Raw genomic sequence first — 56,404 nt, forward strand, 5'->3', positions numbered from 1 at the left:
CCGGTTGGAATCAATTTGTGAAATCGCTTCTGCAAGAAGCTCGGGCGTCCATGGGCCTGCAGGAAATCCATCTTTGCCCAATGGCCGACCCGCACCCGCAGCGGCCAATCGCTTGAATAATTCCTTGAAATCACTCCCGTCTCTCGGCGGCGGGAGAAATAACTTTCCATTCTTAAACAACTACTTGCAGGCTCTGGTTTCGCTTCGTTTCGCTAGTCTTCGTATCCTATCGTGCCTTCGTCCCTGATCAACGTATTTCTCAACTCGATGCAACGGGCGAGGGGCGGGCCGCAAATCACTCAGAGCAGGACAATGGCTGTTGAACTGGCGTGCAGCAACGAAGAAGCGCAGGAGACGGACGCAGTCGTGGATCTGATCGCGGCGCACCGCCGCGCCATTTCAGAGCTGGAGTGCCTCGGGAAACGTTTGATGCACGCCGAAGAGGCCGAGGCGGCACTGATCGGTCCGCGGCTTGACGCAGCGATGAAAAGCGAGACGGTTATTCGACGGCAGGCAGCGATGGCGCCGGTCGCCAATATTTGCGAGCTGAAAATCAAAGCCGCATATTTTAAGCGGCTCATGAACAACGGTTGGTGCGACGTTGATGCGGGCGACCTGCATGAGCTGCTGCGATCTTTCCTCGACTTGCCGGTCTAAGAAAGGAGGGCGGAAATCCAAGACACGAGCGCGTGCCATGCGGCATAGGCCAGCGCCGGCGCCGCAATGATGGCAATGAATACGACCGCCCCGGCTATGGCACCGTCTGTGCGACCCTCGACAGGGTAGTGGTAGCGGTTCGATTGATCCTCGTGGTTCATTGATTGCGCTCCCCTGCCCCCTTCAGCAGAAGTTCGATGGGATGTTGAAACTTTATCGCCCAAAGACCATCAGCTTTCATCTTCGCGTTGAGCTCAGCCACCAGATAATTGGCGCTGACGGCGTTGCCCTTCTGGTCGGTGGCGGCAAACGCGTAACCGGTCGCAATGAGGGCGGTCCCAAGGTCGATCGTATTGCCGCCGAGTTTCGCCCCGCACACGACAAAAGTCGCATTGTCCAGGGCCAAGGCGATAGGCTGACAAGTTACGGCCGCCGTCGAAAAAAGCGCGGCCAGGTGGGCGAGCGAGACGTCGCCGCAATCGAGCTCCTTGCCATTGGCATCCAGGGCGATCGTGCCGCGCAAGCATGATTGCACGCCATAAAGCCGGTAGAGCTTGCCGCGGTCGCGCCACGTATCTCCCGTCAGCAGTTCGACGCTTTTCGACACGAGGAAGGGCGCGGCTGTCGCGTTTGCTGGCGCGGCGCCTGCGGCGCTTACGGCGTGAGCGCACGTGAGTGCGAAGAACGCTGCGAGGCTAGTTCGCTTCATCGGTCTGGAACTGCTTGCCGAGATCGGAGGCATGTTCGAGATCGGGCCGCAGGGACTTGCCGTCCTTGTTGCGGCCGATCGCGGCCATGTCGAAGAAGACCATGGAATCGTCGTCATAAGCGACCGAATAAGGGTCGTTGGCATTGCCAGCCCCGACGAGCGCAAAGCATGAAACCGCGTCCGGAACGCCGGGCTGGCTTTTGAGGACCAGCGTCTTGCACAACACGACGGATGCGCGGGTGTTATAGACAGCGTCGTCGTAGTCCCGCACGGCCTTCGTGCAATCCCACTCCTCAGCCTTGTAGGTGATCTTGGGCTTCGGACAGGCCGCGAGGCCCCGCAGCCTATAGGTGACGCCGTTGATGACGCGTTCGGTCGCGGACTTGATCTCCACCGGCCTGGTTAGCGCTGTTACGTCGCGCTGAAAAAGGCCTCCGCGTGCATCGTAGCGCTCGTAGACGAAGGTCTTTTCGCCAGGTTTGGCGAACTTCTGCAGATACGCGGTCGACGGCTGCTCGAACGGATGCGGCTCGTTCGTGCCCAGATCGGCGGCGCTTAGGATGGTGCCGTGGAGCAACAATGCCGCGAGGAAGAAAAACTGCTTCATCGGAAAAATGGCCTCGATTCTGCTTCTCGTATTGACACTTTACTTTGGCTCCATGTACCCATAGTAAAATGTCAAAATCGGTAGCGCAATGAAAAACCGGATCGCGCTTGCGGTTTCTCTCTCCGCCGTCATGGCGTCATTCGTCGCACATGCGGATAACACGACCTCGACGCGCATCGCGGCGGCGTTTGCTCTGCCGGCCTACCCGGCCGTTTCGACCTTTTCCGATGCTGATCACGGATCGACGATTGGCGGCGGGTGTGCGCCGACGGATCGCAGGCGGGCCGCGGCCTTGGTGCGCCAGGTCGCCGAAGAAGAGGGCTTCGATCCCGATCTGAGCGAGGCGGTTGCCTGGGCAGAAAGCGACATGGGCGGCAAGCAAGGTCCCTCTCGCGCGGGCGCTCTCGGCATCATGCAGCTCATGCCGGCGACAGCGTCGCGTCTTGGTGTGGCCGACAGATGTGACGCCAAAGCCAATATCCGTGCGGGCGTCCGCTATCTGAAAGCGCTTTATAAGGAGTTCCATGATCCGCTGTTGATGTTGGCGGCCTACAATGCAGGCGAGCAGAATGTTTACAAAGCCAACGGCATCCCCGTGAACGACGAGACCACGAAATACGTGGTCAAGGTGCTCAATCGCTGGAAGCTCGGCAAGCTGATCAAGGCTCCCATTCCCAACCCTGTTGACGATTATCACACAGCCGCGACCGGCGGGGGCGATGGCGTCGCCTGGCAAGATGGTCACGTCATGGATTTTGGCAACTGAAAAAGGAGTGAGACGAGGATGGATTACAAAAAGGCGGGCAGGTTCGCCCTGCAGTTTACGGCCGCCGCGGCGATCGGAACGGCGTTGGCGCCGGCGAGCGCATACGCGCAGTCGGCTGCCCCGGTCGAGGGGGTGCTTGAATGGTTTGTCGGTGTCCTGCAAGGCAGCATTGCCCGATCTTTCGGGATCATAGCGGTTTGCTTTCTCGGCTTCCTCGCCATGACCGGCAGACTGGTGTGGATGATGGCGCTTTCGATCATCATCGGTATCGCTCTGGTGTTTGGCGCCGCAGCTCTGGTCGATTCCATCCGGTCCACCGCTGGAGGCGCGTGACCGATGGAGGACGAAGAGGTCTATGTCGAGCCGGTCAGCCTGCCTCTAACGCGCCCGCCGATGAAATGGGGTGTGCGCTACGAGGTGTTCGCGCTCAACGGCATGGCTGCCGTCATCGGATTCATCGCGACCAGCAGCTTCACGCTCGGCCTCGGCCTATTCAGCGCGACCCATCTGATCAGCGCCTATCTGTGCCAGCGCGACCCATACATCTTCCACATAGTCGAACGACGACTGTCGAAACGGGACGCGGTCGCGAACTCGGGCTTTTGGGGCGCGAGGAGCTATTCGCCGTGAGCGTGAACGCCGACCTGAAATTCGCGAAAGCGCGCAAACGGGAAAAGCCTGTCGAGGCGCATGTCCCCTATTTACGCCATGTCGACGACAACCTGGTCGTCACCAAAAGCGGCTTTCTGCTCGGCGTCATTCAGCTCAGCGGCCTGCCCTTCCAGACAATGGATCAGGCAGAGCTCAACAACCGCATGTTCAATCGCAACACGACATTCCGCAACCTCTCCACGTCCCGCTTTGCCGCTTATGCGACCATCATTCGCCGTCATGTGACGCCAGAGATCGAAGGAGATTTCGAAAACCCTTTCGTGGCGGAGCTCGATGCCCGCTACATGGACGAGTTGGGCTCGAAGAACCTGTTCGTCAACGAGGCTTTCCTGACGCTCATCCGCCGCCCGATGGTCGGGCGCGTCGGCTGGGTCGACAAGGCGCTCAACGCGTTCCGCATCAGCACGGCCGGCGAAGAGACTCGTGAAGAGGCCATGGCCGAATTGCACGATGTCCTCAATGGCGTCACCAAGGACTTTTCCGCATATGGCGCGCGGCTCCTGGGCGTTGTGACGCGACGCGACAGCGTGTTCTCCGAACCTGCCGAGTTCATCGCCAAGATCCTTGCCGGCGGCGCGGATGTGGAAATGCCGCTGCCGCGCATGAGCTTGGCGAGCGCCTGTGCGACCCGGCAAATCTTCTTCGGCAAATCCGCTCTGGAGATCAGGGGAGCGCAGACCAGCAAGATTGGCGCCATGGTGTCCATCAAGGAATACCCGCCCTTCACGGCACCCGGGTCGCTTGATGGGCTGTTGCGGCTGCCGCATGAATTCATCCTCACGCAGTCGTTCGCGATTGAGGATCGCGTGACGGCCATGCGCCGCATCAACACCATCTCGAACCAGGTCAGCGGTTCGGATGAGGCCGGAACCACGGTCGAGGATTCAGTGCACGCCGGCGCCGACAAGCTTGCCGGTGGCGAGGTCGTTTTCGGACAACACCACATGACGGTAATGGCGCTCGCGGCCGACGTGCCAAGGCTGAACCGCTCCTTGTCCGACATCACCGCCGAACTGTCGCGCATGTCGGTCGTTCCGGTGCGGGAAACGCTCAACACCGAACTTGCGTTTTGGGCACAGCTGCCCGGCAATTTCAGCTACATTGCGCGCCGCGCCCTGATCTCGTCGCTGAACTTTGCCGGGCTGTTCTCCGGCCACAATTTTCCCTCAGGCCAGCGTGAGGGACTGCACTGGAAGCGGCCGATCGCGCTCCTCGAGACGACCAGCCAGACAGCCTATTATTTCAACTTTCACGTTCACGACGTGGGTCACTTCACCGTTTTCGGACCGACGGGTTCGGGCAAGACGGTCGTGCTGTCATTCCTGATGGCGCAGGCGATGCGGATTTCGCCGCGGCCGCGATGCGTCTACTTCGACTATATGCGCGGCGCCGAGCTTTTCATCCGCGCGCTCGGCGGCCGCTACGAAGTCATGGAGCCGATGCAGGCCACCGGCTTCGCGCCGCTCCAGCTCGAAGACACGGCAGAAAACCGCACGTTTCTCGAGGGGCTGCTGCGCTACATCCTGACCCCAGACGACGGTTCGCTCGACGTGGCCGAAATGCGCGTGATCAACACGGCCGTCGACAAGGTCTACAAGATCCCGCGCCAGCAGCGCACGTTCGAGTTGCTGCCGGAAGTGCTGCGCGGCTCGCTGGCGCCGGGGATGAACGATCTCGCAGCGCGCATTGAACCGTGGCTCGATCCTGGCGACAAGGGCTGGCTTTTCAACAACCCCGTCGATCTCGTCGATTTCTCGAAGCCGGTGGTCGGGTTCGACATGACAAAAATCCTGGCCGACAAAAAATTCCGCTCGGCGGCCCTGCTTTACATCTTCCATCGGCTCGAAGAGATCATCGACGGCACGCCGCTTCTGATGTTCCTCGATGAAGGCTGGAAGCTGCTCGATGACGAGGTGTTTGCCGCCTTCATCAACGAGACGCTCAAAACAATCCGCCGGCGCAATGGTGTCGTCGGCTTTGGCACCCAGACCGCCGAGGATGTGGTGAACTCGTCGATCTCGTCCTCGCTGATCGAGCAGACGAAAACCAACATCTTTTTCCCCAATCCGAAGGCGAGCAAGGATTCCTACATGGCGCGTTTCTCGCTGACGGCGAAGGAGTTCGAGTTCGTGCGCCGTACGCCCAAGGAAACGCGCACGTTCCTGGTCAAGCACGACAGCGATTCCATAGTGGCCAAGCTCGACCTGTCGGCCATGCCCGATCTCATCAAGGTGCTGTCGACCAACGAAGCCAGCATCAAGGAATGCGAACGGCTGCGCGAGATTTACGGACAAGAGCCGGAAGCGTGGCTGCCTTACCTTTGCGGATGGGAGAGCGAGCATGAAGAAGCGGCTTAGCAGCGTGATCGCCGCGGCCGCGATCATGCCTGGGCAGATCACAGCTCTCCCGGCGGTGGCCCAGGTCGCCGTCATCGACGGTTCCAATCTGGATCAGCGCGCGCAGGACGAAGAGCACAGCGAAAAATCGAACGAAACAAAATCCGACGAGAAGGAGAAGAAAAAGAGCCTCGTCTGCACCTATACGAACAAGTACAGGTCGCAAATGTTCAGCCGCTCCCCTGGCGAGGCGCTGAGCCGCGACGCCGAAAACGCAAAGCTCATCCGTTACTATGCGCAAAAATATGGCGTTCCGGAGGGCCTGGCGTTGTCGGTCGCCTACCAGGAATCCCGCTTGGACAGCTGTGCCGGCTCGCACACCGGCGTCAAGGGCGTGATGCAACTGACAAAGGGAACGGGCAGGCAACTCGGCTTCGATCGCGACATCAACGAGCAAAACATCGAGGGTGGCGTCAAATATCTCGGCAAAGGCGTCGCACAATGCGGCGCCAGCAATTACAGCTGCCTGGCGAGCTTCTATAACGGCTCGAATGCCGCCGAACAGGCTGAGTGGGCTTCGGGCGTCGGCCGATGGCACGGCACCTTCGACAATTACGTCTCCAGCGGACAGGCGCCGGCGGCGTCCCCGCCGGCGATCAGCATCGTGACCTCGAGCGGACCGGGCGGCACTGCCCAAAGCGGCGCTCTCGATTCCGTCTCCAAGGCCGCGGCCGGCCTCGACACCAGCTCCGCCCAGGTGACGGCCAATTCCTCGCGGATCGACGCGCTTGCCGGCGGCGTCGGACAGGTGGGCGAATATAAGGACGCCTGGGAACTCAACTCGTCCGCCCGAAGTCTCAATGCCGGTGTGACCGGCCAATATATAAATCAGGCCTCGGACTTCACGGCCCTGCTCGCTCAGTTCCTGTCGTTGAAAAACGTCGGAGCCTCGCAGACCGCGCGGGCCATTGCTGGGACGCCGGATGGCGGGCCAAATCCCTTTTCATGCGACCCGGCCGAGCTGCAACGGCTGCGGCTCGATCGCAGCCAATGGCTGCCTTGTGCCAGCCGGACCCCTGGGAGCGTTTCTCAGGACGCGCAGCCCGTGCAAATCAACGCCGATCCGACCGGCGCGGCGCGTGTGATCGAAGCAATCCAGGAATAGGAGGCTTATGTGAGAAAAATCGCTTTCGCGGCATGTGTAACACTTCTGTCCAGCGCCGCTCATGCGCAGATCGCCGTCATCGACAACGCGAATTTGGACATTGCCCGCCAGAACGCGGACAACACCAATTCGATCATGGGCTCCAACAAGGACATCCTCGAGAAGAGCGATCAGATCCTGCAAGCCCTGACCGGCAGCCGCAACGGCTCTCTCGGCATCGGCCAAATGGGCCTGGGCGGCAACATGTCGATTGCGCGAGCGCCGAGCTTCGGATCGATCCTGAATGGAGGCGCGCTGTCTTTCGGTGGGCTGTCGCCGGAAATCCAGAAGATCGCCGGAGCGGTGATCAACGGCCTGCAGCTGGTCAAACAGCTCCAGCAAATCACCGGCAATGGCAGCAGTGCCGTCAATGCAGCCTATGGCGGCAGCGTCAACGTCGCGTCGCTGTTGAGCGCCCTCACCTCTCAGGCCTCGCAAGGGGTCGCGCAACGCGAACAGTCGTTGCAGTCGGCCAGCGGCCAGATCGGACAGTCCGAGGATGTCAAAGGCTCGGTCGATCAGAACACGCGCATGCAGCTCGAGAACGCGCGAGCGGTCAATGAACTCATCGGCGTCCAGAATGGCGCCGTCGCCGCGCTCAACGAGGAAATGAAGACGCGGCTTTTGCGGCAAAGCCAGGTGCAAAAGCTGATGACGCCGGCGCAAGTCAATCCGTTCGAAAATTTTGGCAAAAGCGGAACTGATCGTTGAGGGCGCGAGCGAAACGCATGCCAGCTTGGTGGCGGCGGGTCGGCGTGGTCGCCGTCGCGCTGGTGAGCTCCATGGTAGGCGGCTGCGCCGGGCCAGGTCGCGAGCTCAAGGCGCCGTGCGCGCCGCTGGCCTATGCCGGCGACGCTAGCTGCGGACCCTTGAAGCCGGTCAACGCGCCGCCCTTCGATCGTGTTGTCGAGGATGGATGAACGGCCTGGCGACAAGCATTCTGGGAGGCATCGACGACGTCGGAAAGGGCTTTGTTTCCAGCGTCTACATGCAGCTCGGCTATGCACTGGGCAATGTCTACGCGCTCATGCTCACCGTTTACATAATTTGGTGGGGTTACTCGATCCTCAGCGGCCGCGAGACGATCTCCCCGATCGAGTCGGCATATCGCCTCGGACGCGCGGTGGTCATTTATCTGCTGCTGAATGGGTGGGGCACGTTCTCCGAGACGATCTACAAGCTGGTGCAGGCCGTGCCGAGCGAGATCGGCAAAATCATCGTCGGGGCCGTCTCGCGCGCCACCGGCAACCAGCTCTCGGATCAAGATGCGATCCCGGCCCTGATCGACAATCTCTACCGCGGTGCCCAGGACGTTGCCAATCAGGTCTACAGCGGCACATTTTACGACATATTCGGCGCGCTGCTTTCCACCATCGTGCTTCTGGCCGCCATCATCTTTTCGGCGCTTGCGATCGCCGCAATCATCGCGGCCAAGATCATGCTGTTCATCACTTTGGCGCTCGCGCCGGTCTGGATTGTGCTTTGGCTCTACCGGTGGTCAACCCGGATGAGCGAAGGCTTCATCTCGCTCACCACCTATCTGATCATCCAGCAAATCCTCATCTACGGCTTCCTGGGCTTTTATTTTTCGCTGGTCAATCTTGCCTTGAACACTGCCACGTCGGGAGGCGCCAGCGTCGACAACAAAATGTCGATGGTCCTGCCGCTCGTCCTGGTCACGATCATCGGCATCTATGTGCTCATGCAAATCCCGGCGATCGCCTCGATCCTGAACGGCGGCGGCTATCTGAGCACAGTCGGCGCATACCGCTCCTATGGGAATGTGCCGGGCAATGTTGCCCGCTATTCCGGCGCGCGGTTTGTCGCAAATCGTTGGCAGCGGCTGAGATCATCCCGCAGCAGCGAGGCCGCTCGATCATCCATTCAGCAGGCGGCGCGCGATAACGCGAGACCCCTGGCATAGACCGCGAGCATCCGCCCTGAGAAGCGCGGCTAATGGCTGGTTTGGGAGCTTTGACAATGAGGCTAAAGTAAAGTGGCAAAAATGCAGGCAAGCATCCCCGCCGAGCCCGGCAGACTCGTTGACGAGCGCTACTATCAGGCCGGCGCGACATGGGAGGACGACACGCACAGGTCTCTGAGACGTTCGCGCACGCTGGCCTGGCTTGTCAGTGGCGTCGCGAGTGTCGTTGCGGGCCTGTCGTTGCTGACGCTCGTGCTCATCCTTCCGCTCAAGCGATTCGAGCCCTATGTGATCGAGGTCGACAAGACGACCGGATATCTCGAAGTTGCGCGCGCGCTGAAACCCGGCGATCTGTCGCAGAACGAAGCGGTCACGGCCGCCAATCTCGTCCGCTATATCCGCGCCCGTGAAACCTATGACGCGCGCGAGATCAAGCAGAACTACGATCTGGCGCAGCTTTATTCGACGGGAACGGCGTCCAGGGATTTGACCTGGCTTTACACGCCGTCCAACGCGCAATCCCTCGACAAGGTCTACGGGCGCAACGTCACCATTTCCGTCGACGTCAAGTCGGTTTCACTGCTCAACAGCACGACGGCGTCGGTGCGGTTTTCGACCACGACGCGTCGCGAGAATTCTTCCACGACCGACAATTGGGTGGCCGTGGTCAAGTTCCGTTACACGACGACGCCGATCAAGAACGAATGGCGCTTCGACAATCCGCTTGGCTTCCAGGTGATCGAATACCGTCGCGATCAGGAGTCGGCGCCAACGGCCGGGAGCGCGCAATGAAGACCCACATTGGCGCCGCTCTCTCCCTGCTGATTTTGCTCGGCTCGACCAGCTACGCTGCCGCGCGCGACAATCGTATCCGCTACGTGCCTTTCGACAACGACAATGTGACGACGGTCAATGCGGCGCTCGGCGTCTCCACCATGATCGAGCTCAGCCCGTCCGAGGTGATCGAAACGGTTTCAGCTGGCGACACGAAGGGCTGGTCGATTGTGCCCAAACGCGGCTCGCGCTTTCTGTTCATCAAGCCGCTCGAACAGGATGCCTGGACGAACGTCAACGTCGTTACCGACCGGCGCGTCTATTCGCTGTTGCTCAAAGCCACCGACAGCGATCGCGACCGTGCGTCGTTCCAGGTCCGATTCAGATACGCGGATGAGGATCAAGATGCGCGCTTGCTTGCCCAGGCCCAGCAAAGCGCTGCCGATCCCGACCTCAAGAACCTCAACTATGCCGATCTCAACTACCATTACGTCTATGTCGGCGATGACAGCCTGAAGCCGCGCGTCGCTTTCGACGACGGCACCAAGATGTTCCTGGAGTTCACCGGCGACATCCCGGCCATCTTCGTCGTCGATGAAAAAGGTCAGGAATCGCTGGTCAATCAGAGGACCCAGGGAAAATACACGATCGTCGACAAGATCGGCCGGCAATTCACGCTGAGGGCCGACGGCAAAACGCTCTGCCTCTACAATCGAGCGCGGCCGTCCAAGTCGGACCCTGTCTCCGACGTCTACGGGCCGAGGAAGCTGGTGCGCGGGGCCGGCCCCTTCTCTTCCCCGACCGCAAGGGGACGATAGATGAGCAACATCGACTATAACGAGCTTGATGGCGGTCCGACCGTCGCTCGACGCTATGCCGGGGTGGGCGCAAAAGTCGCCATGGTCGCCGCGGGGCTGATTGTGGCGATCGCGCTGATCTGGATCAATTGGCCCCGCGAGCCGCGCTCTCGTGATGCGGCCTCGGACGCAAGCGACAATTTCAACCCGCCTGAATTTCGCCCGCCGGCGCTGGCCGAGACGCCTCAAGCGGCCGACAAGACTATCGACCAGATCGTTGTGCCACCGCCCGCGGAAGGGGAAGCAAGCAAGCAACAGGCCGACAATGTCGATCAGACGGTCGACCAGGGCGCCGATCTCGATGCGCAGCGGCGCGCGATCGAAGCCCAACTGGCGGCCGAGCAGGCGCGCCGCAAAGCCGAAGAGGAAGAGGCACGCCGCAAGCAAGCGGCCGACGAGGAGGCCCGCCGGAAGGCTGAGGAGGCTGAGCGGCAAAAGGCAATGTGGGAGCGCCTGCGGTCGAACCAGATGATTACGAGTGAGCAACCAAACTCGGCCGCCGGTCACGATCAGCCGGCCCAGGCGCAGATCGCCGCCGACGGTCAGCTTGTTCCGGTGCCTGGCGCCGACAACGATCCGAACAAGGCTTTCCTCGCGCAATCGGAAACCCATTCGAACGCGATGGCGAAGGCGCGGGTTTTCCGGCGCACCGATGCTTTGATCCCTGAAGGCACGATGATCCGCGGATTTCTGGAGACCGCCATCAACACCGATCTGCCCAGCATGGTTCGCGCGGTGGCGCGCGAAGACGTCTATTCGCTCGACGGCCGTCGCATTCTGATCCCGAAAGGCTCTCGGCTCACCGGCGAATATCGTTCGGGGATCGCGCGCGGGCAAAAGCGTGTGTTCATCGTCTGGAACCGCGTCATCCGTTCCGACGGCGTGTCGGTCGACATCGCCTCGCCTGGCGCCGACCGTCTCGGACGGGGCGGTCTCGGCGGCCGCGTCGATACGCATTGGCTCGAACGCTACGGCAATGCGATCATGCTTTCGGTCGTTGGCGGCGTTTCGGAGTACCTGTCCTCCCTAGCCGACAATGGCAGCGACAGCCAGCAACGGCAGGTGACGACCGTTGACCCGGTGACAGGGCAGACCGTCACGACCACCTATGGCGGCTCCGGTTCGCAACCCGACGCCCGCGGCATCGCCTTCGACAAATCCTCGACGGCGCTGCAGCAGCTGGCACAAGAAGCGTTCCGCGACACACAAAACATCCCGCCGACGATCTACGTCGACCAGGGCACGCCGATCGTCGTCTTCGTGCGCCGGGATCTCGATTTTTCCGAGCTCTATGCCGATCCGGTGGAAGAGGAGCTGGCTCGACTGAAGCGCGGCGGCAAGCCGGCAAGTGCGCTCGATCCGACGCCGCTCTTCATGACGCCGAAGGCTGAGGCTGGTCCCTATGACTCAGGCTACGGGACTCCGGTCAGATGAACGTTGTGCAGCCTGTGCCGAACCCCTGGGCGCGCGCACCGGTGCTGCGCGCCGAACTGGAACCGATCTGGCCCTACATGGAGGAACAATCGGTTTCCGAAATCGCCGTCAACCGACCCGGCGAAGTTTTCATCGAGCGGCTGGGTACAAAGGAGATGGAGCACGTCGTCAAACGCGAGCTCACCAGAAACTGGATCCGCTCGGTCTCGGTTGGCGTCGCTTCGGTCACCAGCCAGGTCGTCAACGAGGTCACGCCGGTCTTGTCGGCAGCTCTCCCCTCGGGCGAGCGTTTTCAATGCGTGCTGCCGCCGGCGGCACCGGATGGCGGCGCGATCTCCATCCGCAAGCAGGTCATCATGGACATGACCCTTGGCGACTACGCCAAGATGGGCGCCTTCGAACAGACCGAGATGGGCAGTGGCCTGGCGCTCTCGGCCGAAGAAAAGCAGCTCGCCGAAATGCTGGATGACACCTCGCCGTTGGAATTTCTGCAATACGCGGTTCGCAATCGCATTTCCCTCATTGTCTCCGGCGGCACGTCGACCGGCAAGACAACCTTCCTCAATGCGTTGTTGAAGATCATCCCCTCTCATGAGCGTATCATAACCATCGAGGATACGCGCGAGCTCAAGCCGGCGACTGGCAACACCGTGACGCTGCTTGCCTCGAAAGGCGACCAGGGGCTTGCCAGGGTTACGCCGCAACAGCTACTCGAGGCGTCATTGCGCATGCGCCCCGACCGGCTGCTGCTCGGCGAGCTGCGCGGTGCCGAGACATTTTCCTTCCTGCAAGCCATCAACACCGGCCATCCTGGTTCGTTGACAACCGTTCACGCCAATTCGGCCCGCTCGGCCTATGAGCGCCTGGCCCTCATGGTCATGCAAAGCAATGTCGGGCTCTCTCGCAGCGAGATCCTTGACTACCTCCGCGAGGTGATCCCGGTCGTCGTGCAAATGGTGCGCGGCGACGGCGGACGCCGCTCGATCAGCGAAATCAAATTCACGAAGGCTGAGACGATCTAACGAGGACGCACAATGGAAAAGATCGCTGGCAGGATTTTCCTGGCGTTGATGGCCATGGTGCTGGGCGCGTTGCTGTTTGTGGTCGCATACGCGGCGACCGACTGGTACCGGACCGGATCGCATTTTCTCTTCGACAGCCTGAATGCGGACCCGCGGCCAGTCTTCAGCTACGCCTGGACGGACCTGAAAGCTGGAAGCTTCGCAAAGCTGCAATACGCCGGCGCCGCGGCCCTATTCGGCTTCGTCCTGCCGCTCGCCGTCGCATTCTTGATGCGGCCGCCCAAGCGCAACGACGCAAAATTCATGTCGATGGCCGACGTTCGCCGAGCCGGCCTGCTGAAGCCGAGGGGCATCTTCATCGGACGCGCCGGCGGCAGACTGGTCAACGTCTTTGCCCCGCACCGCGATCGGCGCACCGGCAAATTGCGCCTGACGCGCCCGAGAGTTCGCGGCGGCAGGAAGCTTTGGATCGACGGCGATGACGTCGGCGGCTTCGTCATCGGACCGCCAAGGTCGGGCAAGGGCGCAGCGCTGATCATCCCCAACGCGCTGATGTGGCCACATTCGCTGGTCGTTCTTGATCTGCGCGGCGAGACATATGAGGCGACAGCCGGCCACCGGGCCACCTTCAGCCAGGTCGTCCGCTTCGCGCCGGCCGACCGCGACGGCAACACCGCCTTCTATAACCCGATGGACTTCATTTCGCTTGATTCGGCTCAGCGGGACATCGACCTGCGCAACATGGCGGCCGCGCTCTTTCCGCGGCCGCCTGCCAATGCCGATCCTTACTGGGTCAACGATGCGCGCCTCCTCTTCACCGGCATTGCCTCTTACGTCATGGAGTCCACGCGGATCGCCGACGAAAACCGCAGCTTCGCCACGATCCTCAAGATCATGAACGGCGCCGACGAGCCGATCCTGGAGTTCCTGGCAAGCCTGCGCGACACCCGCCGGCATGAAGTTTCCGATTTTACGCTGCAGACGCTTCTGCCCTATGCGGACATGGCGGAGAAGCAGTTTTCCGGTCTCTATGCCGGCGTGCGCACCGGCATGGCGCCCTTCCTGAACGAGCGGCTGATGCGGGCAACTGCGCGGAGCTCCTTCGACATCCGCAATCTCAAGACCGAGCGGGTCTCGCTCTATCTCGATTTCCGGCGCGAGCAGATGGCTTCGCTGGGCCCGCTTTTCAACGTGCTCATCACGCAGATGATGAACTTCATGTCCGAATCCATGCCTCGCCCCGGCGAACACCAGGTGCTTGTCCTGCTCGACGAATTTCAGAACCTCGGCAAGCTTGAGAAAGTGACTGACATGGCGACCGTTCTTGGCGGCCATGGCGTGCCGATGTGGTTTTTCGTGCAGTCGCTCAAATCGGTCGACGAGATCTACCGCAAGGAAAGCCGCGAAACGCTTATCAACGCTGCCCGAGTCCAGATCTTCTTCGGCGCCCAGGAGACCGACGATCTGCGCTACGTCTCCGAGCAGATAGGCGAAACGTCCGAACCCCAGAAGGACGTCACCAGGACGCAAGCCAGCCTTTTCGACACCTATTACACGCGCTCGGTTCACAGCAAGCAAGTGCGTCGGCCGTTGATGCGTCCGGACGAAATTCGCACCATGAACAAGAACAAGGTCGTCATTCTGCCGCGCGGCGAAAATGCAATCCTTGCGACTCGCAATTTCTATTTCGCTGATCGAGAGCTCTCCAGGCGGGCTTTCATGGCACTCCCGGAGAGCCCGAACGCACAGCCGGCCAAACCAGTCGCTGCCACCGCTCCCTTCCCCTCCCCGTCCGTCCAGTCGATCGTGCCGGTCGGCCCACGCTACCGCTCCGGCATCACACACTCGCGGCTGCAGCGCGGTGCGACCTTCGCTGCAAAAGTCGGACGTGCCGAACGGCCAATCGCCCGCCGTCGAGTGCCCGGGCCGCAAAGGGCCGGCATTGAGGCGACCCTCATCCCGCCGGCAGCGGGGGCGCCGGTAACTGCCGTCGATTTTTCGGCTTTGGCGGCCCTGGCGGCGGCGACCAGGATCTCGCCGCAAAAAGTGGCCGTGATCGCGGCCATTCTCGCCGAGGCTAAATCTTTCCGTTCGCAGTCGACTGACTCCGAGACATTCGATCGCAATTTAAGCGTCGTCGCGGAAGCATTGCCAGACGTGGTGGACGAGTGATCCCTACGGGGAGCGTTGTCGATCCCTTGCGGGGGGCAACGCATCATTCCGCTTCTTGCGAACGAGGTCATTGACGTTCGGGATGGGGAATCAGGGCGCTTTCCGGTTGATAACGCATGCAGTGGAATTCAGATTCTCAACCGACTATCGGTCTCGTTCGCTTCACTCGAAATCCAGTCGCGAAACTTCTTGAACTTTGCAATATGCTCCCTTCCCCGCGTGGGTGATCGCATATTATCTGCCCGGCGTAGGCCCCGAATTACCGATCGCGACCGGACCTGCGTTGGCGATCTCCTGCCGTTCGCGTAGTCCAGCCAAGACAAGCGTAGGGTTGCACGGGGCCAGCAGTGCCAGTCACTCGTCAATCACGGCGGTACTCCACCGGCGTGCTGACAGATGACAGTCAGCGCATATACTTCTAAGACCGTCAACGATTTCGAATGCGTTCCTGAGAAGGCGTATGTCCGAAATGTTTTGCGTAGGAAGCTGAAAAATAGGAACTTGAGCAAGTTCCAGTCGCGATGCCTATATCGATGTTTGGCAGATTGGTGTGGAGCAGCAAATCCCTCGCTTGCTCAAGACGGAGTATCTTCGTAGTATCGGGCGGGCGAAGAGTCCGCATAGCGATGGAAAAGGCGCTCGAGATTTCTAATACTCATCCCACAAGTGCGCGCGATCAATTCAATGCTGACCGGCTTCTCCAGGTTTTGCATCATCATCCCTAAGGCTGTGCCAACTGCGGTGGCAGTGTGTCGAGACCGACCGAACTGCCTGGTCGCTGTTCAACCGCGCCTGTCCTGATGCGCTCAACCTGGAACTGGTTGGCAATCGACCGGGCTAGCTAGCACTGCGCCGTGTTGTTCGGGGATAATGTGGAGGAGCATATCGAGCGCGGCCGTTCCCCCTGCGCATGTATATCTGTTATTGTCGATGACGTAGATTTCATTGCTCAGCTCGATAAATGGAAACTCCTCTCGAAAAGCCGGCTGCCCTTCCCAATGCAAGGTGCATCGCGCATTGGTCAACAGCCCCGCGCGAGCCAGAAAAACCGGTCCCATGGACAGCGCGCCCAATTGGCATCCTTCACGCGCACGCCGATTGAGTATGACACTTAAGCGCGTCTGGTCTTTAGCCACTAATGTCATCCCCGCGCAGACGAAAAGGTAATCGGGCGCGGGAGAGGCGCCAAAGCGCTCGTCCGCAACCACTGAAAACCCGTTGGAGGCATGGGCCACCTGCCCATCTTCCGAAGAGAAGCGCCATCCATACGCCTCGTATCCGAGAAGGCGATTGGCTGCCCTCAGTGGCTCAATCGCACAAGTGACCGACATCATCGAGAACAAATCCATCAGCAGGAACTCAATGCATTGAGTTCGATCGGTGGCACCAATGTTCATGTTTGTGGCCGCTGCTCCCAAATTCGCTCGGCGCGGAGTCATCAATTTTTGTTGGAGAGCTAAGGATCAAAGAGAAAATGATCAAAAGCCGCCGATCAGACTTCTTGGTTCACCTGCACGGTTTCGTTGGTCCTGCATACCCGCAAGATGAAACACCCTCGATCGCTGCTGTGGTTGCCAGTTCAAATAGCAGCTCTGCGCCCGAACCATCCCCTAGCCGTTCCACGGCTTGATCGATAGCCGATGCGCGCAGGGCTCCAAGTCGCGCGTCAGCGTATCTATGAAATTTTGCGCGGATCTGCGCCGGCGACGCCGGCACCTCCGGGTCCCCGGGAGCTTCGGTTGGGCCCGAGTAGAGCACTCGTTCGTCTTTCAATTGCAGTTCCACGGAAGAGAAGCGCCGGGCCGGGAATGCGCTGTTAAACTCGGCGCTCTCAGTGATCGTCATGCCTTCGGCCAGCCGTCGGATTTCCGGATTTGCCAACGAGGCCGTCGAAACATGTTCGGGCTCGACGGTGCCATGGACAAGGCCAACAGCAACTGGAAAAGCGGTCGAATACTGTGCTTGCTCGGTGGTTTCCGGAGATCGAATAGCGAGGCGTTTCGATTCGTGAAAGGTGGTCAGATTAACGGCCGCGACCATGTAGGAGTTTAGATCATGTCTCGCCCGCAGCGTGAGCACCGCATGGACTGCCGGGCTGAGCCCAGCGGCAAATAGGAAAGGGCTTGAAATACTGCTCTGAGGTGCGCCACTTGCTTCCTAAGTCCGACCACAAGTCTGACACGTCCGGTGCTTCGACGGTCAACGCTGGCGCGCCGGTAAAGCCGTCAGCCGCCAAGTATGCCGCGGAGACCCCGGCCACCGAACCCCAACCCGAGCCATCCTTTACCATCGTTTGGGGCGTCTATGCAGCGCATCATCTGGCTTCTGGGTCCATGGTACTCGGCAATACCCAGCGCCTCTCGCGTACGAACGTTGTCCAGGCACAACACCCGGGCGCCAAGCGCCGCCGCAGCCAAAGCTACCCACGCGCCGGACGTATGGTAATCGCTAGCAGTCCGGTGCAACGCAATGCCTGCGCGTGTTCCAATCTCGTAGCCAATCACCAGGCCAGCGAGAAAGGCACGATCATCGAGTTCCCCCTCGGCCTCAGACATTGCCATAAGGGCAGGTAAAACCCCGCATCCAACGTGACCCTTGGTAAGCCTGTGTCCGTCGTGCGCATCAAGTGCGTCGATCGTCATACCGCCTGCCAGTGCGGCGCCAGCCGGACTGGCTTTACGGCCGTCAAACAAAAGTCGCGCAGGTTTTTGACCCGGCCCAAAATGTCTAATCACGTTGACCTGCCACCGGATTTTCATCCAGCCGCAATTAGAGCCTCGGCGGGTTTTACGCCGTATGGCGCGGGTTGAGCAACGGGCGATCGGCGGAGCTGGTCGGGGTTGCGCAGCCGATCGTCCGTTGCGGTGAGATTGGCGGCATAGGCCGCGGGCGTGAGATATCCGAGCGCTGAATGTGGGCGTGATCGGTTGTAGTCGTCCCTCCATTCGGCAATCGTCGTGCGGGCATGGTCGAGGCCGAAGAACAGGGTCTCGTTCAAGAGTTCATCCCGCATACGCCCGTTGAAGCTCTCGCAGAAACCGTTCTGCATCGGCTTTCCCGGTGCGATGTAGTGCCATTCCACCTGGTGGTCCTTCGACCAGGCGAGCATGGCGTTCGAGGTGAATTCCGTGCCGTGATCGGAGACGAGCATGCCGGGCTTGCCGCGGCGGGCGATCAGGTCCGTCAGTTCGCGCGCCACACGCCGGCCCGAGATCGAGGTGTCGGAGATCGCCGCCAGGCACTCTCGCGTCACATCGTCGACGACGTTGAGAATGCGGAAGCGCCTGCCACAGGCGAACTGGTCGTGGACAAAATCCAGCGACCAGCGCGCGTTGGCCCGGGCCTCCACCAGGATCGGCGCCCGGGTGCCGACCGCACGCCGTCGCGCACGCCGTTTGCGCACCGCCAGCCCTTCCTCGCGGTAGAGCCGGTAAATGCGGTTGATCCCCGCCGGCTCGCCATCCTGCCGCAGCAGGATGAACAGCCGCCGGTAGCCGAAGCGGCAGCGTGCGTTGGCGAGATCACGCAGCCGGCCACGCAACTCCGTCTCCGGCGGCCGCCGCGGCCGGTAGCGGATCATCTTGCGCTCGGCGCCGACAATGGAACAGGCCCGACGCTCCGACAGACCCAGCACGGTCTGCAGATGCGCGACGGCTTCGCGCTTGGCGGCGGGCCCTACCATTTTTTTGACAGGAGCTCGCGCAACGCCGAGGCTTCCAGCATCTGGTCGGCCAGAAGCTTCTTCAGCCTGGCGTTCTCCTCCTCCAGCGCCTTCAGCCGCTTGGCGTCGGAGACCTCCATGCCGCCATACTTCGCCTTCCAGTTATACAGCGTCGCCTCGGAGATCCCGTGCTTGCGCGCCACATCGCCCGCCTTCGCACCCGCCTCGTGCTCGCGCAAAACCGCGATGATCTGCTCTTCCGTAAAGCGCTTTCTCTTCATCTGTCCGTCCTTCAATCAGGCCGGACTCTAATCAAAGCCGGAGGAAATTACCCGTGGCAGGTCAACGTGATTGCGCGCGATCTGGGACATACTAGTGCTTGTTCCGCCGATCGCTACCCCCAAGAGGTCGAGAAGCCAACGCCGTCCCAGACCCAGCACCTCGGCGGGAATCGAGTCCGCACTGCTGTCGTGGAGAAAATCGTGTAGGGGAGTTGCCATCGTGGTTAGCCTCAAGCAACTTGTTTGGGCGAAGTTCTATCGTAGCGCGCGATCAGCTCACGCTTTAAAACCTTGCCGCTCGGATTGGTCGGCAAGGCATCCAGGAACTCGTAGCGCTTGGGACGCTTGTAAGATGCAAGATCTCGGCTACCCCGGACGTACGCGTCAAGTGTCGCCGCCTCGAGGTTCGGCTCGGAACGCACAACAAAGGCGACGACGATCTGCCCCATTTCTCGTCCCTCAAGCCCACGACCGAGGCTTCCTGTACTCCAGGACAGCGATACAGAATCTCTTCCACTTCGCGCGGGTAGATGTTCTCGCCGCCTGATATGATCAGGTCGTCAGCGCGCCCGTGGAAATAGTAGAATCCGTCCTGGTCTTGGCTGAACAGGTCGCCGCTATAAATCCAGCCGGCTTTGAGCTTCTTTTGAGTCTCAAATGGTTTATTCCAGTAACCGGTCATCGCTTGAGGTCCGCGTACTATCAACTGACCGATGGCCCCCTGTGCTACCTTTTCATCTGGCGGCACTTCACGGCTGGGATCGTCGGTGATTATGCGGCATTCCGAAATCAACGTGGATTTGCCGCAGGAGCCAAGCTTGCGTAACGCATCTTCCGGATGCAGCATCAGCGTCAGTGAAGCTTCGGTCATTCCATAACCATTGAATATGCCAGGGCAGAATTCAGCCATGACCCGCTCCATGGTACTTGACGAAATTGCTGCCCCGCCGGTCGTAACAAGTCTCAATGAGGAAAGATCGAACTTGGCGAAATCCGGATGAAATAACATTTCCTGGATTTGTGTCGGCACTGCAAAAAGCGTGGTAATACGGTCCGCAGCGATGGTGCGGAGAGTACGTTCAGATTCGTAGCGCCCGATCACGACATTGGTACCGCCTACCAGAAGATGCGGGATGAAGTAGGCTTGCATTCCACCCACGTGATACAGCGGCGCAATGTGCAGCGCGCGGTCATCATGCCGTAGCGAGTATTCCATCACGCAGTTCATTGCGATGGCAATGTCGTTTGCGTGAGTATGGATCACACCTTTCGGCCGTCCGGTGGTACCTGATGTATAGACCAGTGATGAAATAGTATCTCCGGTCGGAACCGGGCGTGGTTCACCCCGATCTTGCGAATGCTCAATCAACCCGTCGAAATGATGATGTCCCTGTGGGATGTTGCTCGCATCATATGCGCAACCAATGAAATCGTGGACGGAATGAACCTGTACTGCGATTCTAAGCGCGTTGTCAGTCAGCGCTCTCCCGTAGACCAAGACACGCGCACCAGAGTCCTTTAGAATATAAGAAGCCTCTGCTGGAGACAGGCGGAAGTTCATCGGTACCGCCACAGCACCGAGAAACTGACAGGCGAAGAAGGTAGTCACGGAATTTTCCGAGGTGGAAACGTAAAACGCGACCCGATCACCAGGCCGAACGGCAAGATCAGACAGCGCTTGGGCGAAGCGCCGCACTCGACTTAACCACTCTCGATAGGTCCAGCGACGATCCTCATAGACCAAAGCCGTATGATCAGGGTACCGGTCGGCAGAAGCTTCAAGGATGCGAGCAATGTGCATAGCGCCTCGACCTGGATTAGAGATTGAGCCGTAAAGATGGCATCTCTCGCGACGCGATGAGATACTTGCACATCTCGGAGGTACCACCGACGATCGGCAGCGTACGGGCGTCACGGTATAACTGTTCGGCTTTGCCGTATTGCCGGGTGACGCCATCGCCGCCGAGAATTTGAACCGTGCGATCCGCGCAGAATACAGCAGTTTCAGTGGCAACCAGTTTGGCCTGACTAGCCTCACGCATAAGATCTTTTCCGCCGATCCCCGAGTCGTACATTTTGGCAGCTCGGTGTGTTAGCAGTTCGGCCGCGTCGATTTTCCAGCTCATCTGCGCGATCATGTCCCAGATAAGCTGCTTCTGACCAAGCTTTTGGCCGAAACTGACCCGAGACTGAGCGTGCTGACACGCGATGTCGAAGGCGGCGCGCGCCACACCTAGACCCGAACCGCCGAGGATCACCCGTTCGAAATTGAAGGCGCTGAGCATGATATTGAAACCGCCATTCACCTCGCCCAACAAGTTCTCCCCGGGCACGCGCACCTCATCCATCGCGACTTCGCCGACGATTGATCCGCGTCGTCCCACGAAGTCGTAGAGCCTTGGGAAGGTCAAACCCTTGGCGTGTGCGGGGATCAGAACCGCCGTTAAGCCTTTCTGCGGGGGTAGGTCGGGATCGGTGACACCCCAGACTATGTAGACGTTCGCTTTCGAGGCGTTCGAAATGTAACGTTTAACGCCGGATACTACCCATTCACCAGCTTCTTCATCGAAGCGAATCCTGGTCTCCATGCCCGCACTATCCGAGCCAACACTGGGCTCGGTCATGCAAACTGATCCCAAGGATCGACCCTCGAGAATTGGCAATAGGTAGCGCTCGCGCAGGGACTCTCGGGCAAATCGGTGGATGGGGTACGCGCAGGACAACGCGGTGGCAATCGTGGTCTCGAAGGCATAGTTAAGGTAGGCCGCTTCCTCAGAAACAATTACTGCATGGGTAAGCCCCGGTTTCGGCAACGCTCCACGATAGAGATCAGGAAACATTAGCTTAAGGTAACCAGCCTGTCCTAATACGCGAACCAGCGCCAATTGCGCACTGAAATCCTGATCGCGCTCAATCAAATTGACTTTCGGAGCAAGCTCGCGTGACATGAAGGTGCGAACTTCTGCACGAAATGCACGATCCTCATGCGTTAGAAAGAAATCACGCATTCTCTGACTATCTCAAAAAGCATAGAACATTAATGCAGCCCGGAAGCGCCAAATGGCTAGCCGTCAGCGCGGCGGCATTACTAATGAAGTACGACCCGGTCCGAATTGCGTCTCGGAGGCATCCATCTTTCTTGGTCCTTGCGCCAGAACCGCAAGAATCAAGCCAACCAACGGCAATGTAACGACTAGCACCACTAGGTCGTTGCAAAGGTTCTCCGAAAGGTGGGTTTCAAGTAAGCTTGCCAATTTGCGGATCATCGTTAGCCCGATCGAAATCAAAGTACCTGGCGCCGCCGCAAGGATTCGTCTCGCCACTGACGGCGGTCGAAACGGTCAACTAGGCTACTCTACAATGAGCGGGCGTGCACGTCGGTTCTATGCCTGCCGCTTCATCAGGCCAGATGCCGCATTAGACCTACCTTGCTAGTGATTAGCGCAGTCGACCCATGATGCATGGGCATTAAGTCGATGCGTGTCCAACAATCATTTGGTATGAGGTGATGCCGTAGTGAGATCGATCAGATTGAGGCGTGCATTCGGCTCTTCCCTTTGACCGCAGGAGACGAGCCCGGCGGGGGGTTGCCGATCGCCCAAATGACCTAATTCGTTGGTAGAACGATCGGGTCGCTTAAGGCAGAAATAGCAGGACTTGGTTGAGCGTGCCGGCCCGCGGGTTAAGGCCGAGTTCGACAGCGAGTTCTTTCTGATCAAAGCCTCTTAAAGATCTGCGGGTGCCAAGTTGCAAGGTATAGTAGCCTATTTGAGGCAGCCGCCATCATGCCGCTCGTGGCCGTGTTGTTCCTGGCCGGGCTGTTCTCCGTCCTGGCTCAGGTTCGGGTTCGCACGGGCTGCGCGATATCGTTTTGTCATCGCTCTATATCAATTCGTTGTTGGACAGGCATCATTAGGTTCTCCAGAATGGATCAAATAGCCACGAAGGCATGCGCTAAGGGGAACTGCAATGACCGATAGAACGCATTTTTTAAGTGGGATTGTCGCGAAAGGCGAAATGTCCCGCCGTGATTTTCTAGGACGCGCCGCCATGCTTGGCGCCGGCGTCGCCTTGGCAAACGGCTTGGTGGCGCCTTCGGCGCACGCAGAAAGCCCTGTCAAAGGCGGGGTGCTCAAGGCTGGTATGCAGGGTGGCGCAGCCACCGACAGCCTTGATCCCGCGATCTTCGAAAGCCAAGTATCCTATTTCTTTGGCCGTCAGTGGGGCGAACAGCTCGTGCAGATCGACGCCAAGCGCGAACTTCAGCCCGCGCTCGCCGAAGAGTGGGGCGCGTCTAAGGATGCGAAGATCTGGACCTTCAAAATCCGCAAAGGCGTGCAGTTTCACAACGGTAAGGAAATGACGCCGGCGGACGTCGTCGCCACCATGGAGCGCCATTCGGACGCCAGTTCCAAGTCTGGCGCACTTGGCATTATGCAGGGTATCGAGAAGATTGCAGTCGATGGCCAGAACGTGGTCTTCACGCTCAAGGAGCCAAATGCTGACCTTCCGTTCCTTATGGATGATTACCACCTTATGATTCAGCCTAACGGAGGCAAGGACAATCCTACGGAAGGTATTGGTACCGGTCCTTACAAGGTTACGGTCAATCAAAGCGGCGTCCGGCTCGGAGGCGAGAAATTCGCCAACTACTGGCGCGATGACCGCGGCTTCGCGGACCAGATCGAGATCATCGTCATCAACGATACCACCGCCCGTATGTCGGCCTTGCAGGGCGGCCAGGTTCACATGATTAATCGTGTCGAGCCTAAGGTGGTCGAACTTGTCAAGCGCCTCCCGGGGATTATGATCCGCAACGTGAGTGGCCATGGCCATTACTTGTTCCTTGCCCACTGCAACACGGCCCCTTTCGACAACAACGACTTGCGGCTCGCGCTGAAACTCGCGGTCGACCGGGAAGAGCTCGTACAGAAGATCCTGAAGGGCTATGGCTCCGTCGGCAACGACACGCCGATCAACAAGTCCTATCCTCTCTTCACCGAGATGGAGCAACGCACCTTCGATCCGGACAAGGCTAAGTTCCATTACAAGAAATCCGGACATTCGGGATCGGTGCTCCTTCGGACGTCGGATGTCGCCTTCCCAGGTGCCGTCGACGCCGCTCAACTCTACCAGCAGAGCGCCGCTAAGGCCGGCATCAAGATCGAGATCAAGCGCGAACCAGGTGATGGCTACTGGTCTGAAGTATGGAACAAGCAGCCCTTTTCTGCGTCGTACTGGGGGGGCCGTCCAACGCAGGACCAGATGTATTCCACTGCGTACTATTCCAAGGCACAATGGAATGATACCCGCTTCTTCAATGAGAAGTTTGACAAGATGCTTCTCGAGGCACGCGCGGAGCTTGATGCCGACAAGCGCAAGAAGCTCTATGCCGATATGGGCCAAATTGTCCGCAACGAAGGCGGGGCAATCGTCCCGATGTTCAACGACTTCATCGACGCCACAGGACCGCAGGTCGGCGGGTGGTACGAAGACGGCAACCAAGAGATGATGGGGGGCTACGCGCTTTCTAAGTGCTGGCTGAAGACCTGAGCCACGCTGGGTACTTATGTCTCCTTCAATCTCGGTGCTGATCGCCCAGCGCGTTGCGCTGGGCATCTTGTTGGTGCTTGCCATCTCGGTCCTGATTTTCGCCGGTACGCAGATCCTGCCCGGCGACGTTGCGCAAGCCATTCTCGGACAGTCGGCCACGCCGGAGTCGCTGGCCAACCTGCGCGAGCAGCTCGGGCTCAACCAGCCCGCCTATATCCGCTACTTCCATTAGCTGGGCGGTGTGCTCACCGGCGACCTCGGCACCGCCATGTCGAGCGGGCAGGACATAGCGACATCGATCAGGGAACGGCTGTGGAACACGCTATTCCTGGCCTTCTGGGCGGCTATCGTTGCCGTTTCGCTGGCGATCACGCTTGGACTGATCGCGGTGCGCTATCGCAATGGTTGGGTCGACAAGCTGATCTCCGGGGTGGCGCTCGCCTCGACCTCGTTCCCGGAATTCTTCATCGGCTATCTGCTCGTCTTCTACTTCGCGGTCCAGCACCAGTGGTTCCCCGCGATCTCGACCGTCTATGACGGAATGTTTTTCGGCGAGCGCTTGCAGGGATCGCGCTGCCGGCGGCGGCACTGACACTGGTGGTGCTCGCCCACATGCTGCGCATGACGCGCGCGGCGATCCTCAACGCCATGCAGTCGGCCTATGTCGAGACGGCGGAGCTCAAGGGGCTCTCGGCCTTCGCGGTCCTCCGCAAGCACGCGTTCCCGAATGCGATCGCGCCGATCATCAACGTCGTCATGCTGAACCTTGCCTACCTCGTCGTCGGCGTCGTCGTAGTCGAGGTGATCTTCGTCTATCCGGGCATGGGGCAATTTCTCGTCGACCATGTCACCAAGCGAGACGTGCCCGCGGTGCAGGCGGTCGGCCTGATCTTCGCGGCCGTCTATATCAGCCTCAATATCATCGCGGACATCGCGGCGATCGTCGCCAATCCGCGGCTCAGACGTCCTAAATAGTGGCGGCCGATATGCTCAATACCAGACGCATCCCCATCGCGGCGCTGATCGGCCTGGTGCTGACGACCATGTTTGTGCTGCTGGCCGTGTTTGCGCCTTTGATCGCGCCGCACGGCAATGCCGAGATCGTCGGCGATGTGTGGGAGCCGATGTCGTCGGCCTATTGGCTGGGCACCGACAATCTCGGCCGCGATCTGTTGTCCCGCATGATCTATGGCGCCCGCATCACGCTGTTCATCGCCGTGCTCGCCACCGCGCTGTCCTTCTCGCTCGGCACCATCCTGGGCTTCTCGGCGGCGGTATTTGGCGGCTGGTTCGATACGATCCTGTCGCGCCCCGTCGACCTCTTGATGTCGATCCCGACGCTGATCATGGGTCTGGTGGTGCTGTCGGTGCCCCTCCAACCTGGTGACGCTGATCCTGGTCATGGGCATCCTCGACTCGACCCGCGTCTACCGCCTGTCACGGGCGGTCGCGGTCGACATCAACGTCATGGATTATGTCGAGGCCGCGAAACTGCGCGGCGAAGGCAGCGGCTGGATCATCTTCCGCGAAATCCTGCCCAATGCGCTGTCGCCGCTGGTATCCGAGCTCGGTCTGCGTTTCATCTATGCGGTGCTGTTCCTGTCGACGCTTTCCTTCCTCGGCCTCGGCGTACAGCCGCCCGATGCCGATTGGGGCGGCATGGTGAAGAAGAACAAGGACGGCATCGTCTTCGGCATTCCGGCGGCGCTCATCCCAGCTGCGGCGATCGCGGCGCCTGGCGATCTCTGTCAATCTCGTCGCCGACTGGGTGCTCAACCGCACGACCAGCCTGAAGGGAGGACGCGGCTGATGGCTGACGGCAAGGCGAAGTCCACGCCTCTCCTCGACATCCGCAACCTGCGCATCGAAGCGACGGTCTATCCGCCGGGCGAGGCGCCGAAGACCATCACGCTGGTCCACGACGTTTCGCTGACGCTTGAGAAGGGCAAGGTGCTCGGCCTGATCGGCGAATCCGGCGCCGGCAAATCGACGATCGGCCTGTCGTCCACGGCCTATGGCCGCGGCGGCGTGCGCATCACCGGCGGCGAGGTGATCCTCAACGGCCGCGACATCCTGAAAGCAGGCCCAAAGGGCGTGCGGGCGTTGCGCGGACGCGAGGTGTGCTATGTCGCGCAGTCGGCGGCGGCGGCCTTCAATCCGGCGCACCGGCTGATGGACCAGGTGGTCGAGGCCGCGCTCCTGCATGGCACCGCCACCCGGGCCGAGGCCGAAAAGCGCGCCGTGGCACTCTTCAGGAAGCTCAGCCTGGCCAATCCCGAGATGATCGGCGAGCGCTACCCGCACCAGGTTTCCGGCGGCCAGCTGCAGCGCGTGATGACGGCGATGGCGCTGTGCTCGGAACCGGACCTGATCGTCTTCGACGAGCCGACCACGGCGCTCGACGTAACGACGCAGATCGATGTGCTGGCGGCGATCAAGGATGTCATCCGCGACAGGCATGTGGCGGCTTTATACATAACCCACGACCTAGCCGTCGTGGCACAGGTATCCGACGAGATCATGGTGCTGCGCCACGTCCGGCTGGTCGAATGGGGCGGCACGCGCCAGATCATCAAAGAGCCGCGCCAGGAGTACACCAACGCGCTGGTTTCGGTGCATGAGATCGAACACCAAGAGCAGAAGCCCGGCACGAGCCCGTTCCTGTCGGTCAAGAACATCACCGCCGCCTATGGCCGCAGCCACATCAAGGTGCTGAAAAACGTCTCGGTCGACATTTTCCCGGGCCAGACGCTGGCGGTGGTCGGCGAGTCCGGCTCCGGCAAATCGACGCTGGCGCGCGCCATCACGGGCCTCTTGCCGCCGGAACAAGGCACCGTCACCTTCGACGGACGGCCGCTCGCCAACCGGCTTGCCGATCGGCCCAAGGAGGATCTGCGCCAGTTGCAGATGATCTACCAGATGGCCGACGTGGCGATGAACCCGCGCCAGACCGTCGGCACCATCATCGGCCGGCCGCTCGAATTCTATTTTGGTTTGCGCGGCCGCGAGCGCGACAAGCGCGTCGCCGAATTGCTCGACGAGATCGAGATGGGCAAGGGTTTCGTCGACCGCTACCCGGCCGAGCTTTCCGGTGGCCAGAAGCAGCGCGTCTGCATCGCCCGCTCGCTTGCCGCCAAGCCGAAGCTGATCATCTGCGACGAGGTGACTTCGGCGCTCGACCCGCTGGTGGCCCACGGCATCCTCAAGCTGCTCCTCAATTTGCAGCAGATCGAGAAGGTGGCCTATCTCTTCATCACGCACGACCTTGCGACGGTGAAGTCGATCGCAGACTCGATCGCGATCATGTATCGCGGCGAGGTGGTGCGCTATGGCTCCAATAGCAAGGTGCTGACGCCGCCCTTCGATGCCTATACCGACCTTCTGTTGTCCTCTGTTCCGGAAATGGAGATCGGCTGGCTGGAGAAGGCGATCTCGGGCCGGCGCATGGCGAGCGGTGGAAATTGAGAACGACTCTTCCAGCCCGTTGAACTGCCAGAGACAAATGGCTCCGGCCCCGGGCGATGGCTGTCGGTCTGACAGGCTGTCTACACCGGAAATGGTAGAGCCTCGTGAGGCCGAAAGGCAGTCATGTCAGGGAATTTGGGCGTTCCAGTCGGCCCCCGGACTAGTACTAACTGACCAAACACCCCCTGCTCTTCGGCTTGGACGCGCCAGCTGCCGGACGGTCAGCGAGGACGATGAGCTGGGATCTGCGCGGCGGTGCGGAACGGACTGTCGTCAGGTTACTACGCAGCCTTGATAATTTCGTAGTCACCGTCAGCGAACCTGGAGGACTTGAACTTGCTCAAATCGAGAGACGGCGCGCCGTCCACGATCCACTTGCTCATCTGTTTACCTACGACAGGACCCAGGGCGAAGCCGTGACCGCTAAAGCCGCACAACGCGTATACGTTGTCGTGGCCGTGAAGACGGTCGATGATCGGAATGAGGTCCGGTGTGGTGTCGATCCGTCCGGCCCAGCTGTCCGCCAAAGTCAGGTCGCTGATGTGGGGGAACAGGACACGAAATTCGGCTAGGTTCTGTTTCACCTTCGCGATATTCGTGGCAGGCTCCGAGAGCGGACTGTGCTTGCCTTTTCCCGGCAGCAGATCCGTCAAGCTTCTGATAGTGTCACGTCCGAACCCGATACGTAGCAAGCCTTGGTTCTGCTTTAGAGCGGGCAGGAAATACCGAAGGTTTGTGAAGGCCTGGAGCGTCAGGTCGTAGTCAGTTCCGGCATTCCGATAACCGTTTCCGATGATGAAGGACCCATCTGGCCTGGGTCGGTAAGCCGTAGTCGGCGTCCACATGGCAATTTGAGTGAACGGAGTGGTGGCCGTCGTCAGGCCCACCGATGATCGGATGTTCTGTACGGGCAGGTTGTAGCTGAGTTTCGCGAGGAGCCTCCTCGACCCGATACCACTGGCGACGACTATCTTGGCGCATTGATAAGTGGTCCGCAGCGTGCGGATGCCTGTCACGCGACCGCTGGTTCTCGTAAGTCAATGACGACCTCGTCGTTGAAGAACTCGGCACCAGCCACCTTCGCCGCGCGGGCTAACGTGTGCGTCGACAACTTGGGATCGCCGTGTCCGTCATCTCGCGTGAAGAGCGCGCACCGTCAGCTTCCAGCGAGTTGGGGCAGCTTTTCCTTGAGCGCTTTCGCATTCAGTATTTCCGAAGTCAGCCCGTGCGTCTGCGCATCGAGATAACTCGTTTCCACGACCTGTTCGTCTTCGGGCGTTTCAGCAGGCATGAGGATACCTGACTTCACGCGGTGGGTGGATTCGAAGCCGAACTCATCGGTGATCTCGTCCCAAAGGACAGAAGCCTCAGCTGCCAACGGGATTTCAGCCGGGTGGCGGCCTTGCTTTCGGATGAAACCCCACGCGCGGCTTGACTGTTCTCCCGCGACCGGACCGCGATCGAAAACCGCAACGCGCACGCCTTGGCGGGCCAGGTTAATAGGCGGTCGAACACCCAGCGATGCCTGCCCCGATTATGCCGACGTCGTAAGCCTTGGGAGTGGCGGTCTTCGCCATGAAAGCGTGGTCCTCAGTAGCATCGTCTACCTGCGCTAGGCTTGTCAGAATCGGGCAGCGCGCCTCTTTCGACTGCCGCCGGCTGCCAATGCCTACTCCCAGTTCGCGGCTGCTACTCGCATGAAGTTGCCGCCAAGAATTCCGCTGATGTCCATGTTGCTATAGCCCTTGGCCGACAGGGCGGCAGTCAGTTGGGGGAACACCTCGATGTCCACGAATTCGAGGCTGGCTGCGCCTTGGTAGTGTTCAAACGGCCAGTAATCTGTAGCGTTCTCGAACCGAGTAGCAAGCGCGTTCGTGATCTCCGCAAAATCGGTGCCAATGCCCACGTGCTGCGGGCCAACCAATTCGCAGTAATGGTCAATGTTGCGGACTAAGAGATCGAGATTGGATGTCGCGTCACCCGGCTTCGCTAAGAAAAGGCGAATTCCGGTGACGCCGATGACGCCTCCGGTGTGCGCACAGGCGATAGCCTGCTCGTTCCAGATGTTGCGTGGGTGGTCGTGCAGGACGCGGCTGTTCGAATGGCTGATGACGATGGGTTTCGACGAGGTCTCCGCCATGTCAATCGACATTTTCGGGCTGCAGTGAGTCCCGTCCACGAGCATACCGACGCGGTTCATCTCCCTGACAACCTCTCGGCCGAACTGGGTAATCCCGGTGTCAGAGCCGTGGCAACCGCTACCTCCGGCATTGTCCTTGTTGTAGACGAATGAGATCTGACGAACGCCCAGACGATGGTAGGTTTCAACGAGTTCGATCTTACCGTCGAGTGCCGAGACACCCTCGATGTCCATGGATACAGCGAGCTTACCTTCCCGCTTGGCTGCGAGCACATCCGCTACGCTCGAAACGAGAATGTACTTGTCTGTGTTCTGGCTCAGGAATTTGCGATATCCAGCGATGACCGGGAAAGTATCATGCCAAGGCAAGACGTCGTAACCGACGTTGGTGCTGACGAACGTGAACCCGGCCTTCCGAATCCGCTCCAGGGAGTTGACGTCGATCGGAACCTGAGGGTCCATTCCGCAATGGGCATCCCAAACGATGCTCTTCTGGAATAGTTCGTTCACATTGAACTGGGTCACGTCCATAGCAATCAAGCCTTTGCAAGTTGGATGCCAGTACCATTCGCGGAGCCGGCGATGCCTGTCCAACAGCAAATTGATATGGCGCGATGAGAAAGTGAGATCGGCGACTCGCTGGGCAGGAGTTTGGAGTTTCTTTTGTCTCTGCAGAACGACGGCCACTCGATCCAGACGATCCAGCGAGTGGTGCCTGTTTTGGGAATGCCGGAATCGTCGTGCAGTCCATGCATTTGCGACCCCGGGGGCCCGAGCCATACCGACCGCAACAACCCTGGTTCCGAGACTCGGGACGCTGACCAATTGCTAGGCGTTTTGAGGAATGCTAGGCAGCGGGCCAAACCGCGATCAACCTCCAGCATCGCTTCCCGAGACGATGCCGATGAAATTCCGTAAGACGGGTGCCGTGTTGTCCTTTCGCCAAGCCGCGTAAAGGTGAAACGGCTCTGGGTTTTCCAGAATGGCTACCGTGGCGACGCGGTTTGAGTAGGTGGCAGCCACCGAGCTTGCGATCAGGACGACCCCGACGTTCTCTTCTACGAGAGCGAACGCGCTTTCGTTGTCCTGCATCATGATGGAGGGCCGCGGGAGGAAACCAGCTTGGCGGCAGATGTTGTTGATACGTCGGGTGTAAATCTGCCAAGGCTCTGTCGACCACAGCAAAATGTGTTCGTCTTTCAGTTCAGAGGCGGAGATCGATTCCCGCTGCGCCAATCTATGGGTTTTAGCGACTGCGACAGCTACTTGGTCTTCGAAAAGGTGTATGGCGTCCAACTCATCGTCTATAACAGGTCCGACCACGAACCCGATGTCGACCTCGCCGCGGCTGATCGTCCCCGCGGTGTTCTCGGGGATCATTTCCGATGTCGCCTGGCTGATTAGGCGCATATCCACATTCGGATACTGCCTGTAGAACTTGGCCAGCATCTTCGGCAAAAACGTTCGGATCGAGATTTCGTTGTAGCCGATCTTCAACTGCCCCACTTCACCACGAATCGCGGATAGCGCCTTGATCGAGATTTCATCCAGGCCACCGACAATCGTCCGGGCGTATTGAAGGAGATTTTGTCCGACCGAACTCGGCTTCACACCTCGTGCACTGCGCTCGAATACCGGAACGCCCAACTCGGCCTCCAGTGTCTGGATTGTACGGCTGATGGCCGACAGCGAAGTGTTCAAGCGCTCCGCAGCGCGCCGGAACCCTCCTTCATCGTATACCGCCAGCAATGCGCGGAGCTGCTGCAGATTGATCCGCGGTGATCTTATCAAGGCATCACCCCATACCAAATAGCTGTTTGACAGGTATCGTTTATCATCGCATGGTGCCTCCGTCTAATGCGCGCAACGTGCCGCACGAAACTGTGCGCGAAGGCGACCCCAAAGCATGCCAACCACCAACCCTGTCCCCATCTCTGGCGAGACTGGTGATATAGGCGATACGATGAATCTCCTCGAAGTGCGCAACAAAAGCTGGATGAACTTCGTCAGCGGCGAGTGGTTGCCGTCGACCGATCTCATTGACATCGAGAACCCGGCTACAGGGCAGGTCATCGCTTCAGTCGCGGCAGCGAGCGAAGACGCAGTCTCCAGAGCGGTCGCTGCGGCGAGAGCCTGCGTCGCAACCGGTGCTCTTACGAGGAGCCGGCCAGCGACCCGTGCGGAAATGATGATGCGGATTGCGTCGGAGATCCGGAAGCGGGTTGCGGACGGTGCCTACATAGGTTGCTTGGAGAGCGGAAAGCCCCTCGAGGCTGCAAGAGCCGAGTTCGAAGAGGCCGCAAGATATTTCGAGTACTATGCGGGGATGGCCGACAAGATCGAAGGCAGTGCGATCCCGTTGGGGGACGCTTACTTGGATTATACGATTCGGGAGCCCTACGGGATCTCAGTCCAGATCGTTCCATGGAACTTCGCGCCTTCCATCTGCGCCCGCTCGCTGGCACCAGCGTTGGCCGCCGGGAACGCCGTCATCGTCAAGTCGCCAGAGCTGACTCCGTTGGCGATGATTGTCCTCTTCGAGGCCATCGAACGGGCAGGAGTGCCCAAAGGTGCCGTGAATCTCCTATGCGGGCTTGGGAAGACAACAGGCGCGGCTCTGGTCAGCCACCCCGATATTGATCAGATTGTATTCACGGGCTCCGTACAGACGGGCGTGTCAATTATGAAAGCGGCCTCTGAGCGATCGGTGCCGTGCGTCATGGAACTCGGAGGCAAGTCCGCGGGCATCGTTTTCGCCGACGCTAATCTCGACCAAGTGGTCGAGAGTGTGAAGTCGGGCACCTTCTACAACGCTGGCCAAGTCTGTTCAGCGTTGTCCCGTCTGGTCGTCCACGCCTCCATCTATGACGTGGTCGTCGAGAAGGTGTCGGCAATGGCCGGGACTTTGAAGGTTGGAGACGGCTTGGTAGGCGCAGATATGGGCCCTGTGGTATCTGAACATCAGCTGATGAAGATCGAGGCCGTATGCGACCGTGCCAAGAGCGCAGGAGCAAGGCTGATCACTGGAGGGCAACGCCTGCAGGACAAGGGAGGGTGGTTCATGCAGCCAACCGTCTTTGCAGATGTCGCCCCGAACATGGAAATAGCCCAGGAAGAGGTCTTCGGTCCAGTTCTGTCCATTATCAAGTTCGAGAACGACGACGAGGCTTTTGACATCGCGAACGGCACGCGGTTCGGCCTCGTAGCCGGCGTCTTCACACAGCGGCTCGATATCGCTCTCAAGGCGCCACCCCGCCTGAATGCAGGGCAGGTCTTCGTCAACGAGTGGTTCGCTGGCGGTATCGAGACCCCTTTTGGGGGAAATAAAATGTCTGGGCATGGGCGGGAGAAAGGGCAGGAGGCCATCGACTCCTACGTCCGCACCAAGAATGTGGCAATCTCAATAGCTCGTTAAATCGCAGCCAGGAATTTTCCTCGGGGTCGGTTTGGGTGTTCATAGCCTTGCCGGTCAAGGACCATCCAAGGAAAAGGTGCGCTACGCCCTTTTCAGGGTGACAACGGCATTAACATCGCAGGCGAACCGCCGGTTGGGCAAATCTGATCATATCGCCTCGCGGTCTATGGCGCGATAGATTCCATAGCCGATCTTGATAAGCAGCCCCCTCCTCGCACATGCGGGCCACATAGCAGCGGGGTATTCCGATTTCAGTCAGCTCGCGCGTTCGTATTTCACCCTTTTAACGGGCGAATGCGACAGCGCGGTCACAGAGGCATGGCTTGGCCCCGCCGGCCAACTGGATCCGCTTCGCACGCTCGCGGTCACGCTTCGAATTTTGACGGAGGGTTCTGGCGTAGTCTCTAGAGTGATCGGCAGCTCATAGTTCGCAGCTTCCGGCATCCGGACAGCATTCACGATCTGCTTCTATCTATGTTCGCCGCTTCGCTGCTGGCGTTCTATCATGCAGGAGAGCTTGAGCCTGCACTCCCTATACGGGCTTGCCTATTTCTCGATGTACGGGCTTTCCCGGCCAACATCAGCAAGTCGTTCGATCCAGCCGCGTCGACGACCGGCTTTGGCGTTGCGAACGTCCTCTCGGCCTGTCAACCACACTGGGGGGCTTCTTCGGCGGCTTCGCAAAATCCGTCTTCGGGACACTCCATCCCGTGTATCTGTCAGTCTCCGTTGTGAGCCTCGGCCTCGTGTTGTTGACACTTTTTAAAGCGCGAAGGGGCCAACTCGATAACGACTACGTCTCCGATGACTGCTGCTTAGCCCGTTCGCCCTCCTGTCGGCAGGACGGGGAAGGCGAGGCCACTACAAACGGTCACATGGATTCTGACGGCAAGGCTCTTCGGGAGATATGTTCCTCAGCGCTCGTATTCGTCGTCTTGGCTGCGCTGTGTCTTGCGGTCCTGCTCCTCGGCCTGCCGGCCCTTTTGCCTGGCTGCGTCTTTCTGAACGCGCTGTCGCGCGGTCTCGGCCTGCGGTCGCGAGGTCTCGGGCTGACGCGTATCGTCTCGGGCCGGCAAATCGCGGCCGCGCGCCTCCCTTTCAGGCGCCGCCTCGCCGGCGCCGCCCACACCCCTTTGCTGCTCGAACTGGAGCCGGGCGAGACGATCGTGCATCCTGTCGTTCACGCCCTCGCGGTATTGTTCGAAACGCGTTTGCTCGGCGTTGGGGAGCGTGTCCCGCATCTGATCCAACGCCTGGTTCACACGCGCCATCTTCTGCCGCATTTCCAAAGGTGTCTGCGCCATGTCGGTAGCTCCTATCAGCCTGGTCAATTCTTTCATGCCGGGATGGGACAAGAACGACGGGGTTAGCCTCGGTCCCCCGTCGTACTTTGAGCGGGCATCTGCCGGCTCCTCGCCTCCCCTACGCGCATGAACCTGGAGGACAGTGTGACCGATCGCCTGGGCTGCGGTCAGCGCTTGGCCGGTGACGCCAACCGCCCGCATCACGGTGGCCGTCTGCTGCCACACGGCGGCGATCGCTCCGCCATTGGCGACGAGCAACCCGCTATCCATTCGACGCTGTCGCTTATCCTCCACGCGCGCGACCGTCTTGTCACTGACCTGGTAGCGCGGATCGTGCTGCGCGCGCTTGTAGGCACCCGCATGTTCCTTCGTATAAGGTCGGCTCATTGCGTGATCGTACCGGCGGGTTGCGGCCATCGCTATTCCGTGTTCGCGCGCCTTCTCAGCGTACGCTTCCCGCCAGGCATGGAGATCCGCCTTGTAGAATGTCAGCCGCTCGCCGTCGGCCGAGCGCGCCTGCACCATGGCGTGGATATGGACGTGCTTGGTCTCGGCATGGTGTGCAAGCACGAATTTGTGCCCCGGAGCGCGTTCTTCGAGCACCGCACGGGCGGCCGCCATGATGGCTTGCGCGTCCGTACCAGCCCGGGCAGAGAAAAGCAGGTGATAGGCATTGCGCCGCTCCCGGCCGGAAAGTTGTGGCCGCCATTCCTCAAAAATCGCCGCGGCCGCCTTCGTTGGCTGTTTGCTGGAAACCGCCTGTCCGTTCGCGCGACGGACCTGCTCGTGCGCCCGAATGAATTTTTGCAGAAAATATTGCGCCTTTCGCTCGTTCCCGACGGCCGCGGTCACTTCCGCTGCCGCGCGAATACCGGCCTTCCCCATGGCTTCGTCCAAGCCTGTTTCGATCTTGTCGAGCGCTTTGCTGCGTGAATTTGCCCGCCCGGCGGCTAAGATCTTGGCAAGTGGTCCGGCGCGTTCCCCCGTGTGGCCATAAACGGCGACGCTGTCGCCCGTGCGAGCATAGACGATCGGCTTTGATCCGAAGGCCGCGTTCAAAGCCTCGCCAAGCGCTTCGTCCGTGACGTCGCCGGCGAGCTCGAACCGCACCTCGATGAAATTCGAATTCTCAAGCTGCGCCTGGAATGTCTCCGTGAATTGGTGCAGGAAGCCGCGACGGTCCTGGGCATTGGCAAGCCCCTGTCCGCTATCGGTGAAGATCTCGATATCGCGCTTCTCGCCCTGTTCATTGGCGCGTGTGCCGATATAGGCAAGCAAGGCGCCCGCCTGTTTGCCATTGGCCGCGCTCGACAGGACCTTGAACACCGCCGGCTGCGCGCCGGCGGCATAGGCTGCTCGCGCCGCAACCGCCCTCGCCTCTCGCGTTGGCCGCGCGAAGTGTCGAGAGGACGGGAGCGCGCCCGACCTTCCGCCGCCCCCGCCACGGCGCCGCCATTCTTCTTCCTCTTCCTTGACGAAGGCGCCGAGTGTGAGGCCGAAAATCGCTATCGCCCCATTTGCGTCGCTGGATGAACGCAGACTCCCGCTGGTGCCCACAGACAGCGGTATCGCGCTGAGCGGTCCTCCTCGACCTGAGGACGAAACAGGTGCCTTTGCGACGCGGGAGCTCGCTCCCGGGTGCCTCGCACTCCCCATCGACGATTGCACGCCAGCCATAGGCGAAGCCACGCGGGCCTGGGTCACGCCACTCGCACGGATGTTCATCGCTTGACGATCGGCCGTCTCCCGGCCAGCCGATTGCAAAAGCTTATCATCGTTAAGCTCCTCGAGATCGCCAGCGCCCGGTATGCGCAAATAGCGTTCGATTTCGGCAGCATATCCGGCGAGACGACCGCTCATGCCTTGACCTCGCTGCGCTTGCGCGGCCTCGCAATCATCGCCTTCAATTCTTCGCGGAACCGACGCACGAGCTCGCCAATGGCGATCAAGGCGCGCTCGAGGTCTTCGTCATACGGCACCCGGCCCTCGTTCATCGCGCGGACCGCCTGGTTGAAATTCACACCGACACGGCGAAGCTGGTCGGTGGCCTCCTCAATGGAAGGTCGCAGCTCCCCCGTCGCCGCCGGCAGAAACCCCGCCTCGGTCCGAACAAGGCGGCGAACGACTTCGCTGACCGTCACCGACTCCCCGTCGGCCATGGCGCGCAGCCGCTCCAGTTCGACGCTTGAGAAGCGCACATGCAGGACTTCGCCATAGCGCCGGGATGCGTTCTGACTTTCTGTTTGGCCGTTGTTGGGTCTCATCTTCAAGCCCGCTTGCGGGCGCTAAGGCCCTTGGGCCGCGCCACCCTTTTTTTCGTGTGTAACACAAAAAAGGCTATCCTGCCAAAGACAAAAAAACATCACCAAAATATCTTTGCGGTGGCACTCTAAATCACCCCAGCTTTGATTTCAAATTAACTGCACATGTTACCAAGGAAACATGCTCCATCGGAAACATATTTCATCTTCAACTTATCGACAAGCCACCTTAGCGACATGTTTCTTTTTCAGCATGTTACCTTGCTGCGGAATCATCATGCTAACATGGAGACAGATCGCAAGGAGCAGGGAACATGAGCTCGTGCGATCGGGATCGCGGCGACCCCCGTGGGTTAGGTAAGGCGGATAAGCTGAGCCCCGCGACCGGGGCCAACAGGCACGGCCGACTTGCGCCGGGCCAAGCATCGATGGCGCGGCCTCGCCGATGGGCCTCCAGCATTCTCTGCTAACCCTCACCGCGGCGGATGCCGCGGGGCGGGCTGACCTAATCATTCGGCAGCTTGTGCTTATGGATCCTGATGTAGTCCTGCACCGCCTGGCGCAGCAGCTCGGTCATGCTGTGGCCGTTGCTGATCGCGAGCAGCTTGAATTGGCGCTGCTCCCCGGCCGTAAGGTAATAGCCGCAGCGTACCATTTCCTCGTCGCGAATCTTCTTGCCGGCAACCGGATCCTTCTTCTGGCCCTGTCGCAGCATTTTGCGGAAGTCCGGCCGAGGTGACGCTGGCGCAGCTTCGGCCTCCGATGCCGCCGCGGATGCGGCGGCAAGCGGCTGAGGGGCGGGATCGGACTTGGGAGCGATGAACATGCTCGGAAGCGCCGGCGGCTCAGTGGAGATCGCTCGCATCATGCGAGCCTTCTTGTCGTCCTGTGACTCCGGGAGGCTCTTGTCGGTCATGCGGCCTGCCTCATTGCTTCGGTGAAAGTCTTCAGGACATCGTCGAAGACCCCTTCACTTTCGGCAATCGCCTTCGCGTCGGGCTGATCTGGGCTGTAGAGTGTCTGGCCGCTTTGCAGGTCGCGATAGGCGACACGGTTTTGCAGCGCATGTTGGGCGATCGGCGTGCCGTTCGCCTGAATGATTGCGCGCAGTTCGCTCAAGGCTCTCGCCTTCGCATCGATGATGGTCTGTTTTGTCAGGACAAACACGGCTGGCAGCGGCCGGCCGCGTGTTTCGACCGCAAGCGGGATGTAGTGGTCGGTGATCTGGATTGCGGCGGTCACGTCATCGAGCGCGAAGAAGATCGGCACCACGACGATATCGGAAGCAAACAGCCCGGCCATGAGATTGTCGTTCGTGGTGCCTTCGGTGTCGATCAGCACCACGCTGCGCTCGCCATTGTGCAGTTCTGCCGCCTTCAGGATCTCGCGCGGCGTCGTGGCGCTGACGAGCTGGAGTGTCTCGGGACGATTGCCGGCCTCCTTGAGCATCTGGCCCCACCGGCTCATGTTCTGGCGAACGTCGCCATCGATGAGTGTCACCGCGTAGCCGCGCTTAAGGGCGACGGATGCCAGCGCGCGCAGCAGGGTCGATTTGCCAGTGCCACCTTTGGCGATAGCGGCAGATATGATCATAGCTCGGGGGACCTTCGATGAACCGCTTTTATGCCAACCGCCTGCCCGGCGATTGTCATAACTGAACCCAAAGTGTAGTGTCAATTAATGAGCGATCAACCGGACAGGACAGTAATGTTCAGGGCAGCTTTGGCCGAGATCTCGACGCGCGACGGCTGCGAGGCCGCGCTTGATGCGGCAGCCGCCACGCTGGCGCATTACAGCGCGCTTGCCTCCGTCGGCATGATGCGCCAGCGCGAGCTGATCTTGATGGTGCCGAACAGTAAGGTGTGCGGAACGGATGATTAGGGCAGTATTGGTGGCCGTAGCGGCGGCGGCGAGCCTCGGCGCCGCCGCTCCAGGTGATCAGTCCAATGGGACGAGCAGCAATCCGATGTGGCCCGCGGAGCTGCGATGGGATTGCGCGACGGCGGCAAAAATTGTGTGTGAACGCGACGGCTCCTGCAAGGTCGCAAAAGGGGATGCTTCATTCCTGCTCAACTACGACAACAACAACGTCGAGTTTGCGAGCGGCGATGTCCGCATCAAACGGCATTATCAGCAGACAGTGCAAGGCAGCCCTTTCCAAAGCGAGGTCAAGGTGGAACTCGCCGACAATCGCGTCATCTGGCTGACGGCGGTGGATGCCAGTCGCACCTATTCCGACGCCTGGGTGGGTGCCCTCACTGAATTGAAGGGTGGCGCCGTCCTTCTGGAATCCCAAGGCGTGTACTGCACCCCACACAAGTGAGCGTCGCGAACCGGGCCCGCGCCAAAGCGCTGCACGGCTTCTGTACAGCCGGAACCGCCGGCGGCCCGTTCTCTCCGGCCTTCGCCGTCCCTACGGCGCTAGTGGGGGCGCGCTCCGGCTCCGGCTCTTTGGGCATGGGAATTGCGGCGACACAAAAGAAGGTGCTTCGACGGACCGGATGGCGGGTCAGATAGGCCCGGTGCCGCTCGCGAGGTGATCACTGCAGGAAGGGTTTCGAGGGTTTGCTGATCGACGCCGGAACTGAACAAAACCAGATGTTCGCTAGCAGACAATTATTGCAGCTGCATCGCTTGCCAGCCATCGGGTCCCCTGGAGAATGCGACCAGGCCATCACCTTCGCCTTTCCAGGAAGTGCGAAGCTTATACTTCACGGCGCATTGCATGCCGGGACCCATGATGTTCTTCGAGCACTCTCCGATGCGCAACGTCGCTTGATCAGTATTTTTCGCTCGCCGGAAAGCGTCCAGAGCCTCGGCCGGCGATGGAATCTCAAGGCCGGCCGAGGCCAGTTTCGCACACAGTGCCGGCTCGGACGCAATCGGCGCGGAGAGCTGGCCTTGAGCCGGATAGAATGCGAGCGTGCCGCTTATGCCGACCAATGTTCCGGATGCCGCCGCCATGATAAGGGCCCCCGCATTGAACATGATTACGGCTTCGGAAAAACGTTGAACGTCGACGCGATAAGGTCCGTCGTATAAACTGTCTCGCCGTTGCGTTTGAAAGAGTTGTTGCTGATGCGGCCTTCGACGAAGACGACATCGCCGGGCTTGGCGTTCTCCGCCACCCAGGCGGCTTGCTTCTCCTCGAGGACCGTTACCTGGACCCAGTCCGTGGCTTCCTTGGCAACGCCTTGTTCGTCCTTCCAATTGCGATTGGTGGCAATGTTGACCCTCGTGCTTTTGTCGAAGGGCGCTACCGACCCGACATTGCCATGAATGGTGAACCTGTTGACGCTTTTCATCGGGGTAACTGCCTCTTTTCGTGCAACTAATTTAGCTAGCCGGAGTGACTCAAGATTATGGTCTGCTAAGGTTGAACCAGGTGCGCTGCCGCAGCCCGTTCGCGTCGTCGTACTCGATGTAGTAAGGCTTCGCGCGGCGCGGGCGTTGTATGTCGTAATAGGTGGTCGTTCGATCGTTATGTGCTCCGCTGGAGACATGAGTAAGCTGGACCGGCACGGTGCGGCCGCCGAGCTGGATGGTCATCGCATGGCTTCCGTCGGCCTGACCATGCCGCGCTCCAAAGTTGGCAGGCTGACCGAGATTGCCAGCCGCGATTCGGCACATGCTGGCCTGCCCTTGTCCCGGCCGGTCGCTAGCCGGCGCGTAAGGCATCCACCCCTGCGGGCAGGCCTCGTACGGATCGTAGCCGGCGCCGGACGAATTGGCCTGCGGACAAGTCGGCCACGAAAACCCGGGCAATCCCATGGCGTCGATCAGCCGATCTATCGGCGGATCACAGGAGGGCGTGCCCTGCCAGTCACCAGACAGACAAAGCAGGACCTGGCAGCCCCACTCGGATGCGAATGTTTGGGACGGAACAGACGCGGCGCCGGCGATCGCGACAGCGCCCACAACGAGAGTTTTCAGCACGGTCGCGTCCCTTTTTCTCTCTGACGTTTTTGACACTTTACTATGGATTTTGCTCAGAGAAAAGGGCAGACCGAACAGGCGGGTTCGTGCGAATACATAGATTCATGCTGCCAAACGAAGCCGGCGAGGTGAACAACCCGCTTCGGGACAATATCGCCTGGTTCCTTGAAACCGAGCGCCGGAAGCGAAAGCTTCGCCATCAACACATGGCGGAACTGTTCAAGACGTCGCCGGGTCAAGGACTCGCATACCGCACCTACATTCGCACCATGAGAAAACGAAACAACGTGACCCTGCGCACGGTCGAACAGATGGCCCAGGCGCTCGAGGTGTCGATCGCGACACTTCTGGTCGGCGGCGCCGAGGTGGAACCCTGGGCGCACAAGCTCACCGAAAAATCGATCCGCGCGCGCCTCGCCGCCATCATCGACAGCGAGCGCAAGCGCCGCAACCTGGTCCGCTATCAAATGGCGGAGCTGCTGGGCGTGTCGGAGATCACCTTCACCAAGCTCGAGCGCGCGAGCGGCAATATCAGTGTCGACACGATCGCCGCCGTCGGCGAGGCGCTCGGCCGCGATCCGGCGACCTTTTTGTTTCGGGAACCCGACAGCCAGCATCAACCGGCTTGATGTGGCGCGGCCGATCGCAAAGGCTGCTTTAAAGACAGCCTCGTGCCGCGTTTAGGGTTCCGCGGCAAGCGTGGTTTTGGCGGCTAGGGCGTCAGCCGGACGGCGATGCGTGACTGGGGAATGGCTTCGACCCTTCCGGCGCCAAGTCGGATCGGCTGTTAAACGGTCCTTTGCTATATTTATTGCGGGAGCTTCCTGTGGACGCCGCTTTTTTGAAGGCTGTCGGATAAAATTTAAGACCGAGATTGGGCCGAAATTTCGCGATCCAGGCGATCTGGCGACGATGCACGATAACAACGTGATTTGTCAGGTTCCTGGCACGCCATTGCCGGCGCTCGGTGACGCGCAGCAGACCGAGCGTGCTTGCTTTGCGCAGCGCATTGCGCACCGTTGTCGCCCCGACGCCGGCCCGATCGCCGATTTCCTTTACCGATCGGTCGCAGTTGCCGTGCTGCCGGCAGTCGCACATAACAATGTAAAGCGCCGCGCTCTCCCCTTCGGTGAACGCGCCGGCGAACTCGGGCCGGATAGCCTGCATGCGGGCGAGCCGCCGCTTGCGTCTCCATCGCACGGGATCTCGCAAGCCGCTGGCAGCTTCGCGGCGGCCTCGCTCACTGCGAGGGCGTTGCGGATAAGAGGAGCGGGGTAGTGCGCGACCATCCGCAGGGGCCTTCTTGAGGTTGGCGCGTTGTCGCTCAGCCTTCTCGCAAAGCCGCTCCGCATCGGCCTCGCCCAGCAACTCCTCGCCGTAGAGCTTCCATATCTGCCGGCAAAAATCGTCCAGCTCGGCCAAAGACCGAATGTTCGTGAGCCATAGGCTCAACGTTGAATAGAGATCCATTTCTTTCCTCTCGCCAGGCCGTACAAAGCCGTGGCGCGGAAGCGCATTTTTTCTTGCAATGCCGGGAAAGATGGGCTACGGTCTCACTAAATCATCGGCGAGATCAGGAGCGCCAACTCCTGTAGCCTATTCCCTAGAAAAGCCGGCCTCCGCGCCGGTTTTTTTGTGCTCGATTTTTCCTCCGTTCAGACTCACTCTTCATGATTGCAAGGCTGAGCATACAAAGTAAAGTATCAAAAAATCCGCGAGCGCGGATCGTTGAGTATCGCCGCCTGACAAGCAAGAATCGCGCCGGGACGCCTGGCGTTCGATTTCTTACGGTTTGCCCGAAGCCGCCCCATGGCGCGTCAAGCTATCGATCTGAGGCGCTGAGTAGCTGGGCGATCTGAATGACGCCCCGCTGTTTGCGGGGCGCCCTTTGGTGTTCGTCAGTCGCCGTTGCGACGGTTCGGGCCGAGACCAGATGAGGCTGTAGCTCTGACCGCCTTCGTCGGCAACGACGTTGGCATAGATTGGGACGGTGAAGCTCGGATCGTCGAGCTTGAGGCGCGAGATAGGCGCGGCCCTCGTTGGACTTTTGGACCAGCCGGCACCGAACTCGACTCGATCAACGAGCACGCGGTGGCTGGGTGCGTTTTCGCCGCTGGCGCGCGTATCGGGGACGATCCGGACCTTCTTGGCCTGGAGGGAAAGCGTGCGATCTCGCCGTTGAATTCTTCGCCGGCCAGCTGGAAGTTGCCGATAGTAGCATGTTCGTGTGCTCCTGACGGTTTGTCCGAAGCCGCCCTGTGCGGCCTCGATAGCGGTCGCTAGACGACGGTCCGCCGACTGCATCCACTGAACCGCAGCGGAGCGGAGGACGGCGGAAGCCGAGCTTGTTGTCCCGCGAGGAATGCGGCGAAGCCACAAGGGAAGAAGGTCGGCGAAGCCGTTGCAGGCAAAACGCCGGACCGGCATCAGACAGACCAATCTTAAGAGAGGCCGTTCAGGGAGGGTCCGGGCATCCGTTCCAGAAGAACGATACTGGAGATATCGGAATGTCGGCCATGCATCCGGCACAAGCGGCACGATCGATGCCGCCACGAAACCAGAGGCACGAGGTCTAGGCCCTGTCCGGTCGCCGCTCAAACGGCCGCACATGATCCCGCCACGCCGCCAAAGGGTCAGGCGATGAGAGCAGTCTTGATACCGACGATTAACGCCGCAAAGGGACCGTCCACCTGGTTCCGGCGGTCTGATAGGCTCGGGGCCGAATTGCTGCGCGCTTACGTCGTGACGGTCCGACGCGTGCGCCTTCGATCATGCACAGTGCGGCGACGAGCTTGCTGGCCACCGCAGTGATCATGACCTTCCTGAAGCGACCGCGCACCCATAACCGCAATGAATCGGTCGAGCTAGTTGGATTCAAAGAACTCGTTGGACGCCGTTTCCAAGCCAAGTGAGACTGTGGCCATGGAAAACGAAGAGGGAGGGCCCGTTCATCTTCGACGCATCGACCCCTCGCAGAACATGCGGCGGTTTTATATGGTTGCGATCCAACCGACCTTGTTCGGCGGAGCATCCGTCATTCGCAACTGGGGCCGCATCGGGACCAGCGGCCAGTCGATGATGGAAACCTTCGATAGCCAAGACGGTGCGGCCACCGCATCAATGAAGCTTCAGCGCGCCAAGCGCCGGCGCGGATATCGCGACTGTGATCCGGACTAGCGCTGGCGACATCGCGCAAGATCGCAGGCCCGAAAGGCCAACTCGATGCCGCGGCGGCCAGCCGATCGCCATAAGCACTGTCATCCCTGTTTTCCGGAATTACCGGCGATGATGGAGATTCTTCCGCTCTTGTCCGCGATCGGTGAAAATCTGAACGGAATGCCCCCAAGCTTAGCTACAACCCAACCTGTCCCTACGCGCGCCGCTTTTTGCAGGCGGCGATCCACTGCATGGCGGAGATTGGATCTTCTAGGATGGCGACCTGCCTGGCGAAATCGATAAAGGCGTGGTGTGCGGCGCTTAACGGTTTGTGCCCATCCTCTGCGTCATAGCAGGCCTGAAGGGCGGTCTGGTGGATCAGATCTCTTTGATCCTCGGGCCAGTCGCTGAGGAAATCGATGGCGTCCGCGAGGCTCGCAATCTCTTGCACGATATAGGGCGCACGCTTCACGAAAATGGGGCTGCCGAACTCCTCCGCATCCATGCGTTCCTCCCAGTTCACGAACCACCGCTTTGGACGAGCATTCCGCCCGGCAACCATCGCAAATGTGCTGTCCGGACCGAGACGGTTCAAGGGGCGCGATGGAAGATTTCTCGTTGGCGCAGGTGCCTGGGGGACGGCGGCAGGATCAGGGCATCAAACGTGCGTAGCAGAATGTTGCGGCGCTGTCAGTACGCGGCCCAGCCGACGACGAACATGATGAGATCAGCCATCTCCGATCGTCGTGTCAATAAACGGCTCGTCCAGCAGGCCGCAGGCCAGCGCGCTGCTCTAGATGGCGCGCAAGATGGTGAGTAGGTCAAGGAGATTGCGGGCGATGCGATCAGTGGCAACGGCTAGCACCTGGTCGCCGGGCCTGAGGCTTTTAAGCATGGTTTTCAGCCTCGGCCACTCGGCATCCTTGCCGCTGAGAAGTCACCAAATTAAATCGCGGTCGTGGAGCCTCACACAGTGAGGTTGCAGAGTGGCTGCTCACGCGCGCCTCTCTCCCAACCAAAGCAAACGAGGGCGTACAGTCAGTTCGGGTGCTGGAGAAAGTTCGTGGCCCTGAGCCCGGTTTCACAGGGCGGCAGTAGGAGCGTCAGCATAGCGCCGCTGCAGGCGGACGCGGGACCGACAGCCCCGGGTGCCATGTGGACTGCGCCGACCTCATGCCAACAACTGCCGTGGTTCTCCGTTATGGACGGCGAGGAGCAGCACCCCCGAAAGGCGGCGCTTGGTGCTCCTTCCGCCTGCCGGCGTTCGCTTGGGAACGGCCGAAGGCCCCGCCGTGCGGCGGAGCCCTCGTCGAGGCGATCAGTCCCGGTTGGGGCGAGACCAGATCAGCTGCAGGCCTTCCTCGCCTTCCACCTCGATCAAGGTGGCGTAGATCGGCGCGGGGAAGCTCGGGTCGTCCAGTTTGACCGAGAGGTAGTCGCGGCCCTCGTTGGAGACCTTCTGCCAGGCGGCTCCCAGTTCGACGTTACCCGAGTAGACGCGGAAGTGAGGGCCCTTGTCGGAAGGGTTCTCGACGCGGATCAGCTTGGCCTTGACGTTGAGGTTGAGGGTCTTGATGGCGCCGGAAAAGCCGGCGTTGCCGTTTGAGGTAAAGGTGCCGATGGTAGCCATGATGTCGTCTCCGTGAGTTTCTCGGGCCGCGACCACCGCGACCTCGATAGCGGTCGACAGACCGGAGGCGATCGGCCCGCACCCACCGGGGTCCCCGTTGCGCGTGCGCAATGGGGTGGTCCTTAGGGCCGGAACGACAGTGAAGGGCAGCCAGGACGAGGCTTTCTTGTTCCGCGCGGAATGATGGCGAAGCCAACAGGGGAAGAAAGTCGCGACCGGCTGTTGCGGGCTTGAGAACGAGGCGTAGCGTAGCGAAGACGGCCTTCGGTCAGACAGCCCCATCGAGGACGCAGGTGGTGCGCCCTTCCATGAAACCGCCGGCCAGACGACAGGCGAACCCTAGCGGCATGATCCCCGCAACCGCAGCCACGGTGAGGCGCCATCAAGCCCGGCCCGTGACGCATCATCATGGCAGAACGACCGACAACCACAGCCGGAAAGGGACGCACCCGTCCCATCACTCCGGTCGGTTGACGACCGGCCGACTGGCGAAACTCCGAGGGTCCGGCGTCTGCCGCTTAAGGATGGATGGCCGCGAACACGGTCACGGAAATACCTATCCCGAGCGGGACGTCGGCAGGGGCCGGCTGATCTGGCTCGGCCCGCTGGGGTACGACCCGAACTGACCGGGTGCCAATGGCGGATCCTCGGCCGGCTGCAAGATAGGATGGCTCTGCGCCACCCCCGACATGGATCGGAGAATGCAGCATCATGCAGCCTCCGCGCTGTGCGTCGCATTCGGCTGGAGATCATGCAGATAGTTGACCGCACGCTGGGCATGGGCCGCCGCGGCAAAGATGAATCGCTTCTCGTTTCTGAGAATCTCAAGCCAGCTTGCCAGGTAGCTGGCATGATCCGGCCGCGGCTCGAGCTCTGGCACGATGCCGAGGTCAGCTGCTAGAAAACAGCCGCCGAGGTCCGCGACATATCCTGACAGTCAAGCCTGACGATCGTGGCTATCGCGGAATCGGAGTTTCAGGCCTCAGCGTTTTGGATCCTCGCGGGCTGGGCGGCAGCCAAGGTGAAAAGGCCATGGCTGCGCGTCGGTGGCGGCCCTAAGGCGACGTGGCGCTCAGCTCGGCGGCTGTTGCGCGTGCATCCAGTCAGCGGCAGCCTGCGCTTTGCTTGCGGCGGTGAAGATCGCCCGCGCATCGCCCTTCAGCACTTTGAGCCAGGATGCCACATAGGCTGCGTGGTCAGGACGGGGATGATGCGCCAGGCCCAGATCGGCCAAGATATAGGCTGCAGCAAGTTCGGCGGTCAGTTCTTCGACTGCCAAAGCCTGGCGGGTGAAGCGTTTGGTGAAGTCTCGATCGAGCCGATGCTTAGCCCCCGTGGCATGCGCGGCCTCATGGACATAAGTCCCGACGTGAGCGACAGCATCGCGGAAGACGTTGAAGGCCGGCATAAAGATATGGTCGAGATCGATGCGGTAGTATGCAGCGTCGGCGCCAAAAGTAACTGGGATGCCGAGCGCACTGATGAAGGCATCGGCATGGGGGACTCGTTCAGAGTCAGGCAGGATTGGAGCGGCGGAAGGCGTGAAGCCCTCGACCTGAGAGCTGTTGAAGACCGAGAAGGCGCGCGCGAAGAGGCGTCGCTGGGGGTGCTCATCGTCGCCGACTGCATCATCGTCACTGTGTGCGGCAAACTCCTTCCAGAGCACGACGGTCGTTGCGCGTTCGCCCTTGCGGACCTGGGCGTCAAGCGCCTGCCATTGCCGGTATGTGCCCCAGATGCCGCTTCCAAAGCCGTGAGCCTGAGCTGCGATCCAAAGAGCGAGCGTATTGACGCTGCGATAGGCCTTTCCGGAAGAGATGTTGATTGGGCGAGCAATCGAGCTTCCATCGTGGTGCCAGGGCATCCGCCATTCGCCGGCGCCGGCCTCGATAGCGGCAATGATCTCGGAGGTGATGCGGGTATAAACGTCGGTGCGGTTTTGCGTGTCCATCGTCGGAACTCCTGTCCCGCCGGGGCCAATCCCCGGCGGCGGAGCAGCCATCTGCGATGGCCTAAGGGCCGACCGCGCACTCGAAGAGCCGCAGCGGAGCGAAGGACGGCGATCAGCCGTTGCGCGGGCGGACCTGACATCGCGCGCTCCGCCGCACGCCGGGGTTGGTCCGACGGGACATCCGATCATTGGGCCGCACGCGAACCGCCACACCGCCTCAGGTCCGACGATCTAAGCCATCAAGAACCGCCTGGATCCGCTGGAGATCCTGCTTCATGATGGTCCGTTGCAAAGGCGACAGACGCTTCTCCTTCAGCAAGGTCTTGGCGTCCTCGGCAGAGCGTGACCAAGCTGGCCGATGGCGTGCGGTGATGCAGGCATTGGGGCAGCGGGTTGGCTGGCAAAGCGCGGTCAGCGGCATCTTGCCGTCGATGTTCGTTGCCTGCTTAAGGCAGGCGGCCGTGCCGGGATCAAAGAAGCAGTCAGCCAGCACTCCGACATGCAATGTCCGCGCGAGGCTCGCTAACATTGTGCGGAGCCGCCCACGATCAGCGATCATGGCCGGAAGCGGACCGAGTTCTGTTGATATGCCGTCGAGTGTCTTTGCTACACGCACTGCGGCGGGCCCGGACAACGTCGCCCCGGCCTGCCGCTCATCGAAATACGTCAACAGGTCATCAAACTGGCCGAGACTGCGCTGGTTCTGCACCTCCGCACGGAAGCCGGATCGGCTGGAGCCGGCATAGCCCTCGAAGGCGGCGACGGAGGCATGCTTGTACTGGATCATGCCGGCAATTGTGCCGAAGGGACGGTTGGCAATGTGCCATGCAATCGTGCGTCTGAACTGCCGCGTCGTGATCCGCCAAGGCTGATCACCTGGTCCGTTCGGGACCGCCGGCGTATCCGGTGTGCCGAACAGGTCGTTGAGATGGTCGCGGAAGTGGTTGAGTTGGCGGACAATCTCGGCCGAGAGGTGATCCTTGCAAACGGACCTTGCGATAAGAACGGGCCAGAGCGTCGTGAGCCCGCGCGCGGATGCCGCCCGGAAGGACAAACGTTCCAGCACTTCTATCGCCTTGGCTACAGGCTCAATTGTAATCCAATCAGCCGGCTCACCTTGGCTCGACCTGCCCTTGTAGGCAACCGAGCGAACGCGATGACGCATGACCATGCCATCTTGGCTGCGCGTTACGGAAAGGCATCCGCGCTGCATCGCCTGGACCTCGCAGTCCCGCATCCCGGTCAGGTACGCGCAGAGGATATAGGCTGCCGCCTGCAGCATCCGCTCTTCCTCCGCCAGTGTTTTGGCGTCGAAGCGGGGCCGCCATGGCTTGCCGGTCTCCGGTAGAATGGCGATGGGAGTCTCCATTCCACCTGTCTCGAGGCCGAGTTCGAGCAACGCGGCCCTGATCTGGCGAGGTGCGCCGCCGGTCAGCTGAATATGCATTCTTGGCTCGGTCTGAGCGTCGATGCCAATGTGCAGGTGAAGCAGGTGCGAATTGACGGGCGGCGATACGTCTCCTGTCTCTGGGTGCCGCAAAACGGTGCCGTTGTGCGCGCTCTCCCAGATGGGCACGCCACGGTCTTCGCTTCGTAGCTTATCGAAATAGTTCTGAAGACGCCTTCGCTGTCGGCTACGGCGTTCCGTGTATGTGAGAGCCTGATCTGACTGGAGGAGCGCGGCGCAGTGGGCTTCCAATCGCTCCAACTCTGCACGGGCGGCGAAGATGTCTGAGGCGAACTGGGTGATATACCGGCTCGACCAGGCCAGCAATGGCGAGATGATCTCTTCTGGCATGCGTGGCGTGAGGTTCTCGTGAACAAAGCGATAGCCGTCGACCCGGGCGGGCGCCTGGCCGCCCCAGGGCCGGAAGTACAGGCCTCCAGACGGGAGGTAATCGCGAAAGGCATAGAGATCAGCAGGGACTTCCAGAAGGTGGCCGACTATAACCGGCCGGCGAGCACGGTCAGTCTTGAGATGGCGAACGTAGCGATCCAGCAGTTGCTGATCGACACGGCGAAGATCGACAGAACCAAGCTCATCGCGCACGAACTCGAAAAAGCGTCGCGCACGATTGAAAACCTGCCGGATACTGCCGGGAGGAAGCTTCTTGCGGTGACCCGGCATGTCGACGTTGAGCCGGGCATAGAGAAGCTCGCGAAGCGTCTCGCAAACACTCACATCCTCGACGGACCCGAAATGCACGGTGACATGGCACCGCCTGGCGTTCTCGCGAAATACGGCCGGTCCGAGATCCCAGCTCGGATCGCCGTAGCGCGAAAGGGTGTCCCGATCAAAGCCCGGCTTCAACGGAGCGGACGCGAGAACCGGGCGAAGATCGAGTTCCCGGGAGGTGGAGGCTACTGCGGCCAACCTGATCATTGCCGGGCCTCCGGCGGCAGATAGAGGGCGTGCCCTTCCGCCTCGCGGCGAGCTTCGGCAACTACACTCTCCGGGAAAGCAGGTAAGACCTGCTTCGCGATGCGATGATGCGCGCGGCCGAACTTCATGGCCCAGTCCGCGGCGTGGAGACCCGTCCGTTGCTCCTCGATAAACCACAGGAACGCGATGATTGCCGGCAGCTTGCGCGCGGTGATGACGGCGTTGCGGCATTCGAGACAGCCCCAGAACGGTTGCGGACAAGGTGATCCCAGCTCTCCGAAAGGACTGCGATCAAATCCCGAGCACGCAGCGAGCCAAACATCCTGTTCGCCGCTTAGAAGCGCGTCGACATCACTGCTTCCTTCCGAAGCGGTGTGGCTTTGGCGCCAGGAATCCTCGTCGCGAGGCCCCAATATGATTGGGCCGGCGGCCGCGGCGACTTCGGAAAATGCCTCCGCCACGGTGGCCTCATGAAGCGGGCGCAGCGAGGGAATGTCCGCATAGTGTCGAGCGGCAATCTCGGGCGTATGCCCGACCGCAAAGCGGGCCATATGACCCTCGGTCTTCAGATACCAGATCGCCTTGTGGGTTTTGCGCAATCGCGAAAGAACGAGCCGAAGAGGCTGGCCATCGTCATCGACGATCCCATGGCTTCCGGTCCATTGGTCGACGCGTTCATGCGGATGATCGACACCTGCGCGGAGTTGCTTCCGGCCGGTATAGTAATAGAGCCAAAGGCAATCGCTTGGGACGAACTGCCTCGTAAAGGCCGTCACCTCGATCAGCTTGCGAACGAGACCACCCGGTGTTCCGATCCCGCCGTCACGCACACGAATATGTTTGTGCTCAGCACCTCGGGCGCGTCGCTTGATATAGGCTATGTCGATGGTTCCAGGTCCGGGTTCTGGAGGCAGTCGATCGTCAAAGCCTTGCAACATTCTATCTCCAGGCCGGTCTCCAGTGACAGGAAGGTCAGAAGCGGTGGAATGTCGGTGGCCCGCAGATGATGACGACCGTGGATGTCTTCGGCCAAGGTTGAGACAGGTAGACCGCGACGTCCCCTCATGAAGTACAAGCGATGGAAGCTCTGTCCCCGCTGCTGAGCGCGCCCGAGGCCACGATCCTGTCGTTCGCTTCGTCGGTCACTCTGCGAAGATTGGAGTCGCCCTCATCATCATCGAGCGACTTCCCGATGCGTCTGAAGATCTTGCCGATGTCGGCGCGGGCCGCATCGCGAAGCTGCCTTGCGACGTACGGACTGTAGGCGTCGCGCGGTTGCGATCGGCCGGCGGATTGTGTGCTGGTATAACTTAGCCGACGCCGTACCCCTTCATCGAGAAGGCCAGGTTGGTCGGCATCAATCGAGCGCAAGGCGAGAATAGCCTTGGCAAGAATGATGTGCCGGTAGATAGGCTTCATCCCGCCGGCTTCGAGGAAATCCTCATATCCGTCGATATCGTCAGCGCGCAGATCGGCGGGCGTTTTTGCCTTCGAGTGCTCGCGCAGATACGCGAAGAACCTAAGACATGCATTTAAATGCCCCTTGATGGTACTCCGCGCCCCCAGCGAACCACCAAGCTCCGCCTGCCGGCGAAGAGCACCGGCAAATGCGATGGCGAGAGGTCGCGGATGCAGGCCGGTAAGGTCAACGTCGATGCTCCCGCCATAGCGCGCCTCGATGTTGAAGCGCAGACCGAGGACCGGATCGCGGGCGTGTGCGGTAGCAATGGCATCGGCTGGTGCAAAACGGACTGGAGCTCCCTTGCGCGGCCGCCCCGTCATAATGAAGTCTCCGATGGAAGCAGTGCGAGCAGTTCCTCGACCGCAGCATCGACGGTATCCGCGCGTGTCGCGATGTGGTCGAGGTAGATGTAGGTCGTTGCTAGACTGGCATGACCAAGGAGCCGTTGGACTTGCTGAAGAGGATCGCCGAGAACTTGCCGGTATCCCTCCATCGGTCCGGCAGGCAACGCCGCATCACGGAGGCGATGCTGAATGAGCATCGCCAGCATATGAACTGCAAAGGAATGGCGGAGCTGATGCGGACTGATGTTGACGTCGAAGCCGAAGGATCTGCACCGCGCGGAAGCACGGGCGAAGATGACTTCCCAGGAGTTCGGCTGTACCGGCAAGCCGACCTCCGAGAGCCATAATACCGCCGGTTCGCTAGGTGTGCCGTCGTCGTTGCAGACAATGATCCGGCCGCGTTCCTCGGGGCTGAGCAGGTCAAGCGCGATGTCGCCGCCGTCACGCAGTCGTAGCCGGGAATTGCTCCGCTCCCGGTGTACGAGGATCGGGCGGTCAAGTGATTGCCACCCCGAACGGCGCTGAAACTTTGCAATAGCATGGGAGCGCTCGACAGCGATATAGGCGCATCTGCTCGAGCAGCCGAGCGGGAACGAGTATCTGGCGACCACGATCGCCCTTGGTCAAAGCATCGGGCAGCTCGAGCCAGACCTGACGGCATGGCGGCTGACCAACGACAGCAAGATCGGATGCGAAGAGAAATGAAGCTTCCTCCAGCCGGAGGCCCGTCGTAACCAGGAGATCTGAAAACAGCGCATTGCGAATGCCGTTGCGATCTCGGGCGCCAGGGCGCGTTCCGCCACCAGGCAGTAGCCCTCTCAAGCCAAGATCCCGAAATCTCCGGTAGTCGTCGAGTGTGACGAAGCTGACATCCGCGCGGCGCGCGGCAGGTTCATACGCATCGTTGCGAGCCGAGATCCGCGCTCGCCGGCCAGTATACCCTTGCCTCCACACGGACCGATGCGTGAACGGCGCTTCCGCAATGAGACGCTCCTGGGCGCCCCATCGATACACACGGTCGAGGCAGGCGACGGCACGATTCCAGGAAGCAGCAGAGATGCGTTGGCCGGCCTCCGCACGGCGCCGAACTCGGTGATAGGCAAGGACGTCATGCCGACCCGCCTGCCATACCGTCTTGGCGCAGGCTTCCGAAAGAAAACGGACCCAGACAAGAACGTCATAGCCATAGGCACGAAGAGAATGGTGGGAACGAACGCCGTTGAGAGGCAGGTCGCGGAAGAAGCGATCCAGATCAGGATCGTAGAGTGCCCCATCCCTAAGGATCATGGGAACGTGTGCGCATCAAGCCCGTCAGCCGATCGGCGCTCCTGAATGGTGATGTTCGAAACCGGCGCTACATTGTCCACAAGTTGTTCAACGTTCCCCCGGACCCCCATCCGGGAGCCAGCATCAACGAAGGAGTTCAACTTGCCCGGCGCTATCCAGGCCGGCCTCCGCCAGCTATGTGGGAGCGCTGCGGCCGGCCTGGACAACGCCTCCGTCAGTCCTGTTGCATCGACGCCAGCAAGACACGGAGAGTCGGTGCAGACTGTCAAGATAATGCCACGAGCTCTTCGTGGGCCCGAAACTCGCGATCCTTGTGGTAACGGGAGAGGTTGCGATCAAGCCGGCTTTCCGAGCCGACCCAATGGGTCATTTCGTGTCCGAGGGTCGCATAGTAGCTGGGCCTGTCGCGGAAACTTTCGAACGGCGGCATTTGCACAATATCGAGAGCCGGATTGAAATACGCCTTGTCGCCACCGTGGCGTATGACGGCTCCGGTATTTGCGAAGAAGGCATCCGCATGTTCGATCCGTTCCACCGGGTCTGACTCTGGCGCGGGATTGCCGTAATACTGCGCGGGCAGGCCTTCGATCTGGTCGGCGCAAAACACCGTATAGGCCTTGAGGAACGGAATCCCGCGCTCGACCTCTTCGCCATGGGCATCGGTTTCGGTGCGTGTGATGCGGCTGGCATAGACAACCATTGAGCCGGTCTCGCCTTTGCGGACATGACCGCCCAGCTCGACGCTCTGCTTGAACGTCATCCAGGTCGGGGAAACAAAACCCCTCGAAACCGCCTCCGACCAGAGAAGCAGGGTATTGATCCCCTGATATGGCAATCCATTGTGGCGCAACGGGCGTGTGATACGCCCCGTAGTGTTCGCCGCGCTCCACGGCTTCACCCACGGCCGCACGCCCTTCTCCAGCTCCGCGACGATGCGGTCGGTGATCTTCGCGTAGATATCGACGCGGGTTTTGTTGCTCTTCCTGTCCATTTTCCGGACCTCCGTTCGAGGCCGCGCCAATCGCGGCCGTCACGAGGTCCGGCAGCGCAGGACCGCAGGACCGCGAACCCGCAGAAGAGCAAATCGGAAGGAAGGGATACGTCGCCTGAGGGCCGCAACGTTAGTGGAGGACGGCGAAGCCGTTTAGCGGAACGAGGACCGGAGCAGGACCAACATTCGTGACGACCGCGGTTGGCGCGGCCGTACGAAGTGGTCTTCCTGCTTTTCTCATCTATTGCTTTAGGGGAACCACCGTTGAGTACCGGCTTCGATGGATCAGTCGTCGACCAGCCAGTCAGGCAACGGTCACCAGACCCGTCTGCCGGATCTCCTCCACCAGCACCCCGCGAGCAGCACGAATTTCAAGCGCAGATTTTGAAGGTGAGAGGGATGCTCGCCCTCCCTGCATAGCTGCTTGCACAAAATGTGTTTGCGCATCGCACAGCCTTTAGCCATTAAGGCTGAAGCTGATGGACGCGATGGTTTCGTCCCAGTTGCATCGCAATCGGCTGCTCCCCTCTGGAGGTTTTGACCTTCACACCTAAAGGGCCCTCGGTTTTCCGATGGTTCTATTTTTTGGTGGTGCAACGTCATCCTTCGTCACTGTGCGGAACGCGGCGTGATCGCCGCTTCAGCCCTCAGGCTTTGGGTGTCATTTCTGCCTGACTGTATCGACCCCTCCCGACAAAAGTCTGACCTTTGCCAGCCGTCTGCGGGCAAGCGTTCGCGCCAAAAGTTCAAAGCCGCGTCCGTAACATTCAACAATGAAAGACAGCGTCATCAGATCGAGCAGAAAGTCGTCGATCGCATGTGTGAGCGCATCAGGCCCTTGTTCGAATTGAAGTAGCAAGGCGCGCGCCTCTTCGATCGCGGCCCGGCAATCGTGGGCCTCTATCAGTGCCTCAAGCCTGTCAAGGATGTGCAAGCGTCCTCACTCTCCCCAAGCCACACTCAGCCGCATCGGACGCCGCCGGTGAGTGAGTTTTCAACGAAAGAACATGGTCGCGTCTCGCAAAAAGGCATCGCTCGGCAAAGTGCCCGTTGATGAAGCATGCCGCGTCAAACCACAAGCAAGAATCCGGGCTCCACCCAGATGAAGTCTTCCAAGGCGAGTCGAGCCGGCTCGGGTCTGCGTCTCGGCCGAAAAATGCTGCTCAGAAGAACTGCGGCCGCATTCGTCGGAGGCAAAAGAGTTTCTCTCAATTTTGCCAGCCGCCACTGTTCAGTCGAGATTACATGCGAGACGGCCGATAACGCAAAGCAAAGGCCCGCAAGAATGAGTAAAGCAGCTGGATCAGTTGAAGATTTGGCTGCACCAAAGACCTTTGCGCCCCTCGTGCAGCCGACCTTTCGTTCGATCTGGCTCGCCACCCAGGTCTCTTCTCTCGGCTGGCTGATGCAGACTGTTGCCATCAGCTGGCTGATGGCAACGATCTCGACTTCCGATCTGATGGTTGCGCTGGTCCAGGCGTCATCGAACCTGCCCGCGTTCATCTTGTCAGTATTCGCGGGGGCTCTCGCCGACAATTTCAGCCGTCGCCGGGTCATGTTCGCCGGCCGCTGCCTGATGGTGATAGGATCTGCAATGCTGACGGCGATTGTGGCGCTGGGCTTTGTCAGTCCGTGGATGATCCTCGGCTTCAGCTTCCTGATCGCATGCGGGGGTGCTCTTCACGATCCCGCCTGGCAGGCCTCGGTTGGCGATATCGTCGACCGCCGCGATGTCCCGGCCGCCGTCACCCTGCTCTCCGTCGGCTTCAACACGGTCCGGACCGTCGGCCCGGCACTGGGCGGCATCGTGGTTGCCTCGTTTGGGCTTTTGGCAGCTTTTACCGTGACCACCCTCACCTATTTGGTCCCTTTGGGCACGATATGGCGCTGCAAGTGGAAGGTTCGCTCTTCGCCTCTCCCGCGTGAGTCGATGAGAACGGCGATCTATGACGGGCTGCGCTTCACGGCGATGTCTTCGGAAATCAAGGCGGCGATCGCACGCGGAACGCTGTTTGGCCTGGCAAGCATCGCCATTCTTGCACTGCTGCCG

General features: G+C 60.4%; 55 protein-coding genes and 6 pseudogenes (2 of these 61 only partly in view). 26 read left to right on the plus strand and 35 right to left on the minus strand.

Annotated features, from left to right (window positions below; all coding sequences use genetic code 11):
- Positions 1-180 carry the 5' portion of an RcgA family putative transporter gene (locus tag CIT25_RS29655; protein ID WP_095488707.1) on the minus strand. It extends 1,434 nt beyond the left edge of the window, so 180 of the gene's 1,614 nt are visible here — the first part of the coding sequence; its start codon is at positions 178-180; its stop codon lies off the left edge, out of view.
- A 132-nt stretch (positions 181-312) separates the two neighbouring features.
- Here CIT25_RS29655 and CIT25_RS29660 point away from each other — a divergent pair, with 132 nt between their 5' ends.
- Positions 313-657 (plus strand): hypothetical protein, encoded by a 345-nt coding sequence (locus tag CIT25_RS29660; RefSeq protein ID WP_095488708.1) that lies wholly within the window; start codon positions 313-315, stop codon positions 655-657.
- On the opposite strand, the gene CIT25_RS36580 is transcribed toward CIT25_RS29660, so the two are convergent.
- The 3 genes from CIT25_RS36580 to CIT25_RS29670 form a co-directional block, all read right to left on the minus strand.
- Positions 654-818 (minus strand): hypothetical protein, encoded by a 165-nt coding sequence (locus tag CIT25_RS36580; RefSeq protein WP_158302676.1) that lies wholly within the window; start codon positions 816-818, stop codon positions 654-656. The two genes, CIT25_RS29660 and CIT25_RS36580, sit on opposite strands and share 4 nt — an antisense overlap.
- The gene (locus CIT25_RS29665) at positions 815-1,264 is read right to left on the minus strand and encodes a succinoglycan biosynthesis protein exoi (protein WP_095488709.1); all 450 of its coding nucleotides are present in this window, start codon (positions 1,262-1,264) and stop codon (positions 815-817) included. The genes CIT25_RS36580 and CIT25_RS29665 overlap by 4 nt, the downstream gene beginning before the upstream one ends.
- Positions 1,265-1,352: 88 nt before the next feature.
- The gene (locus CIT25_RS29670; RefSeq protein WP_095488710.1) at positions 1,353-1,973 is read right to left on the minus strand and encodes a cystatin family protein; all 621 of its coding nucleotides are present in this window, start codon (positions 1,971-1,973) and stop codon (positions 1,353-1,355) included.
- A gap of 88 nt (positions 1,974-2,061) precedes the next feature.
- Here CIT25_RS29670 and CIT25_RS29675 point away from each other — a divergent pair, with 88 nt between their 5' ends.
- From CIT25_RS29675 to CIT25_RS29735, 13 genes are all read left to right on the plus strand, one after another.
- Positions 2,062-2,739 (plus strand): lytic transglycosylase domain-containing protein, encoded by a 678-nt coding sequence (locus CIT25_RS29675; RefSeq protein WP_095488711.1) that lies wholly within the window; start codon positions 2,062-2,064, stop codon positions 2,737-2,739.
- 18 nt (positions 2,740-2,757) lie between these two features.
- The gene (locus tag CIT25_RS29680) at positions 2,758-3,072 is read left to right on the plus strand and encodes a TrbC/VirB2 family type IV secretion system protein (protein ID WP_095488712.1); all 315 of its coding nucleotides are present in this window, start codon (positions 2,758-2,760) and stop codon (positions 3,070-3,072) included.
- Positions 3,073-3,075: 3 nt separating this feature from the next.
- Positions 3,076-3,369 carry a VirB3 family type IV secretion system protein gene (locus CIT25_RS29685; protein WP_095488713.1) on the plus strand — a complete coding sequence of 98 codons (294 nt, stop codon included), beginning with the start codon at positions 3,076-3,078 and terminating at the stop codon, positions 3,367-3,369.
- Positions 3,366-5,768 (plus strand): VirB4 family type IV secretion/conjugal transfer ATPase, encoded by a 2,403-nt coding sequence (locus CIT25_RS29690; protein ID WP_095488714.1) that lies wholly within the window; start codon positions 3,366-3,368, stop codon positions 5,766-5,768. Before CIT25_RS29685 ends, CIT25_RS29690 begins: the two co-directional genes overlap by 4 nt.
- Entirely contained in the window at positions 5,752-6,912 is a 1,161-nt protein-coding gene (locus CIT25_RS29695; RefSeq protein ID WP_095488715.1) for a transglycosylase SLT domain-containing protein, read from the plus strand. Before CIT25_RS29690 ends, CIT25_RS29695 begins: the two co-directional genes overlap by 17 nt.
- A gap of 9 nt (positions 6,913-6,921) precedes the next feature.
- Entirely contained in the window at positions 6,922-7,662 is a 741-nt protein-coding gene (locus CIT25_RS29700) for a type IV secretion system protein (RefSeq protein WP_095488716.1), read from the plus strand.
- Positions 7,663-7,679: 17 nt separating this feature from the next.
- Positions 7,680-7,871, plus strand: a complete 192-nt coding sequence (locus CIT25_RS29705; protein WP_095488717.1) for a hypothetical protein — start codon at positions 7,680-7,682, stop codon at positions 7,869-7,871.
- Complete coding sequence (locus CIT25_RS29710) at positions 7,868-8,875, plus strand: TrbL/VirB6 family protein (RefSeq protein WP_095488718.1); 1,008 nt, start codon at positions 7,868-7,870, stop codon at positions 8,873-8,875. Before CIT25_RS29705 ends, CIT25_RS29710 begins: the two co-directional genes overlap by 4 nt.
- 81 nt (positions 8,876-8,956) lie before the next feature.
- Entirely contained in the window at positions 8,957-9,667 is a 711-nt protein-coding gene (locus tag CIT25_RS29715) for a VirB8 family type IV secretion system protein (protein WP_095488719.1), read from the plus strand.
- The gene (locus CIT25_RS29720) at positions 9,664-10,467 is read left to right on the plus strand and encodes a TrbG/VirB9 family P-type conjugative transfer protein (RefSeq protein ID WP_158302677.1); all 804 of its coding nucleotides are present in this window, start codon (positions 9,664-9,666) and stop codon (positions 10,465-10,467) included. The genes CIT25_RS29715 and CIT25_RS29720 overlap by 4 nt, the downstream gene beginning before the upstream one ends.
- Positions 10,468-11,940: a type IV secretion system protein VirB10 gene (gene virB10, locus CIT25_RS29725; protein WP_095488721.1), complete on the plus strand. Its 1,473-nt coding sequence runs from the start codon at positions 10,468-10,470 to the stop codon at positions 11,938-11,940. It begins immediately after the preceding gene.
- Positions 11,937-12,962 carry a P-type DNA transfer ATPase VirB11 gene (gene virB11, locus CIT25_RS29730; RefSeq protein ID WP_095488722.1) on the plus strand — a complete coding sequence of 342 codons (1,026 nt, stop codon included), beginning with the start codon at positions 11,937-11,939 and terminating at the stop codon, positions 12,960-12,962. Before virB10 ends, virB11 begins: the two co-directional genes overlap by 4 nt.
- 12 nt (positions 12,963-12,974) lie before the next feature.
- Positions 12,975-15,134, plus strand: a complete 2,160-nt coding sequence (locus CIT25_RS29735) for a type IV secretory system conjugative DNA transfer family protein (RefSeq protein ID WP_095488723.1) — start codon at positions 12,975-12,977, stop codon at positions 15,132-15,134.
- 427 nt (positions 15,135-15,561) lie between these two features.
- On the opposite strand, the gene CIT25_RS38595 is transcribed toward CIT25_RS29735, so the two are convergent.
- From CIT25_RS38595 to CIT25_RS29770, 7 genes and pseudogenes are all read right to left on the minus strand, one after another.
- Positions 15,562-15,756, minus strand: coding sequence for a helix-turn-helix domain-containing protein (locus CIT25_RS38595; protein WP_095488724.1), 195 nt, complete (start codon positions 15,754-15,756; stop codon positions 15,562-15,564).
- 184 nt (positions 15,757-15,940) lie between these two features.
- On the minus strand, positions 15,941-16,531 hold the full coding sequence (locus tag CIT25_RS29745) for an AraC family transcriptional regulator (protein WP_158302679.1): 591 nt from the start codon (positions 16,529-16,531) through the stop codon (positions 15,941-15,943).
- Between the two features lie 109 nt (positions 16,532-16,640).
- Positions 16,641-17,264 (minus strand): MmgE/PrpD family protein, encoded by a 624-nt coding sequence (locus CIT25_RS37240; RefSeq protein WP_280953399.1) that lies wholly within the window; start codon positions 17,262-17,264, stop codon positions 16,641-16,643.
- A 95-nt stretch (positions 17,265-17,359) separates the two neighbouring features.
- Positions 17,360-17,893: an MmgE/PrpD family protein gene (locus CIT25_RS38600; RefSeq protein ID WP_206073014.1), complete on the minus strand. Its 534-nt coding sequence runs from the start codon at positions 17,891-17,893 to the stop codon at positions 17,360-17,362.
- A protein-coding gene (locus CIT25_RS29755; protein ID WP_095488772.1) for an IS3 family transposase occupies positions 17,890-19,076 on the minus strand; the annotation gives its coding sequence in 2 pieces (ribosomal slippage) (positions 17,890-18,824 and positions 18,824-19,076; 1,188 coding nt in all). The genes CIT25_RS38600 and CIT25_RS29755 overlap by 4 nt, the downstream gene beginning before the upstream one ends.
- A 230-nt stretch (positions 19,077-19,306) precedes the next feature.
- Positions 19,307-20,877: pseudogene (locus tag CIT25_RS29765) on the minus strand (class I adenylate-forming enzyme family protein).
- Between the two features lie 16 nt (positions 20,878-20,893).
- The gene (locus CIT25_RS29770; protein ID WP_095488727.1) at positions 20,894-22,084 is read right to left on the minus strand and encodes an acyl-CoA dehydrogenase family protein; all 1,191 of its coding nucleotides are present in this window, start codon (positions 22,082-22,084) and stop codon (positions 20,894-20,896) included.
- 961 nt (positions 22,085-23,045) lie between these two features.
- Between CIT25_RS29770 and CIT25_RS29775 the strand changes: the two genes are divergently transcribed.
- From CIT25_RS29775 to CIT25_RS29790, 4 genes and pseudogenes are all read left to right on the plus strand, one after another.
- Positions 23,046-24,629 carry an ABC transporter substrate-binding protein gene (locus CIT25_RS29775; protein ID WP_095488728.1) on the plus strand — a complete coding sequence of 528 codons (1,584 nt, stop codon included), beginning with the start codon at positions 23,046-23,048 and terminating at the stop codon, positions 24,627-24,629.
- Positions 24,630-24,645: 16 nt separating this feature from the next.
- Positions 24,646-25,604, plus strand: a pseudogene (locus CIT25_RS29780) (ABC transporter permease).
- An 11-nt stretch (positions 25,605-25,615) separates the two neighbouring features.
- Positions 25,616-26,439: pseudogene (locus tag CIT25_RS38335) on the plus strand (ABC transporter permease).
- Between the two features lie 119 nt (positions 26,440-26,558).
- A pseudogene (locus tag CIT25_RS29790) lies at positions 26,559-28,094 on the plus strand (ABC transporter ATP-binding protein); the annotation flags it as partial.
- Between the two features lie 281 nt (positions 28,095-28,375).
- Here the strand turns inward: CIT25_RS29790 and CIT25_RS38215 are convergent.
- The 4 genes from CIT25_RS38215 to CIT25_RS29810 all read right to left on the minus strand — a co-directional run bounded on the left by CIT25_RS38215 (position 28,376) and on the right by CIT25_RS29810 (position 32,043).
- Complete coding sequence (locus tag CIT25_RS38215; RefSeq protein WP_095488730.1) at positions 28,376-29,110, minus strand: NAD(P)/FAD-dependent oxidoreductase; 735 nt, start codon at positions 29,108-29,110, stop codon at positions 28,376-28,378.
- Positions 29,111-29,250: 140 nt separating this feature from the next.
- Positions 29,251-29,613 (minus strand): NAD(P)/FAD-dependent oxidoreductase, encoded by a 363-nt coding sequence (locus tag CIT25_RS38220; protein WP_095488731.1) that lies wholly within the window; start codon positions 29,611-29,613, stop codon positions 29,251-29,253.
- Between the two features lie 150 nt (positions 29,614-29,763).
- Entirely contained in the window at positions 29,764-30,921 is a 1,158-nt protein-coding gene (locus tag CIT25_RS29805; protein WP_158302681.1) for a dipeptidase, read from the minus strand.
- Between the two features lie 183 nt (positions 30,922-31,104).
- A complete protein-coding gene (locus CIT25_RS29810) occupies positions 31,105-32,043 on the minus strand; it encodes a LysR family transcriptional regulator (protein WP_095488733.1) in 939 nt (312 codons plus the stop codon).
- Positions 32,044-32,140: 97 nt separating this feature from the next.
- Between CIT25_RS29810 and CIT25_RS29815 the strand changes: the two genes are divergently transcribed.
- Positions 32,141-33,649 carry an aldehyde dehydrogenase family protein gene (locus CIT25_RS29815; protein ID WP_245330041.1) on the plus strand — a complete coding sequence of 503 codons (1,509 nt, stop codon included), beginning with the start codon at positions 32,141-32,143 and terminating at the stop codon, positions 33,647-33,649.
- A 914-nt stretch (positions 33,650-34,563) separates the two neighbouring features.
- Here CIT25_RS29815 and CIT25_RS29825 read toward each other — a convergent pair.
- On the minus strand, positions 34,564-36,063 hold the full coding sequence (locus CIT25_RS29825) for a relaxase/mobilization nuclease domain-containing protein (protein WP_158302683.1): 1,500 nt from the start codon (positions 36,061-36,063) through the stop codon (positions 34,564-34,566).
- Between the two features lie 48 nt (positions 36,064-36,111).
- Between CIT25_RS29825 and CIT25_RS36585 the strand changes: the two genes are divergently transcribed.
- Positions 36,112-36,486: a hypothetical protein gene (locus CIT25_RS36585; RefSeq protein WP_158302684.1), complete on the plus strand. Its 375-nt coding sequence runs from the start codon at positions 36,112-36,114 to the stop codon at positions 36,484-36,486.
- A gap of 323 nt (positions 36,487-36,809) precedes the next feature.
- Here CIT25_RS36585 and CIT25_RS29830 read toward each other — a convergent pair whose 3' ends face one another.
- The 3 genes from CIT25_RS29830 to CIT25_RS29840 form a co-directional block, all read right to left on the minus strand.
- On the minus strand, positions 36,810-37,217 hold the full coding sequence (locus tag CIT25_RS29830) for a MobC domain-containing protein (protein ID WP_095488736.1): 408 nt from the start codon (positions 37,215-37,217) through the stop codon (positions 36,810-36,812).
- 502 nt (positions 37,218-37,719) lie between these two features.
- Positions 37,720-38,130: a hypothetical protein gene (locus CIT25_RS29835; RefSeq protein WP_095488737.1), complete on the minus strand. Its 411-nt coding sequence runs from the start codon at positions 38,128-38,130 to the stop codon at positions 37,720-37,722.
- Entirely contained in the window at positions 38,127-38,807 is a 681-nt protein-coding gene (locus tag CIT25_RS29840) for a ParA family protein (protein WP_095488738.1), read from the minus strand. Before CIT25_RS29840 ends, CIT25_RS29835 begins: the two co-directional genes overlap by 4 nt.
- Before the next feature lie 114 nt (positions 38,808-38,921).
- Between CIT25_RS29840 and CIT25_RS36590 the strand changes: the two genes are divergently transcribed.
- Together CIT25_RS36590 and CIT25_RS29845 are read left to right on the plus strand one after the other, a co-directional pair.
- Entirely contained in the window at positions 38,922-39,095 is a 174-nt protein-coding gene (locus tag CIT25_RS36590; protein WP_158302685.1) for a hypothetical protein, read from the plus strand.
- 10 nt (positions 39,096-39,105) lie between these two features.
- A complete protein-coding gene (locus CIT25_RS29845; RefSeq protein WP_245330042.1) occupies positions 39,106-39,537 on the plus strand; it encodes a hypothetical protein in 432 nt (143 codons plus the stop codon).
- A 667-nt stretch (positions 39,538-40,204) separates the two neighbouring features.
- Here the strand turns inward: CIT25_RS29845 and CIT25_RS29855 are convergent.
- Both CIT25_RS29855 and CIT25_RS29860 read right to left on the minus strand, forming a co-directional pair.
- Positions 40,205-40,519, minus strand: a complete 315-nt coding sequence (locus CIT25_RS29855) for a single-stranded DNA-binding protein (RefSeq protein ID WP_095488740.1) — start codon at positions 40,517-40,519, stop codon at positions 40,205-40,207.
- A 55-nt stretch (positions 40,520-40,574) separates the two neighbouring features.
- Positions 40,575-41,150, minus strand: coding sequence for a hypothetical protein (locus CIT25_RS29860; RefSeq protein WP_245330043.1), 576 nt, complete (start codon positions 41,148-41,150; stop codon positions 40,575-40,577).
- A 104-nt stretch (positions 41,151-41,254) separates the two neighbouring features.
- On the opposite strand from CIT25_RS29860, the gene CIT25_RS29865 reads away from it, so the two are divergent.
- Positions 41,255-41,779 carry a helix-turn-helix domain-containing protein gene (locus CIT25_RS29865; RefSeq protein WP_095488742.1) on the plus strand — a complete coding sequence of 175 codons (525 nt, stop codon included), beginning with the start codon at positions 41,255-41,257 and terminating at the stop codon, positions 41,777-41,779.
- Between the two features lie 91 nt (positions 41,780-41,870).
- On the opposite strand, the gene CIT25_RS29870 is transcribed toward CIT25_RS29865, so the two are convergent.
- Positions 41,871-42,620, minus strand: a complete 750-nt coding sequence (locus CIT25_RS29870) for a helix-turn-helix domain-containing protein (RefSeq protein ID WP_095488743.1) — start codon at positions 42,618-42,620, stop codon at positions 41,871-41,873.
- Positions 42,621-42,935: 315 nt separating this feature from the next.
- Complete coding sequence (locus CIT25_RS38340) at positions 42,936-43,760, minus strand: DUF736 domain-containing protein (protein WP_342587122.1); 825 nt, start codon at positions 43,758-43,760, stop codon at positions 42,936-42,938.
- A 312-nt stretch (positions 43,761-44,072) separates the two neighbouring features.
- Here CIT25_RS38340 and CIT25_RS29880 point away from each other — a divergent pair, with 312 nt between their 5' ends.
- Positions 44,073-44,327, plus strand: a complete 255-nt coding sequence (locus CIT25_RS29880) for a WGR domain-containing protein (RefSeq protein ID WP_095488744.1) — start codon at positions 44,073-44,075, stop codon at positions 44,325-44,327.
- A gap of 193 nt (positions 44,328-44,520) precedes the next feature.
- Here the strand turns inward: CIT25_RS29880 and CIT25_RS29885 are convergent, their stop codons facing one another.
- The 7 genes and pseudogenes from CIT25_RS29885 to CIT25_RS37815 form a co-directional block, all read right to left on the minus strand.
- The gene (locus CIT25_RS29885) at positions 44,521-44,811 is read right to left on the minus strand and encodes a DUF982 domain-containing protein (protein WP_095488773.1); all 291 of its coding nucleotides are present in this window, start codon (positions 44,809-44,811) and stop codon (positions 44,521-44,523) included.
- Between the two features lie 288 nt (positions 44,812-45,099).
- Positions 45,100-45,201, minus strand: a complete 102-nt coding sequence (locus CIT25_RS38605; protein ID WP_095488745.1) for a recombinase family protein — start codon at positions 45,199-45,201, stop codon at positions 45,100-45,102.
- 423 nt (positions 45,202-45,624) lie between these two features.
- Entirely contained in the window at positions 45,625-45,936 is a 312-nt protein-coding gene (locus CIT25_RS29895; protein WP_095488746.1) for a DUF736 domain-containing protein, read from the minus strand.
- A gap of 709 nt (positions 45,937-46,645) precedes the next feature.
- Positions 46,646-46,861: pseudogene (locus CIT25_RS29905) on the minus strand (zincin-like metallopeptidase domain-containing protein); the annotation flags it as partial.
- Between the two features lie 147 nt (positions 46,862-47,008).
- Positions 47,009-47,887, minus strand: coding sequence for an ArdC family protein (locus CIT25_RS29910; protein ID WP_095488747.1), 879 nt, complete (start codon positions 47,885-47,887; stop codon positions 47,009-47,011).
- Positions 47,888-48,104: 217 nt separating this feature from the next.
- The gene (locus CIT25_RS29915; protein ID WP_095488748.1) at positions 48,105-50,270 is read right to left on the minus strand and encodes an integrase; all 2,166 of its coding nucleotides are present in this window, start codon (positions 50,268-50,270) and stop codon (positions 48,105-48,107) included.
- Positions 50,267-50,821 carry a hypothetical protein gene (locus CIT25_RS37815; RefSeq protein ID WP_245330045.1) on the minus strand — a complete coding sequence of 185 codons (555 nt, stop codon included), beginning with the start codon at positions 50,819-50,821 and terminating at the stop codon, positions 50,267-50,269. Before CIT25_RS37815 ends, CIT25_RS29915 begins: the two co-directional genes overlap by 4 nt.
- Between CIT25_RS37815 and CIT25_RS37820 the strand changes: the two genes are divergently transcribed.
- Entirely contained in the window at positions 50,822-51,277 is a 456-nt protein-coding gene (locus tag CIT25_RS37820; RefSeq protein WP_245330046.1) for a hypothetical protein, read from the plus strand.
- Positions 51,278-51,332: 55 nt separating this feature from the next.
- On the opposite strand, the gene CIT25_RS37825 is transcribed toward CIT25_RS37820, so the two are convergent.
- From CIT25_RS37825 to CIT25_RS29935, 5 genes and pseudogenes are all read right to left on the minus strand, one after another.
- Positions 51,333-52,052, minus strand: coding sequence for a hypothetical protein (locus tag CIT25_RS37825; protein ID WP_245330047.1), 720 nt, complete (start codon positions 52,050-52,052; stop codon positions 51,333-51,335).
- Positions 52,049-52,687 carry a hypothetical protein gene (locus CIT25_RS38345; protein ID WP_342587124.1) on the minus strand — a complete coding sequence of 213 codons (639 nt, stop codon included), beginning with the start codon at positions 52,685-52,687 and terminating at the stop codon, positions 52,049-52,051. Before CIT25_RS38345 ends, CIT25_RS37825 begins: the two co-directional genes overlap by 4 nt.
- Positions 52,572-53,363, minus strand: coding sequence for a site-specific integrase (locus CIT25_RS38350; protein ID WP_245330048.1), 792 nt, complete (start codon positions 53,361-53,363; stop codon positions 52,572-52,574). The genes CIT25_RS38345 and CIT25_RS38350 overlap by 116 nt, the downstream gene beginning before the upstream one ends.
- Positions 53,364-53,637: 274 nt before the next feature.
- A pseudogene (locus CIT25_RS29930) lies at positions 53,638-54,354 on the minus strand (ArdC family protein); the annotation flags it as partial.
- A gap of 661 nt (positions 54,355-55,015) precedes the next feature.
- Entirely contained in the window at positions 55,016-55,288 is a 273-nt protein-coding gene (locus CIT25_RS29935; RefSeq protein ID WP_095488749.1) for a hypothetical protein, read from the minus strand.
- A gap of 351 nt (positions 55,289-55,639) precedes the next feature.
- Between CIT25_RS29935 and CIT25_RS29940 the strand changes: the two genes are divergently transcribed.
- Positions 55,640-56,404, plus strand: the 5' portion of a protein-coding gene (locus CIT25_RS29940) for an MFS transporter (RefSeq protein ID WP_095488750.1). The gene runs 885 nt beyond the window's last position; 765 of the gene's 1,650 nt are visible here — the first part of the coding sequence; it begins with the start codon at positions 55,640-55,642; the stop codon falls past the right edge of the window.

The organism is Mesorhizobium mediterraneum (assembly GCF_002284565.1).
Taxonomy (GTDB): Bacteria; Pseudomonadota; Alphaproteobacteria; order Rhizobiales; family Rhizobiaceae; genus Mesorhizobium; species Mesorhizobium mediterraneum.

Bases quoted from the DNA above. Each gene is read 5' to 3' on its own strand.
- CIT25_RS29660 (WP_095488708.1), top strand. From the start codon at position 313: ATGGCTGTTGAACTGGCGTGCAGCAACGAAGAAGCGCAGGAGACGGAC.
- CIT25_RS36580 (WP_158302676.1), bottom strand. From the start codon at position 818: ATGAACCACGAGGATCAATCGAACCGCTACCACTACCCTGTCGAGGGT.
- CIT25_RS29670 (WP_095488710.1), bottom strand. From the start codon at position 1,973: ATGAAGCAGTTTTTCTTCCTCGCGGCATTGTTGCTCCACGGCACCATC.
- CIT25_RS29675 (WP_095488711.1), top strand. From the start codon at position 2,062: ATGAAAAACCGGATCGCGCTTGCGGTTTCTCTCTCCGCCGTCATGGCG.
- CIT25_RS29680 (WP_095488712.1), top strand. From the start codon at position 2,758: ATGGATTACAAAAAGGCGGGCAGGTTCGCCCTGCAGTTTACGGCCGCC.
- CIT25_RS29685 (WP_095488713.1), top strand. From the start codon at position 3,076: ATGGAGGACGAAGAGGTCTATGTCGAGCCGGTCAGCCTGCCTCTAACG.
- CIT25_RS29695 (WP_095488715.1), top strand. From the start codon at position 5,752: ATGAAGAAGCGGCTTAGCAGCGTGATCGCCGCGGCCGCGATCATGCCT.
- CIT25_RS29705 (WP_095488717.1), top strand. From the start codon at position 7,680: ATGCCAGCTTGGTGGCGGCGGGTCGGCGTGGTCGCCGTCGCGCTGGTG.
- CIT25_RS29710 (WP_095488718.1), top strand. From the start codon at position 7,868: ATGAACGGCCTGGCGACAAGCATTCTGGGAGGCATCGACGACGTCGGA.
- CIT25_RS29715 (WP_095488719.1), top strand. From the start codon at position 8,957: ATGCAGGCAAGCATCCCCGCCGAGCCCGGCAGACTCGTTGACGAGCGC.
- CIT25_RS29720 (WP_158302677.1), top strand. From the start codon at position 9,664: ATGAAGACCCACATTGGCGCCGCTCTCTCCCTGCTGATTTTGCTCGGC.
- virB10 (WP_095488721.1), top strand. From the start codon at position 10,468: ATGAGCAACATCGACTATAACGAGCTTGATGGCGGTCCGACCGTCGCT.
- virB11 (WP_095488722.1), top strand. From the start codon at position 11,937: ATGAACGTTGTGCAGCCTGTGCCGAACCCCTGGGCGCGCGCACCGGTG.
- CIT25_RS29735 (WP_095488723.1), top strand. From the start codon at position 12,975: ATGGAAAAGATCGCTGGCAGGATTTTCCTGGCGTTGATGGCCATGGTG.
- CIT25_RS38595 (WP_095488724.1), bottom strand. From the start codon at position 15,756: ATGCGGACTCTTCGCCCGCCCGATACTACGAAGATACTCCGTCTTGAG.
- CIT25_RS29745 (WP_158302679.1), bottom strand. From the start codon at position 16,531: ATGAACATTGGTGCCACCGATCGAACTCAATGCATTGAGTTCCTGCTG.
- CIT25_RS38600 (WP_206073014.1), bottom strand. From the start codon at position 17,893: ATGAAAATCCGGTGGCAGGTCAACGTGATTAGACATTTTGGGCCGGGT.
- CIT25_RS29770 (WP_095488727.1), bottom strand. From the start codon at position 22,084: ATGCGTGATTTCTTTCTAACGCATGAGGATCGTGCATTTCGTGCAGAA.
- CIT25_RS29775 (WP_095488728.1), top strand. From the start codon at position 23,046: ATGACCGATAGAACGCATTTTTTAAGTGGGATTGTCGCGAAAGGCGAA.
- CIT25_RS29815 (WP_245330041.1), top strand. From the start codon at position 32,141: ATGCCAACCACCAACCCTGTCCCCATCTCTGGCGAGACTGGTGATATA.
- CIT25_RS29830 (WP_095488736.1), bottom strand. From the start codon at position 37,217: ATGAGACCCAACAACGGCCAAACAGAAAGTCAGAACGCATCCCGGCGC.
- CIT25_RS29835 (WP_095488737.1), bottom strand. From the start codon at position 38,130: ATGACCGACAAGAGCCTCCCGGAGTCACAGGACGACAAGAAGGCTCGC.
- CIT25_RS29840 (WP_095488738.1), bottom strand. From the start codon at position 38,807: ATGATCATATCTGCCGCTATCGCCAAAGGTGGCACTGGCAAATCGACC.
- CIT25_RS36590 (WP_158302685.1), top strand. From the start codon at position 38,922: ATGTTCAGGGCAGCTTTGGCCGAGATCTCGACGCGCGACGGCTGCGAG.
- CIT25_RS29855 (WP_095488740.1), bottom strand. From the start codon at position 40,519: ATGAAAAGCGTCAACAGGTTCACCATTCATGGCAATGTCGGGTCGGTA.
- CIT25_RS29865 (WP_095488742.1), top strand. From the start codon at position 41,255: ATGCTGCCAAACGAAGCCGGCGAGGTGAACAACCCGCTTCGGGACAAT.
- CIT25_RS29870 (WP_095488743.1), bottom strand. From the start codon at position 42,620: ATGGATCTCTATTCAACGTTGAGCCTATGGCTCACGAACATTCGGTCT.
- CIT25_RS38340 (WP_342587122.1), bottom strand. From the start codon at position 43,760: ATGTGCGGCCGTTTGAGCGGCGACCGGACAGGGCCTAGACCTCGTGCC.
- CIT25_RS29880 (WP_095488744.1), top strand. From the start codon at position 44,073: ATGGAAAACGAAGAGGGAGGGCCCGTTCATCTTCGACGCATCGACCCC.
- CIT25_RS29885 (WP_095488773.1), bottom strand. From the start codon at position 44,811: ATGGATGCGGAGGAGTTCGGCAGCCCCATTTTCGTGAAGCGTGCGCCC.
- CIT25_RS38605 (WP_095488745.1), bottom strand. From the start codon at position 45,201: ATGCTTAAAAGCCTCAGGCCCGGCGACCAGGTGCTAGCCGTTGCCACT.
- CIT25_RS29895 (WP_095488746.1), bottom strand. From the start codon at position 45,936: ATGGCTACCATCGGCACCTTTACCTCAAACGGCAACGCCGGCTTTTCC.
- CIT25_RS29910 (WP_095488747.1), bottom strand. From the start codon at position 47,887: ATGGACACGCAAAACCGCACCGACGTTTATACCCGCATCACCTCCGAG.
- CIT25_RS29915 (WP_095488748.1), bottom strand. From the start codon at position 50,270: ATGATCAGGTTGGCCGCAGTAGCCTCCACCTCCCGGGAACTCGATCTT.
- CIT25_RS37815 (WP_245330045.1), bottom strand. From the start codon at position 50,821: ATGGCCCGCTTTGCGGTCGGGCATACGCCCGAGATTGCCGCTCGACAC.
- CIT25_RS37820 (WP_245330046.1), top strand. From the start codon at position 50,822: ATGACCCTCGGTCTTCAGATACCAGATCGCCTTGTGGGTTTTGCGCAA.
- CIT25_RS37825 (WP_245330047.1), bottom strand. From the start codon at position 52,052: ATGACGGGGCGGCCGCGCAAGGGAGCTCCAGTCCGTTTTGCACCAGCC.
- CIT25_RS38350 (WP_245330048.1), bottom strand. From the start codon at position 53,363: ATGATCCTTAGGGATGGGGCACTCTACGATCCTGATCTGGATCGCTTC.